The organism is Vibrio sp. 10N.286.49.B3, from assembly GCF_002873395.1.
Classification (GTDB): Bacteria; Pseudomonadota; Gammaproteobacteria; order Enterobacterales; family Vibrionaceae; genus Vibrio.
This window is the reverse complement of record NZ_MCUV01000031.1, coordinates 1264-58934: the sequence shown is the minus strand read 5'-3', so window position 1 is coordinate 58934 and position 57671 is coordinate 1264. Positions and strand designations below refer to the sequence as shown.

General features: G+C 41.8%; 53 protein-coding genes and 1 tRNA gene (1 of these 54 running past the window's edge). 39 read left to right on the top strand and 15 right to left on the bottom strand.

The genetic code is table 11. From position 1 onward, the window contains the following. Nucleotides 1-879, top strand: partial view of an ABC transporter ATP-binding protein gene (locus BCU68_RS11280; RefSeq protein WP_102564849.1) — the 3' portion only. 93 nt of this gene lie to the left of the window's left edge; only the last 879 of its 972 coding nucleotides appear in the window; its start codon lies off the left edge, out of view; the stop codon is at nt 877-879. A 2-nt stretch (nt 880-881) separates the two neighbouring features. Then, nucleotides 882-1871: a murein tripeptide/oligopeptide ABC transporter ATP binding protein OppF gene (gene oppF / locus BCU68_RS11275; RefSeq protein WP_198591729.1), complete on the top strand. Its 990-nt coding sequence runs from the start codon at nt 882-884 to the stop codon at nt 1869-1871. 84 nt (nt 1872-1955) lie between these two features. On the opposite strand, the gene znuB is transcribed toward oppF, so the two are convergent. After that, the gene (gene znuB, locus BCU68_RS11270; RefSeq protein WP_102564847.1) at nt 1956-2741 is read right to left on the bottom strand and encodes a zinc ABC transporter permease subunit ZnuB; all 786 of its coding nucleotides are present in this window, start codon (nt 2739-2741) and stop codon (nt 1956-1958) included. After that, the gene (znuC, locus tag BCU68_RS11265; RefSeq protein ID WP_102564846.1) at nt 2734-3516 is read right to left on the bottom strand and encodes a zinc ABC transporter ATP-binding protein ZnuC; all 783 of its coding nucleotides are present in this window, start codon (nt 3514-3516) and stop codon (nt 2734-2736) included. Before znuC ends, znuB begins: the two co-directional genes overlap by 8 nt. Nucleotides 3517-3601: 85 nt before the next feature. On the opposite strand from znuC, the gene BCU68_RS11260 reads away from it, so the two are divergent. From BCU68_RS11260 to BCU68_RS11245, 4 genes are all read left to right on the top strand, one after another. Beyond that, a complete protein-coding gene (locus BCU68_RS11260; protein ID WP_102564845.1) occupies nt 3602-4477 on the top strand; it encodes a zinc ABC transporter substrate-binding protein ZnuA in 876 nt (291 codons plus the stop codon). A gap of 163 nt (nt 4478-4640) precedes the next feature. Next, complete coding sequence (locus BCU68_RS11255; RefSeq protein WP_102564867.1) at nt 4641-4868, top strand: FeoA family protein; 228 nt, start codon at nt 4641-4643, stop codon at nt 4866-4868. Beyond that, nucleotides 4868-7144 (top strand): Fe(2+) transporter permease subunit FeoB, encoded by a 2277-nt coding sequence (feoB, locus tag BCU68_RS11250; protein ID WP_102564844.1) that lies wholly within the window; start codon nt 4868-4870, stop codon nt 7142-7144. Before BCU68_RS11255 ends, feoB begins: the two co-directional genes overlap by 1 nt. Next, complete coding sequence (locus tag BCU68_RS11245; protein WP_102564843.1) at nt 7141-7371, top strand: FeoC-like transcriptional regulator; 231 nt, start codon at nt 7141-7143, stop codon at nt 7369-7371. The genes feoB and BCU68_RS11245 overlap by 4 nt, the downstream gene beginning before the upstream one ends. A gap of 105 nt (nt 7372-7476) precedes the next feature. On the opposite strand, the gene BCU68_RS11240 is transcribed toward BCU68_RS11245, so the two are convergent. Further along, a complete protein-coding gene (locus BCU68_RS11240; RefSeq protein WP_102564842.1) occupies nt 7477-7905 on the bottom strand; it encodes an HIT domain-containing protein in 429 nt (142 codons plus the stop codon). A 119-nt stretch (nt 7906-8024) separates the two neighbouring features. Next, the gene (argS, locus tag BCU68_RS11235) at nt 8025-9758 is read right to left on the bottom strand and encodes an arginine--tRNA ligase (RefSeq protein WP_102564841.1); all 1734 of its coding nucleotides are present in this window, start codon (nt 9756-9758) and stop codon (nt 8025-8027) included. A gap of 258 nt (nt 9759-10016) precedes the next feature. On the opposite strand from argS, the gene BCU68_RS11230 reads away from it, so the two are divergent. Continuing rightward, nucleotides 10017-10613: a VOC family protein gene (locus tag BCU68_RS11230; RefSeq protein WP_102564840.1), complete on the top strand. Its 597-nt coding sequence runs from the start codon at nt 10017-10019 to the stop codon at nt 10611-10613. A 209-nt stretch (nt 10614-10822) separates the two neighbouring features. Here the strand turns inward: BCU68_RS11230 and purU are convergent, their stop codons facing one another. Next, nucleotides 10823-11656 carry a formyltetrahydrofolate deformylase gene (purU, locus tag BCU68_RS11225; RefSeq protein WP_102564839.1) on the bottom strand — a complete coding sequence of 278 codons (834 nt, stop codon included), beginning with the start codon at nt 11654-11656 and terminating at the stop codon, nt 10823-10825. A gap of 185 nt (nt 11657-11841) precedes the next feature. Here purU and BCU68_RS11220 point away from each other — a divergent pair, with 185 nt between their 5' ends. The 7 genes from BCU68_RS11220 to rnd all read left to right on the top strand — a co-directional run bounded on the left by BCU68_RS11220 (nt 11842) and on the right by rnd (nt 19486). Then, complete coding sequence (locus tag BCU68_RS11220; protein WP_102564838.1) at nt 11842-13845, top strand: ATP-dependent DNA helicase; 2004 nt, start codon at nt 11842-11844, stop codon at nt 13843-13845. Nucleotides 13846-13860: 15 nt separating this feature from the next. Further along, the gene (gene tsaB / locus BCU68_RS11215) at nt 13861-14565 is read left to right on the top strand and encodes a tRNA (adenosine(37)-N6)-threonylcarbamoyltransferase complex dimerization subunit type 1 TsaB (RefSeq protein WP_102564837.1); all 705 of its coding nucleotides are present in this window, start codon (nt 13861-13863) and stop codon (nt 14563-14565) included. Between the two features lie 99 nt (nt 14566-14664). Then, nucleotides 14665-14979: a chromosome partitioning protein ParA gene (locus tag BCU68_RS11210; protein WP_102564836.1), complete on the top strand. Its 315-nt coding sequence runs from the start codon at nt 14665-14667 to the stop codon at nt 14977-14979. A gap of 55 nt (nt 14980-15034) precedes the next feature. Next, nucleotides 15035-15592, top strand: a complete 558-nt coding sequence (locus BCU68_RS11205; protein ID WP_102564835.1) for a Slp family lipoprotein — start codon at nt 15035-15037, stop codon at nt 15590-15592. Further along, the gene (locus BCU68_RS11200) at nt 15582-16484 is read left to right on the top strand and encodes an alpha/beta hydrolase (protein WP_102564834.1); all 903 of its coding nucleotides are present in this window, start codon (nt 15582-15584) and stop codon (nt 16482-16484) included. The genes BCU68_RS11205 and BCU68_RS11200 overlap by 11 nt, the downstream gene beginning before the upstream one ends. A 91-nt stretch (nt 16485-16575) precedes the next feature. After that, a complete protein-coding gene (fadD, locus tag BCU68_RS11195) occupies nt 16576-18270 on the top strand; it encodes a long-chain-fatty-acid--CoA ligase FadD (protein WP_102564833.1) in 1695 nt (564 codons plus the stop codon). A 97-nt stretch (nt 18271-18367) separates the two neighbouring features. Continuing rightward, nucleotides 18368-19486, top strand: coding sequence for a ribonuclease D (gene rnd, locus BCU68_RS11190; RefSeq protein WP_102564832.1), 1119 nt, complete (start codon nt 18368-18370; stop codon nt 19484-19486). Nucleotides 19487-19608: 122 nt separating this feature from the next. Here the strand turns inward: rnd and minE are convergent, their stop codons facing one another. Genes minE through minC form a run of 3 tightly spaced genes read right to left on the bottom strand, consistent with a single transcriptional unit; the run spans nt 19609 to nt 21364 of the window. Further along, nucleotides 19609-19866 carry a cell division topological specificity factor MinE gene (minE, locus tag BCU68_RS11185; RefSeq protein ID WP_102564831.1) on the bottom strand — a complete coding sequence of 86 codons (258 nt, stop codon included), beginning with the start codon at nt 19864-19866 and terminating at the stop codon, nt 19609-19611. Between the two features lie 4 nt (nt 19867-19870). After that, nucleotides 19871-20683, bottom strand: coding sequence for a septum site-determining protein MinD (gene minD, locus BCU68_RS11180; protein ID WP_102564830.1), 813 nt, complete (start codon nt 20681-20683; stop codon nt 19871-19873). 18 nt (nt 20684-20701) lie between these two features. Continuing rightward, on the bottom strand, nt 20702-21364 hold the full coding sequence (minC, locus tag BCU68_RS11175; RefSeq protein WP_102564829.1) for a septum site-determining protein MinC: 663 nt from the start codon (nt 21362-21364) through the stop codon (nt 20702-20704). A gap of 218 nt (nt 21365-21582) precedes the next feature. Here minC and BCU68_RS11170 point away from each other — a divergent pair, with 218 nt between their 5' ends. Beyond that, nucleotides 21583-21855, top strand: coding sequence for a YcgL domain-containing protein (locus BCU68_RS11170; protein ID WP_102564828.1), 273 nt, complete (start codon nt 21583-21585; stop codon nt 21853-21855). Between the two features lie 76 nt (nt 21856-21931). Beyond that, nucleotides 21932-22915: a lytic murein transglycosylase gene (locus tag BCU68_RS11165; protein ID WP_102564866.1), complete on the top strand. Its 984-nt coding sequence runs from the start codon at nt 21932-21934 to the stop codon at nt 22913-22915. Nucleotides 22916-23057: 142 nt separating this feature from the next. On the opposite strand, the gene folD is transcribed toward BCU68_RS11165, so the two are convergent. Further along, complete coding sequence (gene folD / locus BCU68_RS11160) at nt 23058-23912, bottom strand: bifunctional methylenetetrahydrofolate dehydrogenase/methenyltetrahydrofolate cyclohydrolase FolD (RefSeq protein WP_102564827.1); 855 nt, start codon at nt 23910-23912, stop codon at nt 23058-23060. A 211-nt stretch (nt 23913-24123) separates the two neighbouring features. Here folD and BCU68_RS11155 point away from each other — a divergent pair. From BCU68_RS11155 to BCU68_RS11090, 14 genes are all read left to right on the top strand, one after another. Next, a tRNA-Arg gene (locus BCU68_RS11155) sits at nt 24124-24200 on the top strand. 226 nt (nt 24201-24426) lie between these two features. Further along, complete coding sequence (locus BCU68_RS11150) at nt 24427-25485, top strand: cobalamin-dependent protein (protein ID WP_102564826.1); 1059 nt, start codon at nt 24427-24429, stop codon at nt 25483-25485. After that, nucleotides 25482-25754, top strand: a complete 273-nt coding sequence (locus BCU68_RS11145; protein ID WP_102564825.1) for a hypothetical protein — start codon at nt 25482-25484, stop codon at nt 25752-25754. The genes BCU68_RS11150 and BCU68_RS11145 overlap by 4 nt, the downstream gene beginning before the upstream one ends. Nucleotides 25755-25788: 34 nt before the next feature. Further along, on the top strand, nt 25789-26448 hold the full coding sequence (locus tag BCU68_RS11140) for a GGDEF domain-containing protein (RefSeq protein ID WP_102564824.1): 660 nt from the start codon (nt 25789-25791) through the stop codon (nt 26446-26448). A gap of 291 nt (nt 26449-26739) precedes the next feature. Beyond that, nucleotides 26740-27663, top strand: a complete 924-nt coding sequence (locus BCU68_RS11135; RefSeq protein WP_102564823.1) for a TAXI family TRAP transporter solute-binding subunit — start codon at nt 26740-26742, stop codon at nt 27661-27663. 120 nt (nt 27664-27783) lie between these two features. Next, a complete protein-coding gene (locus BCU68_RS11130) occupies nt 27784-29736 on the top strand; it encodes a TRAP transporter fused permease subunit (protein WP_102564822.1) in 1953 nt (650 codons plus the stop codon). A 157-nt stretch (nt 29737-29893) separates the two neighbouring features. After that, a complete protein-coding gene (locus BCU68_RS11125; protein ID WP_102564821.1) occupies nt 29894-31369 on the top strand; it encodes a protein adenylyltransferase SelO in 1476 nt (491 codons plus the stop codon). A 500-nt stretch (nt 31370-31869) separates the two neighbouring features. Continuing rightward, nucleotides 31870-33171, top strand: a complete 1302-nt coding sequence (gene tig / locus BCU68_RS11120) for a trigger factor (protein ID WP_102564820.1) — start codon at nt 31870-31872, stop codon at nt 33169-33171. A 104-nt stretch (nt 33172-33275) separates the two neighbouring features. Beyond that, on the top strand, nt 33276-33902 hold the full coding sequence (gene clpP / locus BCU68_RS11115) for an ATP-dependent Clp endopeptidase proteolytic subunit ClpP (RefSeq protein WP_102564819.1): 627 nt from the start codon (nt 33276-33278) through the stop codon (nt 33900-33902). 82 nt (nt 33903-33984) lie between these two features. Continuing rightward, nucleotides 33985-35265, top strand: coding sequence for an ATP-dependent protease ATP-binding subunit ClpX (gene clpX, locus BCU68_RS11110; protein ID WP_102564818.1), 1281 nt, complete (start codon nt 33985-33987; stop codon nt 35263-35265). Nucleotides 35266-35408: 143 nt separating this feature from the next. Beyond that, nucleotides 35409-37754: an endopeptidase La gene (gene lon, locus BCU68_RS11105; RefSeq protein WP_102564817.1), complete on the top strand. Its 2346-nt coding sequence runs from the start codon at nt 35409-35411 to the stop codon at nt 37752-37754. A gap of 197 nt (nt 37755-37951) precedes the next feature. Then, nucleotides 37952-38224 carry an HU family DNA-binding protein gene (locus BCU68_RS11100; RefSeq protein ID WP_102564816.1) on the top strand — a complete coding sequence of 91 codons (273 nt, stop codon included), beginning with the start codon at nt 37952-37954 and terminating at the stop codon, nt 38222-38224. A 208-nt stretch (nt 38225-38432) separates the two neighbouring features. After that, nucleotides 38433-40292, top strand: a complete 1860-nt coding sequence (gene ppiD, locus BCU68_RS11095) for a peptidylprolyl isomerase (protein ID WP_102564815.1) — start codon at nt 38433-38435, stop codon at nt 40290-40292. 268 nt (nt 40293-40560) lie between these two features. Next, complete coding sequence (locus BCU68_RS11090; protein ID WP_241901362.1) at nt 40561-40839, top strand: helix-hairpin-helix domain-containing protein; 279 nt, start codon at nt 40561-40563, stop codon at nt 40837-40839. 142 nt (nt 40840-40981) lie between these two features. On the opposite strand, the gene rrtA is transcribed toward BCU68_RS11090, so the two are convergent. Continuing rightward, a complete protein-coding gene (gene rrtA / locus BCU68_RS11085; protein ID WP_102564814.1) occupies nt 40982-41557 on the bottom strand; it encodes a rhombosortase in 576 nt (191 codons plus the stop codon). On the opposite strand from rrtA, the gene BCU68_RS11080 reads away from it, so the two are divergent. After that, nucleotides 41531-42187 carry a DTW domain-containing protein gene (locus BCU68_RS11080; protein ID WP_102564813.1) on the top strand — a complete coding sequence of 219 codons (657 nt, stop codon included), beginning with the start codon at nt 41531-41533 and terminating at the stop codon, nt 42185-42187. The two genes, rrtA and BCU68_RS11080, sit on opposite strands and share 27 nt — an antisense overlap. Nucleotides 42188-42190: 3 nt before the next feature. On the opposite strand, the gene BCU68_RS11075 is transcribed toward BCU68_RS11080, so the two are convergent. After that, nucleotides 42191-43504: an anti-phage deoxyguanosine triphosphatase gene (locus BCU68_RS11075; RefSeq protein ID WP_241901361.1), complete on the bottom strand. Its 1314-nt coding sequence runs from the start codon at nt 43502-43504 to the stop codon at nt 42191-42193. A gap of 143 nt (nt 43505-43647) precedes the next feature. After that, complete coding sequence (locus BCU68_RS11070; RefSeq protein ID WP_102564812.1) at nt 43648-44862, bottom strand: pyridoxal phosphate-dependent aminotransferase; 1215 nt, start codon at nt 44860-44862, stop codon at nt 43648-43650. Nucleotides 44863-45076: 214 nt separating this feature from the next. Between BCU68_RS11070 and BCU68_RS11065 the strand changes: the two genes are divergently transcribed. The 7 genes from BCU68_RS11065 to BCU68_RS17045 all read left to right on the top strand — a co-directional run bounded on the left by BCU68_RS11065 (nt 45077) and on the right by BCU68_RS17045 (nt 52786). Next, the gene (locus BCU68_RS11065; protein WP_241901359.1) at nt 45077-46384 is read left to right on the top strand and encodes an isochorismate synthase; all 1308 of its coding nucleotides are present in this window, start codon (nt 45077-45079) and stop codon (nt 46382-46384) included. Continuing rightward, nucleotides 46381-48159, top strand: a complete 1779-nt coding sequence (gene menD, locus BCU68_RS11060; protein ID WP_102564811.1) for a 2-succinyl-5-enolpyruvyl-6-hydroxy-3-cyclohexene-1-carboxylic-acid synthase — start codon at nt 46381-46383, stop codon at nt 48157-48159. The genes BCU68_RS11065 and menD overlap by 4 nt, the downstream gene beginning before the upstream one ends. Beyond that, nucleotides 48140-48940, top strand: coding sequence for a 2-succinyl-6-hydroxy-2,4-cyclohexadiene-1-carboxylate synthase (gene menH, locus BCU68_RS11055; protein WP_102564810.1), 801 nt, complete (start codon nt 48140-48142; stop codon nt 48938-48940). The genes menD and menH overlap by 20 nt, the downstream gene beginning before the upstream one ends. A gap of 101 nt (nt 48941-49041) precedes the next feature. Continuing rightward, nucleotides 49042-49908, top strand: a complete 867-nt coding sequence (menB, locus tag BCU68_RS11050) for a 1,4-dihydroxy-2-naphthoyl-CoA synthase (RefSeq protein WP_102564809.1) — start codon at nt 49042-49044, stop codon at nt 49906-49908. A gap of 108 nt (nt 49909-50016) precedes the next feature. Continuing rightward, nucleotides 50017-51024, top strand: coding sequence for an o-succinylbenzoate synthase (menC, locus tag BCU68_RS11045; RefSeq protein ID WP_102564808.1), 1008 nt, complete (start codon nt 50017-50019; stop codon nt 51022-51024). Then, nucleotides 51002-52543 carry an o-succinylbenzoate--CoA ligase gene (gene menE, locus BCU68_RS11040; protein WP_102564807.1) on the top strand — a complete coding sequence of 514 codons (1542 nt, stop codon included), beginning with the start codon at nt 51002-51004 and terminating at the stop codon, nt 52541-52543. Before menC ends, menE begins: the two co-directional genes overlap by 23 nt. 78 nt (nt 52544-52621) lie before the next feature. Further along, entirely contained in the window at nt 52622-52786 is a 165-nt protein-coding gene (locus BCU68_RS17045; protein ID WP_198591727.1) for a hypothetical protein, read from the top strand. Nucleotides 52787-52806: 20 nt separating this feature from the next. On the opposite strand, the gene BCU68_RS11035 is transcribed toward BCU68_RS17045, so the two are convergent. The 3 genes from BCU68_RS11035 to BCU68_RS11025 are packed head-to-tail and all read right to left on the bottom strand — an operon-like array spanning nt 52807 to nt 56254. Beyond that, complete coding sequence (locus tag BCU68_RS11035; protein WP_102564806.1) at nt 52807-53736, bottom strand: putative sulfate exporter family transporter; 930 nt, start codon at nt 53734-53736, stop codon at nt 52807-52809. A gap of 28 nt (nt 53737-53764) precedes the next feature. After that, nucleotides 53765-55642: an MFS transporter gene (locus BCU68_RS11030; RefSeq protein WP_102564805.1), complete on the bottom strand. Its 1878-nt coding sequence runs from the start codon at nt 55640-55642 to the stop codon at nt 53765-53767. 21 nt (nt 55643-55663) lie between these two features. Next, nucleotides 55664-56254, bottom strand: a complete 591-nt coding sequence (locus BCU68_RS11025) for a TetR-like C-terminal domain-containing protein (protein WP_102564804.1) — start codon at nt 56252-56254, stop codon at nt 55664-55666. 198 nt (nt 56255-56452) lie between these two features. On the opposite strand from BCU68_RS11025, the gene BCU68_RS11020 reads away from it, so the two are divergent. After that, nucleotides 56453-57346 carry a Tim44 domain-containing protein gene (locus tag BCU68_RS11020; RefSeq protein WP_102564803.1) on the top strand — a complete coding sequence of 298 codons (894 nt, stop codon included), beginning with the start codon at nt 56453-56455 and terminating at the stop codon, nt 57344-57346. Nucleotides 57347-57671 lie beyond the last annotated feature (325 nt).

The following is a 57671-nucleotide window of genomic DNA, read 5'->3' as shown; positions in this document are numbered from 1 at the left end:
CAAGGTCAAACCTTAGGAATTGTGGGAGAGTCAGGATCAGGTAAGTCGCAAACGGTTTTTGCGATTATGGGTCTACTGGCTAAAAACGGCATTATCAGTGGTAGTGCTAAATTTGAAGGCAACGAAATCCTTAATTTGCCAGAAAAAGAGTTAAATAAAGTTCGTGCTGAACAGATCGCGATGATCTTCCAAGATCCAATGACGTCGCTAAACCCATATATGAAAGTTAGCGATCAGCTGATGGAAGTCTTAATGCTGCATAAAGGCATGGGGAAAGCGGAAGCATTTGAAGAGTCAGTTCGCATGCTAGAAGCGGTGAAAATTCCAGAAGCTCGTAAGCGTATTACCATGTACCCACATGAATTTTCTGGTGGTATGCGTCAACGTGTAATGATCGCAATGGCGTTATTATGCCGTCCAAAGCTACTTATTGCTGATGAGCCTACCACGGCACTTGATGTAACAGTACAAGCTCAGATTATGGATTTATTGAATGAACTAAAATCTGAATTCAATACTGCAATCATCATGATCACCCATGATTTAGGTGTTGTGGCTGGTTCATGTGACAAAGTATTGGTGATGTATGCTGGACGTACGATGGAATACGGTACTGTCGATGAAATTTTCTATGAGCCAAGTCATCCTTATGCGGAAGGTCTACTAAAAGCGATTCCTCGCTTAGATACCGAAGGGGAAGTGTTACCAACGATTCCAGGTAACCCGCCAAACTTGCTACGCCTGCCAACAGGTTGCCCATATCAAGAGCGTTGCCACCGTGTAATGCCACGATGCAAGCAAGAAGCACCGATATTACAGCCGTTTGCTACTGATCGCCAACGTGCTTGTTTTTCTGATTGGGAGACTTGGACAAAATGAGTATGAAAGCCCCGCTATTATTAGATGTAAAAGATTTAAAAGTTCATTTTAGCATTGCCTCAAAATCAGCTTGGCCTTGGGCTAAACCTTCTCAACTGAAAGCGGTTGATGGTATTGATGTGCGTTTATATGAAGGTGAAACGTTAGGTGTTGTTGGCGAATCGGGTTGTGGTAAGTCGACATTCGCGCGCGCCATTATTGGTTTAGTGGAAGCGACAGAAGGCGAAGTCATGTGGCTTGGTCAAGACTTGACGAAAATGAAAGCGATTCAACGTCGTGAGACTCGTAAAGAGATTCAGATGATTTTTCAAGATCCTCTGGCTTCATTAAACCCTCGAATGAGTGTTGGTGATATTATTGCCGAGCCTCTTGAAACGTTTTACCCAGAGCTGTCTAAGCAAGAAGTGAAAGATCGCGTTAAAGAGATGATGGCTAAAGTAGGATTATTACCAAACGTAATTAACCGCTACCCACATGAGTTCTCTGGTGGTCAATGTCAGCGTATTGGTATCGCTCGTGCACTAATTTTACGTCCTAAGATGATTATTTGTGATGAGCCGGTTTCTGCTCTGGATGTATCGATTCAAGCACAGGTTGTGAACTTATTGAAAGAGCTACAAAAAGAACTGGGTTTAAGTTTAGTCTTTATTGCCCATGACCTTTCTGTTGTAAAGCATATTTCTGATCGTGTATTGGTCATGTACCTTGGTAATGCTGTGGAACTTGGAGAATCGGAAGCATTGTTTGCCGATCCTAAGCACCCGTACACCAAAGCATTAATGTCGGCGGTACCTATTCCTGATCCGCGTTTAGAGCGCTCGAAAACCATTCAGATGCTGGAAGGGGATTTACCGTCACCAATTAGCCCACCATCAGGTTGTGTATTTAGAACACGTTGCCCAATTGCCAGCGAAGCTTGTGCACAAACAAAGCCGAGCATTAAAGGTTCAGATAGACATGCAGTATCGTGTTTAGCGGTTGAAGTAAGCTAGGATCCATTTGATATTTTAATATAAAAAAAAGCGCAACTTAGCTTAGTTAAGTCGCGCTTTTTCTATTTATTGCAGTGAGTATAATTAGCTCTTCGTTTTTATAAATTGAGCCAGCATAAACATAGTGGTTGCACTGATAACTACAGAGGGTCCTGCCGGAGTATCATAAACCCACGATAAACTTAGCCCACACAATACGGCAATAGAGCCGATGCATGATGCGATAATTGCCATCTGTTCTGGAGTTCGAGCGATTTTTCGAGCCGTGGCTGCAGGGATGATAAGCAATGATGTCATGATTAGAGCACCAACAAATTTCATTCCGACGGCAATCACCAAACCAACTAACAGCATTAACACTAAACGCATTAAATCGATATTAATACCATCAACAGCGGCTAAGTCTTCATTAACGGTTGTCGAAAGTAGTGGACGCCAGAAAATGATCAAGGTCGCACCAATAATGAGTACACCTAAATAGATAAAGCCTAGGTCGCTAGGGGTTACGGATAGTAAATCACCAAATAGGTAACTCATTAAATCAATACGAACATTATCCATAAAGCTGACAGCAACAAGCCCAAGCGAGAGTGCACTATGTGCCAATATTCCCAGCAGCGTATCGGTAGCCACTAGTTGCTGTTTTTGTAGCGTAACCAGTAGCACTGCCAGACCTAAACAGCAGACGAGTAGGGCAAGATAAAGGTTAATATTGAGCAAAAAACCCAACGCTAACCCCATTAAAGAAGCGTGAGCAAGCGTATCGCCGAAGTACGCCATTTTTCGCCAGACAACAAAAGAGCCCAAAGGTCCAGCAATAAGCGCAATGCCAAGCCCAGCTAAAATTGAAGGTAGAAGAAACTCAATCATGATGATGTCCGTGATTATGGTGTGAACAAGTATTTCCATCGCCATTTACAGGCTCACCGGCCAAATCGTGGTGGTGTTCATGTTGGTGATGGTAAAAAGCTAATGGCTCTCTACTTGCACATCCAAATAAGGCAATATAAGAGGGATGCTTTGTGATAGCAGCAGGTGATCCTGAGCAACAAATATGATGATGTAAGCAGATAACGTTATCCGTTTTTGCCATCACAAGGTGTAAGTCGTGCGAGACAATAAAGACAGCGCAATTAAAGCGATGTCTGATCGAATCAATAAGCTCATATAGATCGATTTGTCCTTGAATATCGACGCCCTGTGCCGGTTCATCAAGCACCAATATTTCCGGCCTTTTCAGTAGAGCCTTGGCAATTAAGACCCGTTGATTTTCACCACCAGAGAGTTGGTGCATATTTTGAGCGTATAAATGCTCAGCGCCAACTAAGCGCAAAGCTTCTAATCTTTCTTGTTTGCTATAACGACCTGTTAGCTTTAAAAATTTAGCGACATCCAAAGGCAGAGAGTCATTTAACTTGAGCTTCTGCGGTACATAACCAATACTTAACTTTTGATGGCGCTTGATATGACCAGTATAGTTTTTTTGCAGACCTAAAATGACTTTAACTAGAGTCGACTTACCGGCTCCGTTAGGTCCAATTAAGGTCGTAATTTTACCGGTTTCAAGCTCTAGATCGATATTATCTAAAATACGACGATCACCAAACTCGACACTTACTTTATTTAATGTAACTAAGATCGTCATTGTTAGAACTCATTTGCCAATTGCTATTGTTATAATGTAACATTTAGGTCCTACTCACGCTACTGTTTCTATATTAAGAGGCTTTATGTCTTTACGTTATGTTTCTACTTTACTTAGCTTGTTGCTGGTTTCTTTGCCTTCCTCAGCAACGGTTTTAACCAGTATTAAACCGATTCAAATGATTACTCATGAGTTAACACTAGGGGTTGAAACTCCGAATGTTTTGCTCGGCTCTAATACTTCACCACATGACTATGCACTCAAGCCTTCTGATGTGAAGCAGATAAATGAAGCTGAGTTGGTTATTTGGTTTGGTCAAGATCTAGAACCGTTCTTAAGTAAAATCTTATCAAATCGCACCAATGTTTTGACGCTAAGTGATGATAGTCGCCTTATGCTGCGAGAGTTTGCCGATGCACATGCGCATGAAGGGCATGATCATGGTACTCGTGATCCACATTTTTGGTTGGCTACTGAGCAAGCTAGTCAAGCCGCACATATTATCAGTGGGAAATTAATGCAGTTAGACCCTGATAATAAAGCAACTTATGAAGCTAACCTGCAGCAGTTTATAACCGGTTTGGCGACGACAAAAGAAGAAATAGCACAACAATTAGCACCAGTAACAGATAAAGGTTACTACGTTTTCCATGATGCTTATGATTATTTTGAAAAAGAGTTTGGGCTAAATAATTTAGGTTATTTCACCGTCAACCCAGATAGAAAGCCGGGTGCCAAAACGCTGATAAAGATTCGTACTGAGCTGCGTTCAAATAGTGTTGCTTGTGTTTTCTCTGAGCCACAATTTACCCCTGCCGTGATTGAATCTGTGGTACGAGGTAGTCAGGTGAACATTGGTCAGCTTGATCCTATTGGTATTGAGATCGAAGTTGGTAAGGATAGTTACTTTCACTTTTTAAAAGCACTATCAAATAGTTATTATCAATGCCTCTCACAATGACGTGATCAGCTAAATTAGTTGCATTTGTTGGGGGTGAAAATTTAATTAAGGTATTTTTGCAAACTATGATTTCAGACAATACTTTGTAACAGTTAAGAGAGTAGTATTGGGTTAAATGTTAATGGTTCTCATTACTACTATTGTTTTTATTGTCGAGGGTTACATGAAGTTATCTGAATTAATGATTGGCACGGAAGCCAAAGTTATTACTTTTGGTGAGTTATCTAACGATATAAGAAAGAAACTCATGGTGATGGGGCTATTACCCAATACAACGATTAAGCTTTTGCGCCGTGCACCAATGGGCGATCCATTACAAATAGAAGTACGTGGTGTTTCTTTAGCAGTGCGAGAAAATATTGCAGCCTTGATTGATGTGGAGGTGAAGTAATGCAATATGAAATTCTAACCGTAGGTAACCCGAATAGTGGTAAAACAACATTATTTAACGGTCTAACTGGTGCTCGCCAACAGGTAGGGAACTGGGCTGGTGTAACAGTAGAAAAGAAAACCGGTCATTATATCCATAGTGGTGATGATTTTCAATTAACCGACTTGCCAGGGATCTATGCACTAGACAGTGGCAATGACGGTAATAGTATTGATGAATCCATCGCATCACGAGCAATTATCAGTCATCCTGCTGATTTGATTATTAACGTTGTTGATGCAACATGCCTTGAGCGCAGCCTATATATGACCTTGCAGCTACGTGAGCTAGGTCGCCCTATGGTTGTGGTACTTAATAAAATGGATGCACTGAAGCGTGAACGACAAACCATTAATATTAAGCAACTCGAAAAAAAACTAGGCTGCCCTGTTTTTACACTTTCTGCTCATAATAAGCATCATGTTCAACAATTTAAAGACAAACTGCATAAAGCCTTGATTCAAGGTGTAGCGTTAAAAGAGTTGCAACTTGATTATGGTACTGAGTTTGAGACCTCAATTTCTCAACTTGCCGATAAGCTTCAATCAGAACAGGTAGCACCGCGCGCATTGGCTATTCGCGCCTTAGAAAATGATGCATTAGTTATTAATGGCTTGCCTGAGTCTGAACGCGACCTGATTCGTCAGCAACAAGCTCAGTGTCAGCTTGATATTGACTTGCATGTTGCCGATACTAAATACACATTTTTGCATGAAGTTTGTAAAACCGTGCGCAATACGCAAGGGAAGCTGAGTCACAGTTTTACAGAAAAAGCGGATCAATTTATTCTTAATAAATGGGTGGGTATTCCGTTCTTTTTTATTGTGATGTACTTGATGTTTATGTTCTCTATTAACATTGGTGGTGCTTTCATTGATTTCTTTGATATCAGTGTTGGTGCGCTTCTTGTTGATGGCGGGCATTACTTACTCGATGATCATTTACCTGTTTGGTTAGTCACACTCATTGCTGATGGTATCGGTGGCGGTATCCAGACTGTTGCTACCTTTATCCCCGTGATTGCTAGCTTATACCTATTTTTAGCCGTGTTAGAAAGTTCTGGCTATATGTCTCGCGCTGCATTTGTACTTGATAAGGTAATGCAAAAGATAGGTTTACCAGGTAAAGCCTTTGTTCCACTTGTATTAGGTTTTGGCTGTAACGTTCCTTCAATCATGGCTACGCGTACTTTAGATCAAGAGCGTGAACGTAAGCTTGCAGCTTCAATGGCACCCTTTATGTCATGTGGTGCACGTTTACCCGTTTATGCATTATTAGCCGCAGCATTTTTCCCAGAGAGTGGACAAAATGTCGTCTTTGCTTTGTATCTTCTCGGTATTGTTGCAGCTGTGTTTACGGGTCTGGTTCTTAAACATACTTTGTACCCGGGGGCGAGTGATAGCTTGGTAATGGAAATGCCAAACTATGAAGTGCCAACACTGCAAAATGTCCTGATTAAAACATGGCAAAAGCTCAACCGTTTTGTACTGGGTGCAGGTAAAACGATTGTCATTGTTGTTACTATTTTAAGTTTCTTTAACTCAATAGGGACAGATGGAAGCTTTGGTAATGAAGACAGTAATAATTCTGTTTTATCTAAAGCTGCACAAGTTGTTACCCCGGTATTTGCTCCTATTGGTATCAATCAAGATAACTGGCCAGCGACAGTGGGTATTATCACAGGTATCTTTGCTAAAGAAGCGGTAGTGGGAACACTGAATAGCCTTTATTCGCCGGCGAGTGCGGAAGATGCTGAGTATGACTTAAAAGCGAGTTTAGAAGAGGCTGTGATGTCTATTCCAGATAACTTGTTAGGTTTAAGCTTTGCTGATCCATTAGGTATTGATGTTGGTGATTTATCCGATGCAAGTGCCGTTGCTGATGAGCAAGAGGTGGATAGTTCTATTTTTGGTAACTTGCAGACTCACTTTGTTACGAGTCATGCAGCACTCTCATATTTGATCTTTATTTTACTGTATACACCTTGTGTTGCTGCAATGGGAGCGTATGTACGTGAGTTTGGTGCTAAGTATGCGCGCTTTATTGCCGTTTGGACGATGGGTCTAGCTTATGGCAGCTCAGTTGTTTATTACCAAGCCTCTAACGTACTCGTTACACCGGTAAGTAGCCTAGCTTGGATTAGTGTAACATTAGGTTGTTTTGCTCTTGTGTTTAAAGGGTTGAAGAAGCAAGGCTTGAAGCAGCGTTCTTTTGTAGAAGAGGTTAAGGCAGTATGATTTTGATGGAGCTAAAGCAATACATAGCAGATCAAGGCGTTGCAACACGCGCACAACTGGCTAAGCAGTTTTCTATGAGTGAAGACGGCGTGGATGCCATGCTCAATTTATGGGTTAAGAAAGGAAAAATTAGCCGCTTAATCGATACCAATAAAGCCCAGCACATTACCCGTGTTCGTTATCGCTTGAATCAGACGGATCAACTATCAATGACAGTGACCATGTAGGTTCAATAAACGTGTAGATTCAAAATAGAAGAACTGATAACAAGTAAAATGCCGCTCTATCTTTTGATAGGCGGCATTTTTTTATTTTAAACCAAAAGGATAGCGTTACACTCTAGTGAAAACAGAGCTGAGTGATAATACATTTTGGATACGAGTTAGAATCGCATTTTGTTCTTTATCTTCTCTTGGGTTTCCTGGTGTATTTCCCCAAATAGGCCCAGGCCACGCACAATCGGTAGTAAAGCGGGCAATATGGTGAATGTGCAGTTGTGGCACCATATTACCTAATGCGCCAAGGTTAAGTTTATCGGGTTTAAAGGTTGCTTCTAAAGCTTGGCTTACCGCCTGTGATTCGATTAAAAACTGCTGTTGTTCATGCATCGGTAAGTGGTGCAGTTCTTTTAAATTGGCTCTTTTAGGGACTAAAATAATCCACGGCGTGGCTTCATCTTTATGTAGAAGGGCAACACAGAGAGGGAAATGACCAATAACCGTTGTGTCTTTAGCTAGTTGAGGGTGAAGTTCAAAATCCATAGAGGTGCTCGCGTGAGGTAAGGATAGCTTTATATCCTAATCAAAAAATGAGATATAAAAAAGGGCTAGTGCGTTAACACTAACCCTTACTATTTCTATCGACTAAATAAAGCGATAAATTACATACGCTCTAGTGTATCAATACCAAGTAGAGATAGACCTTGCTTAATCGTCTTCGCCGTTAGTGCAGCCATTTTTAAGCGACTTTGCTTAACGGTTTCATCTTCAGCAACTAAGATAGGGCATGCTTCATAGAAACTAGAGAACTGACCTGCAAGTTCAAACAGGTAGCTACACATGATGTGAGGTTGACCTTCACGAGCAACAGCTTGTACTGCTTCTTCAAATTGTAGCAGCTTAGCAATCAGTGCTTTCTCTTTATCTTCAGTTACTTTGATTTCACCAGATAGGCTATCCATAGTAATGCCAGCTTTAGCAAAGATAGAAGCCACACGAGTGTAAGCATATTGCATGTAAGGTGCTGTGTTACCTTCAAATGCTAGCATGTTTTCCCAGTCAAACACGTAATCAGTAGTACGGTGCTTAGAAAGGTCTGCGTATTTCACTGCCGCCATAGCAACAGTATTGGCAATTTGTGCTTTCTCATCAGCTTCTAACGATGGGTTTTTCGACTCAATCAGTTTTGCAGCGCGCTCTTCTGCTTCATCAAGAAGATCAGCAAGACGAACAGTACCACCTGCACGAGTTTTAAATGGACGACCATCTTTACCCAGCATCATACCAAACGCGTGGTGCTCAAGAGAAACAGACTCTGGTACATAGCCAGCTTTACGAACAATGTTCCAAGCTTGCATTAGGTGTTGATGTTGACGTGAGTCGATGAAGTATAAAACACGATCTGCGCCTAATTGCTCGTAGCGGTATTTAGCACAAGCAATATCCGTAGTAGTGTATAGGAAGCCACCGTCACGTTTTTGTACGATAACGCCCATAGGGTCGCCATCTTTGTTTTTGTATTCATCTAAGAACACAACTTGTGCGCCATCGCTTTCTTGTGCTAAACCTTGTGCTTTTAGGTCAGCAACAATGTTTGCTAGCATATCGTTGTATTGGCTTTCACCCATCACATCATCACGCGTTAGTGACACGTTTAGACGGTCATAGTTGCGTTGGTTTTGGATCATTGTGATGTCGACAAGTTTCTTCCACATTTGTGCGCAGAACTCGTCACCGCTTTGTAGTTTAACAACGTAGTTACGTGCTTTAACGGCAAACGCTTCATCTTCATCGTACAGTTTTTTAGACTCACGGTAGAAACCTTCTAGATCAGAAAGCTCCATTGATACTTCGCCAGTCTCTTGCTGTACACGCTCTAGGTTAGCAATCAGCATACCAAACTGAGTACCCCAGTCACCAATGTGGTTAGCACGGATAACGTTGTGACCTAAAAACTCAAGTGTACGTACAACAGCATCACCGATGATGGTTGAACGTAAGTGACCTACGTGCATTTCTTTTGCTACGTTTGGTGCTGAGTAATCGGCAACAATCGTTTTCACTTCGTCAGTAGCGACACCTAAACGAGAGTCTGCCAGGGCTGCGTCGGCTTGTTGTGCTAAGTATTGCTCATCTAGGAAGATGTTCAAAAAGCCTGGTCCAGCAATTTCAACTTTACTCGCAATGCCATCTAGGTCTAAAACATCCAGTACTTTTTGAGCAAATTCTCGTGGGTTAGTGCCTAGTCGTTTAGCAACGCCCATTACGCCGTTTGCTTGGTAGTCACCAAATTGTGGTTTTGCAGATTGACGTACAGCAGCAGGAGAGCCTGCAGGTGCGCCAGCGGCTTCAAGAGCCTGAGATACTTTGTCATTAATCAGTGCTTGGATATTCACACGCGTTTCCTTCAATTCAAGGATGAAAAGTCTGTAACTTAGCTGGTTGTTGATATTGTCAGTATAGCAATACCAATACAGGGCAGGCAGGGTACAGATCTTGTTTGAGTTCACAAAAATGGCGCTAATGATACCAATTTAATTGCTGAGCTTACAGAGTAGAATTCGTGATTTTTTGATCTTTTAAGTTTACAGAGAGTTTCAATTTGAAAAAATCCAGTTACTATCGAATAAAACCCACATTAATGGACGACAATCATGCCTTCGCAACTTTCCACACTTGGTTTAGCGCCACAGCAAATGCTGCAAAATCTTGATGGTTTCATGGACCGCATTACGCAACTTAGTGAGCTGATTAAGTTAGATTTGACCTTTGCACAAGCCGATCATATCGCGCTACGTATTAACGAAGCAGAGGTGGCAAGTCAGGCGCATCAAGCATGGCTCGCCTATGGTAGTGTGATTTCACAAGCAGAAATTAATGGTCGTCCAATTATTGTATTGGCTTTTGAGCAGGTATTAAAATCACGGGGTTGGAGTATTGAATGCTTAGAGCTACCTTACCCAGCAGCAGGCAAAATTTATCCAGAGCAAAATTGGGAGCATGTTGAATTTGTTATTCCATCTCACGCTCAAACAGCAGAAGCGTACCTAGAAGATTTAAAAGCGACTTATCCTGCTTTTGCTCTACAGTGGGATAACCTGGCAGAACTTGGCGTAAAAACGAAGCTTTCCAGTCCGAAAGGGGAAGGGGAGCGTTTAAATAACCCAACGGTGGCGTTTAAGTATCAAGGCATTTGTATCAAGGTTCATCCGCATTCATTAAAGCGCATTGTGGAATCGGAGCAAGAGTAATATCAGTGTTGAGGTAGCCTAACGATGTAACAATGTGGATGTGATGGAGCAGACATCAATGGGCATGGATGCCCATTGTTAAGCGAACAGGGATGTCTTGAGCGGTCTGCGGAGTGACATCCATATTGTTTATTAGCTTGCCGTTACTCGCGGTTAAAATAAGTAAAAGTCCAATACATTAATTATCGGACCCTATTGCTTAGCTGTCATTACAAAATTACAGTCTTATTGCCGTAAACGAATACATGATCATTAACAACCTTATTCAGTGCCTTACTTAAGACATTTTTCTCCACATCACGCCCAGCTTGAGCCATATCTCTTGCACTAAAGTTATGATCCACTGGAATAACGTCCTGCTTGATAATCGGTCCTTCATCAAGGTCATTTGTTACAAAGTGCGCAGTTGCGCCAATGATTTTAACCCCACGCTCATACGCTTGCTGATAAGGCTTAGCACCAATAAACGCTGGTAAGAAACTGTGATGAATATTAATGATTTTATGATGATACTGCTCAACAAAACTCGGTGTTAATACACGCATATATTTAGCTAAAACCAAGTAATCAGTCTCATACTGGTCGATGATTGCTAATAAAGCTTTCTCATGATCTTCACGGCTAAGTCCAACATGAGAGACATGGTGGTAAGGAATATCAAAACGCTCGGTTAACGACTGCAAAGTATCGTAGTTACCAATCACAGCGGCAATTTCAACATCTAAGCTGCCATCATAATTTTTCATCAATAAATCACCTAAGCAGTGCGACTCTTTGGTGACTAAAATAACCACACGCTTGCGAGATGCGTCGACTAATTTGCGCTTAGTCTGTTGTGGTAGCGCTTGGTCAAGATCGGCTAGAAAGGTATCATCATTAAAATAACCTTCCAGTTCGGTACGCATAAAAAAGTGACCAGACGTATTATCTACAAACTCATTGTTATGGATAATATTCAATTGATGTTTATAACAAATATTGGTGATCTTTGAGATTAACCCAGGGGCATCAGTGCAGTGAGTTAGGAGTGTTTTTCTTTCCATTAATTATCTACTTCCATGAAAATAACAAAAATTTTAATAGGATAGGCGTCTGTTAACGGCTATTGTGACAAGTATAATATCATTTATAACTAATCTATTCCTTGTTTCAATTCAAGGCAATAATTATAGGAATATTAAATAAATCTGCCATAATTCCCCCTATCTTGTGTATTTTCGAACTGATTATGATATCTAAAACCTTTTCTGAACAGGGCGCATTGGGCAAAGCAATCCCAGGTTTTCAGCCACGCCAACCCCAACTTGATATGGCTCATGCGGTACAAAAAGCGATAGATAAGCAGTCGCAGCTGGTGGTTGAAGCAGGGACAGGGACGGGAAAAACCTTCGCTTATCTCGTTCCAGCGTTACTGAGTGGGAAAAAAGTCATTATCAGTACCGGATCAAAAAACCTTCAAGAGCAACTTTTCCATCGAGACTTACCATTAATGGTTAATGCGCTTGGCTATTACGGTAAAGTGGCGTTATTAAAAGGTCGCTCCAATTATCTATGCCTTGATCGTTTATCTCGTCAAATGATCGAAAGTCACACAACAGAATCGGATCCAACTCTGCTGACTCAATTGGTGAAAGTGCGCAGTTGGTCATCGGAAACAAAAACGGGCGATTTGGGTGACTGTGACGCTATCGCAGAAGATAGTTTAGTCATCCCGACCATCACCTCAAGTAACGACAATTGCTTAGGGAAAGAGTGCCCTAGTTTTAACGACTGCTTTGTGCTGAAAGCGCGTAAAAATGCCATGGAAGCGGATATCGTTGTCGTCAACCACCATCTATTTCTAGCCGATTTAGCCATTAAAGAGACCGGCTTTGGTGAATTAATTCCTGAGGCCGATGTGTTTATTTTTGATGAAGCGCACCAACTGCCTGATATCGCTAGCCACTATTTTGGTCAATCACTCTCGAGCCGTCAGATCCAAGAGTTAGGCAAAGATATTGAAATTGCTTATCGAACTGAAGCAAAAGATATGCGTCAGTTGCAAAAAGTGGCGGAAAGGCTGAATCAGTCAGCGATGGATTTACGTATTGTGCTTGGTGAGCCAGGTTTTCGAGGCAACTGGCGTGAGGCGCTAAAATCCACCGCGATTGAACGAGAGTTGACCCGTTTAAGTGATGCGATTGATTTGGCGATGGATGTGTTGAAGTTGGCACTGGGGCGCAGTCAGTTGCTCGATACTGCCTTTGAGCGTGCAACGATAATTAAAAACCGTTTTGATCGCGTGTGTGATGTTTCAATTACAGGCTATTCTTATTGGTTTGATACCACACCGCGACATTTTAATTTACACATAACCCCGTTATCGGTCGCTGATAAATTTCATGAGCAGATTGAGCAAAAGCAAGGGGCATGGATTTTTACCTCAGCGACGCTTGCCGTATCGGATGACTTTGGTCACTTTACTTCACGGCTAGGTTTAACGCCGAGTGAACAGTTTTCTTTACCAAGCCCTTTTGATTATCAAAATCAGGCATGTTTGTGTGTGCCTCGTTATCTTCCTGAGCCTAACAGTCCAGGCTTAGCCGATAAGTTAGTACGAATACTCAGCCCAATTGTCGAACAAAACCAAGGGCGATGTTTTTTCCTTTGTACTTCACACAGCATGATGCGAGAGCTCGGGGAGCGCTTTAGAGAAACCTTGACGGTCCCTGTTTTATTACAAGGTGAAACCAGTAAACAAAAAACATTGGCGGAATTTATGGAGTTAGGCAATGCTCTATTAGTCGCAACGGGTGCATTTTGGGAAGGGATTGATGTTAGAGGTGATGCCCTGAGCTGTGTTATCATAGATAAATTACCGTTTACCGCCCCTGATGATCCATTATTAAAGGCGCGTATTGAAGATTGCCGTTTACGTGGTGGTGATCCTTTTGCTCAAGTGCAACTGCCTGATGCAGTGATCACCTTAAAGCAAGGTGTAGGGCGCTTGATTCGGGATAAAACCGATCAAGGTGCTTTAATTATCTGTGACAATCGCTTGGTAACACGAGATTATGGTGGTGTTTTCCTCGCGAGCTTACCGCCAATCCCTCGAACGCGAGATTTAGGTAGAGTGAAAGATTTTTTACTGCAAGCTTCATCAGCAGAGCCAAATAAGCAACAGCAGACACCACCGTCAAACACTGAAGTTGGGACAGATGATTCCAACGCGGTGATCAAAGAACATGACTAATTATTCGAGATAGCAATGAGCGCAAAAATTCTAGCCTTAGATACGGCAACCGAAACTTGTTCAGTAGCATTAATGATTGGCGAGCAAACCTTTGTTCGTAGTGAATTTGCTCCACGTGACCATACGAAGAAAATTCTACCGATGGTCGACGAGGTTTTAAAAGAAGCGGGGATCCGTTTACAGGACTTAGACGCTTTAGCTTTTGGTCGTGGACCAGGCAGTTTTACTGGTGTTCGTATCTGTATTGGTATCGCGCAAGGTCTAGCCTTTGGTGCTAACTTACCAATGATTGGCGTTTCAACGTTAGCGGCAATGGCGCAAGGTACGTACCGTAAACATGGGCATGAGCAGGTAGCTTGTGCTATCGATGCTCGAATGAGCGAAGTGTATTGGGGGCGTTTTCAGCGTATCAGTAATGGCGATTGGTCTGTTGTCGGTGCTGAGTGCGTTATTGCACCAGATGCTGTTGCAGCGCAATTAGAAGCAAAAGAAGCTCTGCAATGGGCAACCGCAGGTACTGGGTGGGAAGCTTACCAAGAGCCTTTAGCTGCGCTACCTCTAGAGCTTATTGCTACCGATGTACAATTTCCAGAAGCGCAAGATATCGCTCATTTAGCACAGTTTGAATGGCAAAAAGGCAACACGGTTTTAGCTGAAGAGGCGAGCCCTGTTTATTTGCGTGATAAGGTTACTTGGAAAAAGCTACCAGGTCGTGAGTAAACAAACGATCAGAACGTAAATATACGACAGCATTAGTATGATTGGCATAACAGCGGGTGAAGAGAGCGACTCTTTTCACCCTTATTATTGAGTGAATATATGGTATCGATTAACGGTTTACCGCCTGCTAGGCTGACTCACACCAATAAAACCAACAAAAAGAATGAGGTTAGAAAAAGCCAATCTGGCACTCCAACTTCCTCATCATCTCAAGTCGCACAGCCGACGAAAGTGGCAAACGCGGTCGCTCATTCGATCAAGCCAATGAATGAATCAGACTTAAAAAAAGCCCAATTGCATTATGATCTTCCAGAAGGTCACTCACGTAAAGCGATGCAAGAGTATTTCGATGTGTTGAATCAAGCCAAAAAAGAAGAACTTGCGCAGATGTTTGGTGTCGATATCTATATCTGAACGATTTTACTTATCGTATTCAATAGATTCACTTTTTATTAGTAAGGTACTTAAGATGAAAACCTTTTTTGCTCGTGCATTCAGTTTGCTTTCCCTCATCACTTTTCTTTCTGCTTGTACTTCTTTACCGTCAGAATTAACCGCACAAAGTGAAGTACTAATTAGCGATTACTCAACTTGGTTAAACGCTGATCCTAGCCTTCAGACCGATGTACGCTTGGGCGGGGTCATCGCGAAAGTCGATAACTTAGCGACCAAAAGCCGCATTGAAGTGGTGAACTTACCTATCAATAAATCAGGTCAGCCAGATATCACTCAAGATCCTCAAGGTCGATTTATCGCTTATGTACCTGGGTATGTTGAGCCGGTTGCTTTTGCACAAGGACGGCTAGTTACTTTTGTCGGTAAAACAGCCATGCCAGAAGCGGGTAAAGTTGGAGAGTTTGATTATACTTTTCCTGTCATGGAAGCATACGGGCAGCGTTTATGGCGCATAGAAGAGCGTATCATTATGAATGACTTTGATCGCGCTTTTGACAATTGTCGTAGCTTCCACTGCCGCGCTTTTGATTACGGACCAAGAGAGGCAAGAGTCATTCAAAATGTTAAATGATGACAGCTTTCATTCGCGAGAGTACCAGCTTAGTACTGGTACACTTGCATCCATTGAGTATGGAGATCCACAAAAGGCTGGCAAAACGGTCCTTTTTTTACATGGCTGGTTAGATAACGCAGCGAGCTTTTTCTCTATGATGAGTGTCTGGGTTGAATCTGATCCTGATTGCTGTTTGATCGCGATAGATCTCCCTGGGCATGGTCTGTCCAGTCATAAACCTGGCTCATTCTATCCATTCCATGATTACATCGATGATATTGAACAGCTTTTGGATGAAATATCACCAAACAACCTAGTGTTAGTAGGACATTCCCTTGGTGCATTGGTAGCAAGTTGCTATAGTGCCGCCTTTCCTGAAAAAGTATCGGGATTAATACAAATCGAAGGTTATGGACCTTTAAGTGAAAGTGCTGATGAGACGATAACGCGTTTAAGAACTGGGGTATCAAGCCGCCAGCGTCAACGTAAAAAGCCATCTCGTCGTTTAAGCAGCCTTGATGCTGCCATTGACTTGAGAGCCAATGTGAATCAGATAGATAAAGCACTGATAGCACCTATTGTTGAGCGAAGCGTTATCCTTGATGACGGTAAGTGGCAGTGGCGACATGATAAGAAATTGCAGTGTGACTCGCTCTATCGTATGTCACCGCAGCAAGCGCAAGTCATTCAAGATGCGATTGAATGTCCGCAATTAATTATTCTCGCAGAGCAAGGTTTCTCATCACTTAAAAAAGCCCATAACCAACACAGTAGCGATACAGTAACGGCATCCACTCAGGCGATCGAGGTGATTACCATCGCTGGTGGGCACCATTGCCACTTGCAAAATCCAAAGCAAGTAGTGGAACTAATTTTAGGCTCAGTTAACAAAAATGAAACAAGTGCTTAAATCTTTCGTGGCGAAGTTCTGTGGCTGTGCTGTAATAAACAAATAATGAAGTGCTATTGCTAAGCGATAGCCAATAATAAGGAGTATAACCGTGGATAAACCTTGGCTTTCACGCATCCCAAGTGACGTACCTGAAACCATTAATCCTGATCAATACACCTCGCTAGTGGAGATGTTTGAACAGTCAGTACAAAAGTATGCTGACCAACCTGCGTTCATGAATATGGGCTCAGTGATGACGTTCCGTAAATTAGAAGAACGCAGCCGAGCTTTTGCTGCTTACTTACAGAATGACTTAAAGTTAAAGCCGGGTGATCGCGTTGCTCTGATGATGCCAAACTTGCTGCAATACCCAGTCGCTCTTTTTGGTATCTTGCGTGCAGGTATGATTGCCGTCAACGTAAACCCGCTGTATACCCCTCGAGAATTAGAGCATCAACTGAATGACGCTGATGCCAAAGCGATCGTTATTGTATCGAACTTTGCTAACACCTTAGAGCAGGTTGTTGATAAAACCCCAGTGAAGCACGTGATCTTAACGAGTCTTGGTCAGATGTTGCCAAGAGCAAAGGGGACCATCGTTGATTTTGTTGTTAAGTACGTAAAAGGCATGGTTCCAAAGTACAATTTGCCAGGGGCTATCTCACTACGTAAAGCACTTTACAAAGGTCGCCGCTTACAATACGTCAAACCATTTATGTCGGGTGAAGATATTGCATTCTTACAATACACCGGCGGTACCACAGGTGTAGCGAAAGGGGCAATTTTGACCCATCGCAATATGGTTGCCAATGTGATGCAAGCAAAAGGAGCTTATGGTCCAACGTTAACTGAAGGGCGCGAATTGATGGTAACAGCACTGCCGCTGTATCATGTTTTTGCTTTAACGGTTAACTGCTTGCTGATGATTGAAATGGGGGGGCGTAACTTATTAATCACTAACCCTCGTGATATTCCAGGCTTTATTAAAGAACTAAAAGCTTACCCATTCACAGCGATCACGGGTGTAAATACACTCTTTAATGCATTAGTGAACAATGAAGACTTCCATGAAGTGGATTTCACTAACTTAAGATTATCTGTTGGTGGTGGTATGGCTGTTCAGCGTGCTGTTGCAGATAAATGGAAAAAAGTAACAGGTAAATACCTACTGGAAGGCTATGGTCTTACCGAGTGTGCACCATTGGTTGCTGTTTATCCACATAACTTGACGGAATATAACGGTTCGATTGGCTTACCGGTACCATCAACAGAAGTACGACTTGTCGATGAAGACGGTAATGTTGTTGCAAATGATCAAGTTGGTGAATTGCAAGTACGTGGACCACAGGTGATGCAAGGTTACTGGCAGCGTTCTGAAGCGACGAAGGAAGTAATTAACTCTGAAGGTTGGTTATCAACGGGCGACATTGTTAAATTTGATGAGCAAGGCTTCTTACACATTGTTGATCGTAAAAAAGACATGATTTTAGTTTCTGGCTTCAACGTTTACCCAAATGAAATTGAAGACGTGATTGCTCTACACGGTAAAGTCTTAGAAGTGGCAGCCATTGGTCAGCCGCACGAAGTCTCTGGTGAGCTAGTTAAGATCTACGTGGTAAAACGTGATCCGAGCTTGACCAAAGAAGAGATTATTGCTCACTGTCGTCAACATTTAACCGGATATAAAATTCCTAAGTTAGTTGAGTTCCGTGAAGACTTACCAAAAACGAATGTAGGTAAAATCTTACGTCGTGTGCTACGTGAAGAGAACGATGCAGAGTTAGCGAAAAAGCCGACAGCTTAAGTGGTTGTAGTCACCATTTAATCTTATTTTCTGTTAGAATGCCGGTCGCTAATGCCGGCATTTTTATTGCTCTTATAAAAGAGTTTGCGAGAGTTTTGTGAATTATCAAATTATTACCCAAATCGAAGATTTAGAACGAGTTTGTTTACAAGCGCGTGAAGCTGATGTGGTTATGCTCGACACGGAGTTTGTTCGTACGCGTACGTTTTACCCTCTGCTTGGTCTTATTCAGCTCTTTGATGGCGAGAATTTATCACTAATAGATCCTGTGGCATTAGAAGATAAGATGGAGGCTTTTGTTGGTTTGCTGCAAGATCCATCAACATTAAAAGTGTTGCATGCGTGTGGTGAAGACCTTGAAGTATTCCAAAATTCATTTGGTTGTACACCAGCACCAATGATCGATACTCAAGTCATGGCGGCATTTTTAGGTAATGGCTTATCGACGGGTTTTGCAACATTAGTGAATGAGTTTGTGGGCGTTGAGCTAGATAAAAGTGAGTCACGCACTGACTGGATGGCTCGTCCATTAACGAAAAAGCAACTGGATTATGCTGCGGCAGATGTTTTTTACTTGCTACCTTTGTATGAAAAATTATTGGTACAAGTGAAAGAAGCGAATTGGTGGGAAGCGGCTCAACAAGAGTGTGAGTTGCTTGTTCGTAAGCGTATTAAGCACATTAATAAAGATAAACTTTATACGGATATTAAAGGGGCTTGGCAATTAACCCCTGCGCAACTCGCGGTTTTAAAACCACTAGCAAAATGGCGCTATGAAGAAGCAATGCGTCGCGATTTAGCACTTAACTTTATCTTTAAAGAGCAAGACTTATGGTCGGTGGCTCGCTTTGGCTTAAAGAGCTTGCGTAATATGGAGCAACACGGCATTGATGTACGTTCTGCACGTCGTCACAGCGCTCGTATTGGCGCGATAGTGACTAAGGCAGAGCAGACGGCAAGTGATGACTACCCAGAAGAAATCGTGCGTTTGATGGACTTTCCAACGTATAAGCAATTATTTAAACGCTTAAAAGATGAAGTGAAACTCGTGTCTGATTCAACTGGACTGGCGGTTGAATTCTTAGCATCTAAAAAACAGATGAACCAATTGCTTAGTTGGATCTGGAAGAAAAATCGCAACCCAGAAATCTGCCCAGATGTCATGCAAGGCTGGCGTTTAGAGATTTTAGGTCAACGTTTAGATAAGCTCATTTAATTTAGCGGCTCTTCGTTTAATTATGATAATAAAAAAGGTTTGCTTTTTAGAGAGCAAACCTTTTTTTAATCGCCTCGGTAATAGAGGCAATCTATCTATTCACATAATCACTGTGAAGAATATTACTCTTCCGGCAGTTTCACATTAAGTTCAATGACGGAAATATCATCATCTTTGTGCTCAAAAGAGAGGTCGACCATTGAAGGATCTACCGCAACATACTTGGCAATCACTTTAAGAATATCTTCTTTTAGCTTTGGCAAATAGGATGGCGCAGGATCATCATGGCTGCGACGCTCAGCAACAATAATTTGTAAGCGCTCTTTTGCTAAACTTGCGGTTTCTTTTTTCTGTGGGCGAAAAAATTCCAATAATGACATAATTTTAGCCTCCGAAAAGTCGCTTGAAGATGCCTTTTTTCTCTTCAGTGACGAAGCGAAAATCGACTTGTTCACCTAATAAGCGATCAACAGTATCACCATAAGCCATACCAGCATCTGATTGGTCATCAAAGATCACTGGAACCCCTTTGTTAGAGGCATTAAGTACTGCTTGGCTTTCAGGAATCACACCAAGTAATGAAATATGCAGAATATCTTCAACATCTTCTACACTCAGCATTTCACCCTGACTTACTCGAGTTGGGTTATAGCGTGTTAAAAGAAGGTGTTGTTTAACCGGATCTGCTCCCGCTTCAGCACGGCGAGATTTAGAATCAAGAATACCAAGAATACGGTCAGAATCTCGAACAGAAGAGACTTCTGGATTAGTGGTGACAATGGCTTCATCCGCAAAGTAGAGTGCCATTAAAGCACCTTGCTCAATACCAGCAGGTGAGTCACAAATGATGAAATCAAATCCCATCTCATCTAACTCAGCAAAGATACGTTCAACGCCTTCTTTTGTTAATGCATCTTTATCACGAGTTTGAGAAGCGGGTAAAATGAATAGATTTTCAGTGCGCTTATCTTTGATCATTGCTTGGTTTAGCGTTGCCTCACCATTGATCACATTAACAAAGTCATAAACAACGCGTCGTTCACAACCCATGATGAGGTCAAGATTTCGCAGACCAATATCAAAGTCGATAACCGCTGTTTTCTTTCCTTTCAGAGCTAAGCCTGAAGCGATTGCTGCACTTGACGTTGTTTTACCTACGCCACCTTTTCCTGACGTTACCACAATAATGCGAGACATTATTTTTATCCTTATTTTTTAAATGCTGAGTACTTCAAACTGAAGAACATCGTCAGTCATGCTAAGCATGACTTTACTCTTCCAGTACTCAGTTTCAATTTTGTCGCTTAACCAGTAATTACCAGCAATGGAAACCAGTTCAGCCTGTAAATCATGACAAATTATTTTTGCTTCTTTTTGACCGCTTGCCCCAGCAATAGCACGACCACGTAGCGTGCCATGGATATGAATACTTCCATCTGCTATTACTTCTGCGCCAGCACTGACATGGCTTAGAATCACTAAATCAGAGTCTTTAGCGTAAACCTGCTGACCCGACCGAATCGGTGTCTTAATGACTTTTGTCGGCGTAATTTGAGTTGGAGCTTGAGCAGGCGATTTACTCGCCGTCATAACCGCAAAGCCAGCAGTAGAGGCTAGATTTTGAATTCGTTTGTCTTTACATCCTGTAATACCAACCGGGATCATCCCAGCATTGGCTATCCCTTCCTTAAGAGCCAAAAAGTCGATTTCTGCATCTACCTGTGTGATATTAATGACCACAGGTGCAGAGGCAAAAAATGCAGGTGCCTGAGCGACTTTGTCATTTAAAAATGTAACGGCATTAGCGATGTCATTGCCTGTTAAGTGCAATACTGACAAAGTAAAACTACTGCCTTTTAGGTCTGGAGTACTAGACATTAAAACGAGAGACCTCAATAACGGGTAACGAAAATATTTGCTGTAAAATATTTTCGAGTATTGTCTGAAAATAGAATTATCATGTTATATTCACTACTCAATGACAGCAAGCGATCTTGCCGTCAAATGAGGCTTTTGTACGCAAAATCTCATAATGTATCCATATTCATAGTAAAACTGTGAATTAGTCGAACAAACTATCAACGAAAAGGCTTGTCATGCTGTGCTCCATTTATAAAAGTTCAAAAAAAGAAGGCGCTTACCTTTATATCTCGAAGAAAGATGACTTCTCAAAAGTGCCAGAAGCTTTGATGCAAATGTTTGGCAAACCAAACTTTGTTATGGTGATAAAAATGGAAGGGCGTACGTTAGCGCAAGTTGATATTGAAAAGGTAAAAGCGTCGCTAGCTGAAGAAGGTTTTTTCTTACAGTTACCGCCACCACCGGTCAATTTATTAGATGAATACAAAGCGAATAAAGCTCAGTCTTAATATCGAGCTTTGTCGTTGGTAGAGAATTTTAGGCTCAAGGAGGGCGATAAAGATGCTACATAACAATCGCATAAAAATGTTTAAACAAACCGCATTAGGTCTCGGTTTATCTTTGGTGTTTGCTATGCCAGTGCTCGGGGCTGATAAAGTTAGCTTCGAACAATATGTGACTGAGTTAAAGCAAGAAGCCAAAGAGTCGGGAATATCAACGACGATTCTTGATCAAGCCTTTGCCAATGTTGAATTTAAGCCACGAGCTGTGACGGCGGATAAGAATCAGCCAGAGAGAAGATTGACCTTAGATGAGTACATTCCACGTGCCGTTCCTGACTGGAAAGTAAAACAAGCGAAGGAACTTTATCAAAAGCACTTTACGACTTTAAGCAAAATTGGTGATAAGTACGGGGTTCAGCCGCGCTTTATCGTTGCATTATGGGGCGTTGAAAGTAATTTTGGTAAATTTACGGGTAACTATCAGGTCGTTGATGCATTGGCGACTATGGCATACGAAGGACGCCGAGAAGCCTTTTTCCGTAAAGAATTGATGGCTGCATTGACGATTCTTGAGCAGGGTCATATCACTCCTCAAAATATGAAAGGTTCATGGGCTGGTGCAATGGGGCAACCTCAGTTTATGCCAAGCTCTTTCCTTGCTTATGCTGCTGATGGTGACGGCAATAATAAGAAAGATATTTGGACCTCAGAAGCGGATGTCTTTGCTTCTGCTGCCAACTACCTCAGTCAATCCGGTTGGGATGATACTTTTACTTGGGGTAGGCAAGTACAAGTCCCAAGTGGGATTGATATCTCTTTGCAGGGTAGGGAAGCAAGTCAGGCAAAAACGCTTGATCAGTGGCGTAAATTGGGTATTACACGCTTTGATGGTAGCCCTTTACCTAGTATTGATAAAGATCTTAAAGCTTGGCTGATTATTCCAGATGGGGCGAATGGACGTAATTACCTTATCTATAATAACTATAATGTTTTAATGAAGTGGAATCGTTCGTATTACTTTGCGCTAGCGGTTAGCCACCTTGCCGATAGGATTATCACTGATTAGGCATCTAGTTTGCCGGTAAAATAAAAAGCTCCGAATCTTTTATCTAAAATGGAAATAGAATAAAAGGGCAGGAGCTTTTTTATGTCGGTGTTTTAGCTTATGCAGCTAGATTCGCTTTATTGATGACTAGCGATATTGATGGTTAGCTATGAAATTGTTCACAAGCAATCATCGTATTTTCAATCAAGCTGGCTACGGTCATTGGACCGACCCCCCCAGGAACTGGAGTAATAAAGCTCGCATTTTCTTTTGCTACATCAAACTCCACATCACCGATCAACTTGCCAGATTCTAGGCGGTTGATGCCAACATCGATCACAATCGCGCCTTTTTTAATCCAAGCTCCTGGGATGAAATTAGGTTTACCAACCGCCACAACCACAAGATCGGCTTGGCGAACATGTGACTCTAAATCTTTAGTAAACCGATGGCAGGTCGTTGTTGTACAGCCAGCTAGCAGTAGCTCAAGCGTCATTGGTCGACCGACGATATTTGACGCCCCAACAATAACCGCATGCTTACCACGTATTTCAAGGTTGTAACGCTCTAGCAGGGTAACGATGCCTTTTGGTGTACAAGAGCGAAGCTTAGGGATACGTTGGCAGAGGCGACCGACATTGTAGGGGTGGAAGCCATCCACATCCTTTTCAGGTGCAATACGCTCTAGAATATGGGTCGTATCAATACCAGCAGGGAGGGGAAGTTGAACCAAGATACCATCGATTTCAGTGTCATCATTCAACTGGTCAACTAATGCTAAAATTTCTTCTTCTGTTGTTGTCGCCGGTAAGTCGAAAGATTTAGAGATAAATCCGACTTCCTCACATGCACGGCGCTTACTGCCAACATAGACTTGTGATGCTGGGTCATCACCGACTAATACCACTGCGAGCCCTGGAGGTCGTAAGCCAGCTTCAGTGCGTGCTTTTACGCGGGCGGCAACTTCGGAGCGAACCGTTTGGGAAATCAGTTTCCCATCAATATTGCGAGCAGTCATGACTTTCCTTTCAAAATAGTATTAAACAATAATCTTAGAAATTACCGAGCATTGTCTCAGAAAATGTTTTTGATTGCCATTGAGCAACCGTTTGCGTTGTTCTATTTTTCAACATTCAGGCATCTTTTGTGTTTTTTTTGCCCACTTAGATAGTTAATTGCAAGAAATCCATTGATTTAGAAGAATCTTCTCGTATAATTCAACCCATAGCGCGCCCTTAGCTCAGCTGGATAGAGCACCTCCCTTCTAAGGAGGTGGTCGAAGGTTCGAATCCTTCAGGGCGTACCAAATTTGAAAAGCCCCGATAACTTATTGAGTTGTCGGGGCTTTTTCGTTCCCGTCACATGCTTAAAAAAAACAACTCTTGAATTCTGGCTACTCCTTCATCTACATACTATTGTTAAATAATGATTATATGAGAAGAGTAACGGTATGTTTGTGGTGCAAAACTTATTCCCCAATCTAGAGAAATGAACTACTACTACTACCTTATTGCTAATTAGGGAGAATCACATTGGGCAAGCCAATTAGTACTTCAGGTTTAGCGATGATAAGAAGAGAGTCTGATTTAATAGGCGCAATCGTCACCAGTCGCTATTTACAAAACCATCCTGAATATCAAGACTATGGTCTGGATCGGATCATCGAAATGTGCAAAGTTGACTTTAATCATCACATTAACTTTTTAGCCTCAGCGTTAAGAAGGGGAGATGCGAGCATTTTTTCTGACTATGCTATTTGGTTAAAAAATGTATTAGAAAAACGTCAACTCTCAGTTAATCACCCACTTGAAGCGTTCCAATATATTAAAGAAGAAATTATCAGCCGCATAGCGATAGAAGATAGCCCAATTGTTGAAGAGGTTATCAATGCTGGTATTAACGTTATGCAATCCCACCTACCGCTTACTTCAGCGCTACAAAGAGTCACCAAAGCAACCCCTTCTATTTATAGTGAAGCACTCATTTCAGGTAATCGTTCAGCAGCAGAAAACATCATGCTCACTAAGGTGAAAGAGACAAGGGAGCTGACCAATACTTCTGTTGCTATTATCCAACCTGCAATGTATCGCATTGGAAAGTTGTGGGAAAATAATAAAGTTACTGTGGCGCAAGAACATTTAGCAACGGCTATTTCACAAAGTATTTTGATTCAAGCTTACTCATTAAGTGATTTTAGAGAGCCAGTAGGCAAAAAAGTGCTGTGCTCTTGTCTCGAAGGAAATATGCATACGTTAGGTCTACAAATGGTGAGTGATGCGTTTGATACCGCCGGCTGGGAAAGTTCATTTTTAGGCGCTAATACACCTAATTTAGCGATAATGAGTCAAATAGAATTAGAACGTCCTGACACTGTTGCATTGTCATTGAGTATGCCGCAGCAACTCGCCACATTAGAGCAGTTGATTGATATGCTAAGATCGGAATTTGGTGCACAATGCCCCAATATATTAATTGGTGGCTTAGCTATTAATCAGAATCAAAGTGTTATTGGTCAACTTGCTATCGATGATTTTTTTAGTGATGCTAAGAAGTTACACAGCAGTATTAAGCTTTCAGGGTCATCGAAATGAAAGAGTTAGAAGCTAGAAATATCTTAAAGATCCCCCCCTTATTTCGCTCAATTACTTCTGTGGTTGTTGCCATTTTAGATATTAAAGGTCATATCGTTGATGCTAATGAAGGCTTTAAGTACATTATTTTTAAAGACTCTAACCTTATCAATATTAATCAAGTTAATGCGGATTCACTTTTTTTAAACCCTTCACTTCATGACTTAATTGCTTATAGCGATGAAGCTAAAAATAACATTATATATCGAGGTATTATAAACCATTGGTAATGGGCAGGATACAGCAAACTCCATCAAAGGATTAGTGGTAAAAGATAATAACCACTTAATGCTTATAGCTGGTTATGATATTGCAGAGTTAGATCTATTAAGCAGTTCAATCATAGTGCTCAATAATGAACTTGCTTCAGCGCAAAGAGAGTTGTTAAAGGCCAATCGCAAGCTACAACAAAATGAAATTAAGCTCACTAAATTAACCATGACTGATCCGCTGACAAATATTGCGAATCGGCGCTATTTTGATGATACCTATAACAAAGAGTACCTACGAGCTAAGCGATATGCGAATAAAGGGGAGGGTTTTTGCTTAGCACTAGCAGATATTGATAATTTTAAGCAAGTGAATGATTTATATGGCCATGACAGTGGTGATGCTGTTATTCAGCATTTTGCCCAAATTATGAGTGAGAGTATTCGCTTAACGGATTTTGTCGCGCGCGTTGGTGGTGAGGAGTTTATGCTTATCTTACCGAAAACAGATCTTGAAGGTGCCCAAATATTACTTAATAGGGTACGCAGTAGATTTAAACAATCTCGCTATAAGGGGGTTGAGCAAGTTATCACTGCGAGTTTTGGTCTTACCGAATTCACACCTAACATTTCAGCAGAAGAACTCCTCAAAAATGTCGATATAGCTTTGTATAAGGCTAAAGGCTCAGGTCGAGATAAGATAGTAATCAATTAGTATTTTATCCTTACAATTCAAAATCATAATTATAATTGATAGTTTTATTTACTTTCTATGCATTAATAATAGCTATTTATATTTTACTTCACACTCTCGCTTCTACGACTATTGGATACCTTGACTTTAATTTAGCGATTGGAGATCATGGCTTGCTGTTAAATGGACGTTAATTATTGGTTTTACTATCTAGTGATTTTAGATATTTAAAGTTCAATGAATGTTATATCAATCTAGAGTAGCCTGTTATTTACAACGATTGGTATTAATTAGTGATATGGAGAAAAAGCTATGTTTCATCGTGTATTGATGCTCAGTTTACTATTGGTACTACCTAGTGCTGTTCAAGCTCAAAACTACTCAATTGGTACTGGTGGTCAAAGTGGTATTTATTACCCATTTGGTGGCGCACTAGCCAAAGTGTGGTCAGATGAAGTTCCTCAAGTGAATGTGAAAGCGGAAGTAACGGCTGCATCGGTTGAAAATACGATTAAAGTCGTACGTGGTGACATGATTGCCGGTATTGCAATGGGTAACGTTGTACTTGATGCGTATAAAGGCGAAGGTAAATTTAAAAAACCAATGCCAGTGAATACATTATTTGCACTTTATCCTAACCTTGTTCATGCCATTAGTTTAGAGAAATCAGGCATTAACTCATTGGCTGATCTAAAAGGCAAACGAATCTCACTCGGTGCACCAGCGAGTGGTACTGCAGTGACTTCAGCTGCTTTACTTGAGTCAATTGGTATTGATGTCAAAAAAGATATTAAAGCCGTTTACTTAAACTACTCAGAAACAACGAACGCTTTAGCGAATGGTCAAATTGATGCTGGCTTTATCGTTGGTGGACAAGGTGTGGGCGCAGTAACTCAAGTCGCGCTTACTCATAAAGTTAACCTCATTCCTGTATCTACAGAGGAAAGTGCAGCCTTTATCGCTCAACATCCAGCCTACAGCAACTATACGATCCCAAGCGATGTTTATAACAATGTTGGTGAGGTTGCAACGCTAAGTGTATGGAATGTGATTGTTGTTAGCGCAAAAATGAGTGATGAAATGGCATTTGACCTGACTAAAGCCGCATTTGAAAATATGTCAGAAGTGCAGAAAGTGGTTAAAGTCGCTGAGGCAACAACACCTGCAAACGCTGCTCAACTGCAAGGTGTTCCTCTACACCCAGGCGCACAGAAATATATTGATAGCCTTAAATAATAGGGTTAAAGCTGTCAGTTAGATGCCAGTTAAATTAGATATAGTGATACAAACAAAGGCAGCGAAAGGTTGCCTTTGTGTATTTAGAACAAATTTATATTTTGGTCGAAAGGATGCGATATGAACCCCGTTCATGATAAGACTACTAAGCAGCAAGCAATAGAGACAGAGCAACTTAGTGGCGCAGTAACATCAGTTAGCGTTCTCCCACATGAAAAAATAGTGACATTATTAGGCTATCTTATTCTCGTTATAGCCGTGGCATTATCTACGTTTCAAATTTGGCAAGGTGTTACATCCACCATATCAGCAACCTATTTCCGCCCACTGCATTTATGTTGGGTGCTAGTGCTGATTTTTTTACATTATCCCCTAATAAAAAACCGCAATAATAAAGGTTACCTGGTTGGGCGAATATTCGATATCGCCCTATGTGCAATCACAGTTTTTGCTGGTTATCGTATGTCTATTTTTGACTATAACGATATCGATCACCTGATGTATGGTCTTGGGATGGTTGATCTAGTGGCTGGTGGGGCATTATTACTGCTATTGCTCGAAGGTTGTCGACGTACAGTTGGTTGGGTAATGGTATTCATTGCTGGTATGTTTTTAGCTTACAGTGCATTTGGTGACTTATTGCCTGGTGCGATGGCAAGCAAAGCATACTCACTACAAGAGCTTATTCAGTTTCAAATTTATTCCTCAAATGGGGTGTTTGGCTCAGCCTTAGGCATTGCTGCAACGACAGTGTTTATTTTCGTCCTATTTGGTGCATTTTTAGAAGTGACTGGGGCAGGTAAGTTCTTCATTGATTTAGCCTTCTCTATTGCAGGTAAATATCGTGGTGGTCCCGCTAAAGCAGCTGTTCTTGCTTCGGCGGGATTAGGTTCGATTTCAGGCTCGGCAATTGCCAACACGGTAACAACGGGCGCCGTCACCATTCCTATGATGAAAAAGCTGGGCTATACGCCAGAGCAATCCGCTGGTATTGAAGCTTCAGCCTCGACGGGTGGGCAAATCATGCCACCGATTATGGGCGCGGGTGCGTTTGTTATGGCGCAGTTTACTGGTGTGCCTTACAGCGAAATCATGTTGGCATCGATTGCCCCTGCGATTTTATACTTCTTTTGTACGTTGCTTTATGTGCACTTAATGGCGTGTAAGTTAGATCTTAAAGCGACCAGCCGTACAGAGGCTGTGATTGAAGTAATGAAGCATGGTGCACACCACCTTATTCCATTGGTTATTATTACCGTGTTGCTTATGATGGCTTATTCACCATTGCTTGTCGGTGTGGCGGGTTGTGCGGCTATTCTATTAACAGCAGCGCTGCGTAAACATAGCCGAATTGGTTTGAAAAAGTTTATTACCGGCATGAAAAGTGGTGCGTTATTAGCGCTGCCTATTTCGGTAGCGTGTGGCGCAGCAGGGATCATTGTTGGCGTAGTTGGTCAAACAGGGATTGGGCTGCAATTTACTCAGTTCGTTATGGATTTCTCCGGTGGTAATATGCTGCTAGCTCTAGGGCTTATCAGTATTGTGGCTTTAGTGTTGGGTATGGGACTGCCAGTGACAGCAGCATATATCGTCTTAGCGGTTATGGCTGTACCTATGCTCGGTGATTTTGGCTTGCCGTTATTAACAGCGCACTTAATCGTTTTTTGGTTATCGCAAACCTCAAACGTTACTCCTCCGATCGCACTGGCTGCATTTGCTGGGGCAGGGGTCGCAAATGCCAATCCTATGAAATCATCGGTTGAGGCATTTAAACTTGCTGGTGGTCTGTTTATCATTCCAATCATGATGGCATATACCGATCTCCTTAACCCTGAAGCCAGTGTGCTAGCATTTGCCTTTGCCATTATACAAACGGCAACGATTATCGTGGCAATCGCGATCTCGATTGAAGGCTACCTATTGCACAGACTATCAAGCTTAGAGCGTGTTGTTGCCTTTGTTACGGTCCCTTGGCTGCTGTTTAACCCATTTGGTACTGGGTTTATTGGAGTGATCATTGTGCTCGGTTTGTTTGCGATGCAATGGAACACACAAGCGAAAGTCGCAGTGTGAATAACGTTAATCATTGATTGATGACATTGGTATAACACGACCCGTGTATGTGAAAATATTAGAAGCCCTTACTGACAGTGACGGGCTTTTTTTATGCTTTGCCTAATCCGTTCTATATTTGTCAATAATCTTATTTTTTTCATTTTATAGGACGCTTATGTCATTTTGGACCAAGCTACCAATCACGACCCGCTACTCACAGTTATCAGCGCTGTTTTATACCTTTGTTTCCCCACAACCATTAGCCAATGCTCATTGGCTAATGTGGAATGGTTCATTAGCTGAGCAGTTAGGTTTGCCGCGCGATGCTAATAATGAGCCAGAGTTGTTAGCAGCACTTTCTGGCCAATCTATTCCTACCTATTTTTCTCCACTTGCTATGAAATACGCAGGGCATCAATTTGGCGCTTACAACCCTGATCTAGGTGATGGGCGAGGCTTGCTATTAGCAGAGTTAACTGATCGTTGTGGCACTGTATGGGACCTGCATATAAAGGGAGCAGGGCAGACGCCTTACTCTCGCATGGGCGATGGTCGGGCTGTATTGCGGTCGACAATCCGCGAGTACCTTTGCAGTGAGGCGATGGCAGGGCTTGGTATTCCTACCACGAGGGCGCTGGCGATGTTAGGCAGTGATACCATTGTTGAGCGCGAGCAGTTAGAAAAAGCGGCATTACTTATTCGCGCTGCCCACAGCCATATTCGTTTTGGTCATTTTGAGCATCTTTTTTATACCAATCAACTGGTCGCTCAAAAAGAGTTGGCGGATAAAGTCATCGAATGGCATTTTCCACAGTGCCAATTAAGTGATAAGCCATACAGTAAAATGTTTCAATTAATTGCAATAAAAACCGCTGAAATGATTGCGTATTGGCAGGCTTATGGTTTTGCTCATGGCGTGATGAATACCGATAATATGTCGATTTTAGGTCAAACCTTTGATTATGGACCGTTTGGTTTTTTAGATGATTATGATCCTAGTTATATTTGTAATCACTCTGACTACCAAGGTCGTTACTCTTTTGAGCGTCAACCTAGTATAGCGTTATGGAATTTAACCGCCTTGGCACACGCTTTATCAGCACTAATAGATAAAGACGATTTAGAGCGCTCTTTAGCACAGTTTGAAACGGAATTAGCCTCCCATTTTAGTCGATTGATGCGTCAAAAGTTAGGGCTACGAAACAAGCACCCTCAAGATAGTGAGCTATTTAATGCCATGTTTGATGTGATGATACAAACTCAAGTCGATTACAGCCGATTTTTCCGTGAACTCTCATGTATTGATCGCCACCAAGGGCAGGGAGTGATGGATCTGTTTGTTTTACCAGCACAAATTAAGCCTTGGCTAGCGCGTTATCGGCAGCGCTGTGAATTAGAATGTAATGATCAAGGTGAAATAATAACAGATACAGCACGTTGTAAGCAGATGCGTAAGGTCAACCCTAAATTTATATTGCGTAATTATCTTGCTCAACAAGCGATAGAAAAAGCTGAGTTGGGGGATTATAGCGAAGTTGAGGTGCTGACTAAGTTACTTGCCACTCCATTTGATGAGCATGAAGATCTTAATCATTATGCAAATTTACCACCAAATTGGGGTAAAAAGATGATAATTAGTTGTTCATCTTAAAGACTATTTCTTATCTTTATTGTTAATAAAATGGCACAAAAGGTTGATAAGTAGGCAGTTAAAGTCAGCTAAAATCGTTTTTCTGATTTTTTTATAAAAAAACGATGCCATAGCCTTGAAAAAAGCGCTGTGATCCCCATTTCTATGCTGAGTTGATGCAAATCGGTTGAATTTGTATCACTTAGCTGAAGAATTTAGGGCATTAGTCACCAAGCATGGTTGAACGACTCGACAGCATGAGAACAGATCGCTAGAATGTCGCGTCTAAATTTCTGTCCTGAGGCTAATCAGAGATACCTTTTTACCAATGTTTTATTGGTAAATATAAAGATATCGCTTATTAGTCTGGTTGTTAATGTTGTTTCATTGGCAATCAATTACAGTTTTATTACTAGGTGTTCTGATAGAGCACTACACAAGGATGCAGCTTAAAACGAGGGCCTGTGCCTAAGTTTAGCTCATATGCTCAGAATAACTGAGCCAGTTTTGAGGTTTATATAATGCAAGCTACTGTTGAAACCCTAGAAGGCCTAGAGCGCCGTCTTACTATTACTGTTCCTGCTGCTAACATCGAAGACGCAGTAACAGCTGAACTACGCAACATCGCGAAAAATCGTCGTTTCGATGGTTTCCGTAAAGGCAAAGTGCCAATGAAGATGGTTGCTCAAATGTACGGCAAATCAGTACGCCAAGATCTACTTGGTGAAGTAATGCAACGTCATTTCATCGAAGCTATCGTTAAAGATAAAATCAATCCAGCTGGCGCACCAACTTTCGCTCCAGTATCAATGGAAGAAGGTTCTGATCTTGTTTTCACTGCAACTTTTGAAGTTTACCCAGAAGTTGAGCTGAAAGGTCTTGAAAACATCACTGTTGAGAAACCAGCAGTAGAAGTTAAAGACGAAGACGTTGCTGAAATGATCGAAACTCTACGTAAGCAACAAGCTACGTGGGCTGAAGTATCTGAAGCTGCAACTGAAACTTCTCGTGCAACTATCGATTTCGTTGGTTCTATCGACGGTGAAGAATTTGAAGGCGGCAAAGCTGACAACTTCCCTCTAGAAATGGGCGCTGGTCGTATGATCCCTGGTTTTGAAGATGGCATCGTTGGCAAAAAAGCCGGTGAGCAATTCGAAATCGACGTAAACTTCCCAGAAGATTACCACGCTGAAGCGCTTAAAGGTAAATCTGCGAAATTTGCTATCACTCTAAACAAAGTAGAATCTCGTGAGCTTCCTGAGCTAAACGACGAGTTCGTTGCTAAGTTTGGTGCTGCTGAAGGTATCGACGGTCTTAAAGCTGAAGTTCGTAAAAACATGGAACGCGAACTAAAGCAAGCTGTTAAAAACCGCATCAAAGAGCAAGCGCTTGACGGTCTAGTAAAAGAGAACGATATTGACGTTCCTTCTGCACTTATCGACCAAGAAGTTGAAGCTCTACGTCAACAAGCTTCTCAACGTTTCGGTGGTAACCCTGAAGCTGCTGCTCAACTTCCACGTGAACTGTTCGAAGAGCAAGCGAAACGTCGCGTAGTTGTTGGTCTTCTTCTTGGTGAAGTAATCAAGACTGAAGAGCTAAAAGCTGATGATGAAAAAGTGAAAGCTATCATCAACGAAATGGCAACAGCATACGAAGATCCATCAGAAGTTATTGCTTACTACGAGCAAAACGAGCAGATGATGAACAACATGCGTAACGTAGCTCTAGAAGAGCAAGCGATTGACGCAATCATCGCTAAAGCACAAGTTTCTGAGAAAGAAGTTGGCTTTAACGAGCTAATGAATCAGCAACAACCTGCATAATTAGCAATATCTTGTGTAGAAGGTTGACTTAGCATTAACTATTCTGCTAACAATGGTCCGTATGATTGAATCATTCGGGCCATTTATTTTAGGGACATAAGAATATGAGCTATCAAGAAAAAAATCCAATGTCGTCAATAATGAGCGCCCTCGTTCCGATGGTTGTTGAACAAACCTCTCGCGGCGAGCGTTCGTACGATATTTTTTCACGTTTACTTAAAGAGCGTGTCATTTTCCTTACCGGTCAAGTTGAAGACCACATGGCAAACCTTGTCGTGGCTCAACTGCTTTTCTTAGAATCTGAAAATCCAGATAAAGATATTTACTTATACATTAACTCACCTGGCGGTAGTGTAACTGCAGGCATGTCTATTTATGACACAATGCAGCTTATCAAGCCAAATGTGAGCACAGTATGTATGGGTCAAGCTTGTTCTATGGGTGCTTTCCTTCTTGCTGGTGGTGCGCCAGGTAAACGTTATGTATTACCTAACTCACGCGTAATGATTCACCAACCACTAGGCGGTTTCCAAGGTCAAGCATCAGATATTCAAATTCATGCACAAGAAATTCTGACAATTAAGCAGAAGCTGAACAAGTTACTGGCTGATCACACAGGACAACCACTAGAAGTGGTAGAAGGTGATACGGACCGTGATAACTTTATGTCAGCCGATCAAGCTGTTGAATACGGTTTAGTGGATTCTGTTTTAAACCATCGTGGTGAATAATTACATTGTGTAATTGTTTAACGCAAATTGGTTTAAAGTGTTATACACTCAAACATAAAGAGTAATGCTAAGAGGTTAGCGAATGACAGATAAAAGCAAAGAGGGCGGTAGCGGTAAGTTACTTTACTGCTCTTTCTGTGGCAAAAGCCAACACGAAGTTCGCAAGTTAATCGCAGGTCCATCAGTTTACGTTTGTGACGAATGTGTCGATCTATGTAACGACATTATTCGTGAAGAAGTCAAGGATGCGCTACCGAAGAAAGAATCGGAAGCTCTACCAACGCCACGTGACATTAGTGAGCACCTTGATGACTATGTAATTGGCCAAGATTACGCGAAGAAAGTACTTGCAGTTGCAGTATACAATCACTACAAGCGTCTACGTAATGGTGATGTTACGAGTGAAGGTGTCGAGCTTGGTAAGAGTAATATCTTACTTATCGGCCCAACAGGTAGTGGTAAAACACTGCTTGCTGAAACACTAGCTCGTTTCCTAGATGTACCATTCACAATGGCAGATGCAACCACACTAACCGAAGCGGGTTATGTTGGTGAAGATGTAGAGAATATCATTCAGAAGCTTTTGCAAAAATGTGATTACGACGTAGCGAAAGCAGAACGTGGTATTGTCTACATCGATGAAATTGATAAAATTTCACGTAAAGCTGAAAACCCATCGATTACACGTGATGTATCAGGTGAAGGTGTACAGCAAGCATTGTTGAAGCTCGTTGAAGGTACTATTGCTTCAGTTCCACCACAAGGTGGACGTAAGCATCCTCAACAAGAGTTCTTGCAAGTAGACACGTCTAAGATTCTATTTATCTGTGGCGGTGCTTTCTCTGGTCTAGATAAAGTGATCGAGCAGCGTCTTGAAAAAGGCTCTAGCATCGGTTTCTGTGCTGAAATTCGCTCTAAAGATGAAGCGAAAACAGTGGGTGAGTTATTCACTCAAGTCGAACCAGAAGATCTAGTGAAATATGGCTTAATCCCAGAATTCATTGGTCGTTTGCCAGTAACTACGACACTGACAGAGTTAGATGAAGATGCTCTAGTACAGATTCTATGTGAACCGAAGAATGCACTGACTAAACAGTACGCTGCATTATTTGATCTAGAAGATGCTGAGTTAGAGTTCCGTGATGATGCCTTACGTGCTATTGCTAAAAAAGCAATGGACCGTAAAACAGGTGCTCGTGGTCTTCGTTCTATTCTTGAAGGCGTATTGCTAAACACTATGTATGATCTGCCATCTTCAACGGGCGTAAGCAAAGTTGTAATTGATGAAACAGTGATTAATGGTGAGTCTGAACCATTGCTTATTTACAGTAATGCAGACAGCCAAACGGCTAGCGCAGAGTAAGTTATCGATGAAAGGAGGTAGTGATTACCTCCTTTTTTATTGCCTAAACCAAATCCTATCTATTTATTTTCAATTCTTATATTGAATCCAATGATTTCAGCCCCATATAGATTTATATCAGTTAAAGCGGAAGAGAGAATTATATGAACTTGGAACGTTCCGAGCGTATCGAGATCCCCGTGCTACCTCTACGTGATGTAGTGGTTTACCCACACATGGTTATCCCGTTATTTGTTGGCAGAGAGAAATCGATTAGTTGTCTTGAAGCAGCTATGGACGCCGATAAGAAAGTCCTACTTGTGGCACAAAAGCAAGCAAGCACAGATGAACCAGCGATCGATGATTTATTCGAAGTGGGCACTGTTGCGACTATTCTTCAGCTGCTAAAGCTTCCCGATGGCACTGTTAAGGTCTTAGTTGAAGGTCAACAGCGTGCTAAAATCCATAGCTTTAAAGATACTGATTTCTTTGTTGCTGATGCTGAATTCGTACCAACGCCAGAATTAGATGAAAAAGAACAAGACGCGGTTGTACGTAGCACCATCAATCAATTTGAAGGTTTCATTAAGCTTAATAAAAAGATCCCGCCAGAGGTGCTTACATCTCTAAATGGAATCGAAGAAGCAGCGCGTTTAGCTGATACCATCGCGGCCCATATTCCATTAAAACTTGAGGATAAGCAGCAAGTTCTTGAGATCATAAACGTGATTGATCGTTTAGAGTTCTTGATGGGACAAATGGAATCTGAGATCGACCTGCTTCATGTAGAGAAGCGTATTCGTGGCCGTGTTAAAACTCAGATGGAAAAATCGCAGCGCGAGTACTATCTGAATGAGCAGATGAAAGCCATCCAAAAAGAATTGGGTGACATGGATGATGCACCAGATGAATTCGAAGCGTTAAAGACGAAAATTGAAACGTCAAAGATGCCACAAGAAGCGCGTAAGAAAACCGAGCAAGAGCTGAATAAATTGAAGATGATGTCTCCAATGTCAGCTGAAGCCACCGTAGTTCGAAGCTATATTGATTGGATGACGGATGTGCCTTGGGCAAAACGCTCGAAGGTGAAAAAGAATTTAGCCAAAGCCGAAGAAATTCTTAATGAAGATCACTTTGGTCTTGATCGCGTAAAAGAACGTATTCTAGAGTATTTAGCGGTTCAAAACCGTGTGAATAAGCTAAAAGGTCCAATTTTATGTCTAGTCGGTCCTCCAGGTGTTGGTAAAACATCATTAGGTCGCTCTATTGCTGCTGCTACTGGTCGTAAATATACACGTATGGCACTAGGTGGCGTGCGTGATGAAGCCGAGATCCGTGGTCACCGCCGTACTTACATTGGCTCCTTGCCAGGTAAGCTGATTCAAAATATGGCAAAAGTTGGCGTTAAGAACCCACTCTTCTTACTTGATGAAATCGATAAGATGTCATCAGATATGCGTGGTGATCCAGCTTCAGCTTTATTGGAAGTACTCGATCCAGAGCAAAACAATGCCTTTAATGATCACTACCTTGAAGTTGATTTTGACTTGTCTGATGTCATGTTTGTTGCAACGTCAAACTCAATGAATATTCCTGGGCCTCTACTAGACCGTATGGAAGTGATTCGTTTATCTGGTTATACAGAAGATGAAAAGCTTAACATTGCCAAACGTCACCTTGTTGATAAGCAAATTGAGCGTAATGGTCTTAAGACACATGAAATCACGATTGAAGATTCAGCGATCATGGGCATTATTCGTCACTACACACGTGAAGCGGGTGTGCGTAGCTTAGAGCGTGATATTTCTCAAATTTGTCGTAAAGCGGTGAAAAACATTCTGCTAGATAAAGATCTAAAGAGTGTTACGGTGACTCAAGATAATCTACATGATTACCTTGGTGTTCAACGCTTTGATTTCGGTAAAGCAGAAGACAAGAACCGCATTGGTCTAGTCGCAGGTCTTGCGTGGACAGAAGTTGGTGGTGAACTCCTTACCATTGAAGCTCAGTCTATGATTGGTAAAGGCAAGATGACTCAAACGGGTTCACTTGGTGATGTGATGCAAGAGTCAATTCAAACGGCTATGACAGTAGTTCGTTCTCGTGCTGAACAACTAGGCATTAATGCTGACTTCTATGAGAAGCGTGATATTCACGTTCATGCGCCAGAAGGTGCAACACCAAAAGATGGCCCAAGTGCAGGTACAGCAATTAGTACAGCATTAGTCTCAACGCTAACAGGTAACCCAGTGCGTGCCGATGTTGCGATGACTGGTGAAATTACCCTACGTGGTGAAGTACTGAAGATTGGTGGCCTTAAAGAGAAAATCTTAGCAGCACACCGTGGTGGCATTAAAACGATTCTTATTCCAAAAGATAATGAACGTGATTTAGAAGAAATCGCTGATGACGTTATTGCTGACTTGGAAGTGATTCCAGTGCAGTGGATTGAGGATGTTTTAAAGGTTGCTTTAGAAAGAGATCCTTTTGGCGTTGAGTTTCCTGCTTAAAAGTAGCGATACCTAACAAAAATAGCGAAAAGATTACGCTGACAAGAAAAAAGGCTTGTCAGCGTTTTTTTTGAAGGATAAGTTAACTCTCGAATGCTACAGCCCTGATGTCATAAGGCTTCAAGCTAAATTTTAATTTCAAAAAAGAATAAAAATCATCTTGCTCATAGACAAAGATGGTTGGAAGGGGAATCAAAGTGAATAAAACACAATTAGTAGAATCAATTGCAGAAAACGCAGACATTTCAAAAGCCTCAGCAGGTCGTGCTTTAGACGCATTCATTGAAGCAGTTGGTGATACTTTACAGTCAGGTGATCAAGTTGCACTTGTTGGCTTTGGTACTTTTAGTGTACGTACTCGTGCAGCACGCACAGGTCGTAACCCTAAGACAGGCGATGAGATTCAAATTGCAGAAGCAAAAGTACCAGCATTTAAAGCCGGTAAAGCACTGAAAGACGCTTGTAACTAAAGTCAATTATCATTGTCGCCGCATAGAGTGCGATGACTCTGCTGATGGTGTCGAAACATATCGTTTCACATTAATGGTAGCGAGTGATTTTAATATGCGCATCTTACTGATGCGCATTTCTTTTTCTGATATCATCGCAAGATAAAATTGATACTTGAAGCACTTATGTGAAACATGATGAGCTTCTTTTTTGGAGAGTACTAGAGTTATGATGGAACGATTGCGCGAAGGCGTAAACAGCATCGCAGTAAAAATTATCCTTGGTTTAATTATCTGTTCATTTGTTTTTGCAGGTGTCGGTAGTTACCTTGTTGATAGTGGTAACAATTCAGCTGCAAAAGTGGGTAATGCTGAGATAAGCATGGGCGAATTTGAGCAAGCTTATCAAAATGAGCGTAACCGTATGCAAGCGCAAATGGGCGATTATTTTGCTCAGTTACTTGCTGATCCTGCTTATGTTGCTTCTTTCCGTAAGTCGGTTTTAGATCGTATGATCAATGATCTTCTTTTAGAGCAGCACGCAGAATCATTAGGCTTACGAGTTAGTGATGCGCAAATTCGTAGCATGATTTTAGATATGCCACAATTTCACTCTGATGGTAAATTTGATCAAGATATCTACCAGTCTGCGCTTCGCCGTGCAGGATTTAGTGCAGAGAGCTTTGCAGAATACTTACGTCGTGATGCAGTACGCAGCCAATTACTTACAGCATTAGAGTCAAGTGACTTTAGTCTACCAGGTGAAGTTGATGCTCAAAATGCGTTACTGACACAAACACGTGATATTCGCACTCTGACGTTATCTTCAACTGAACTTGCTCAAAATGTGCAACTAAGCGATGAAGATATTCAGCAAGCTTATCAAGATAACTCCGCGCGTTACACTCGTCCAGAGCAAATGAAAGTTGCTTACATTGAGCTTTCTGCTGAGCAGCTAAAAGCTCAAATTGATATTTCTGATGAAGATGCACAGCTGTATTATGAAGAGCACTTAGATAAATACTCATCTGAAGAGCAGCGTAAAGTCAGTCACATCCTTGTTCAAGGTGATGATGAAGCAAAAGCACAAGCCATTCTTGATGAACTTAATGCTGGTGCAGACTTTGCCGCTTTAGCAGAAGAAAAATCAGATGACTTTGGCAGTGCAGATCAAGGTGGTGACCTAGGTTGGATCGAACGTGATGTTATGGATCCAACGTTTGAAGCTGCTGCTTTTGAACTACAAAATGCAGGCGATAGAACAGGTTTAGTTAAATCTGCGTTTGGCTACCATATTATTCAGCTTGATGATGTTAAAGCTTCAGCAGCACAGCCATTTGCTGATGTAGCTGCTGATATTAAAGCAGAGCTAACTGATGAAGAAGCTGTTGACCAATTCTACGCACTACAAACTGAACTTGAGAGAGTGGCGTTTGAGTACCCTGATTCATTGGATGATTCGGCAGAAGCGGTTCAACAACCAATTCATACCACAGACTTTATTTCACAAAATAATGCGCCTGAGCTACTAAGTACACCTGCAGTTATGCAAGCGTTACGAAGCTTAGAAGTAAAAGAAGACGGTCTAAACTCTGATGTTATTGAAGTGGCTCCTGAGCACATCATCGTGGTGCGTGTTGAAGATACTCGTGCTGAGCAGGTATTACCACTAGATGAAGTTAAAGAGCAAGTAGTCGCAGAGCTTTCTCGTCTGAAAGGTGAGCAGCAATCACTAGAACTAGCGACACAAATCATTGCTGGTTTGAAATCAGGTGATAACACCGCATTGGTTGAAAGTGGTCTTGAGTTTGGTGAATTAGAAACGGTTGATCGTAGTTCACCACTGGCTGGCAACGTTTTCTCTTTAGCAAAACCTGCTGAAGGCGATGTTGTATTTGGTCAATCTAAAGACGCGCTAGGTAATACGGTTATCGTTGAGTTATCAAGTGTTAATGTTTTAGCTGACCCACAATATAATGAGCAAATTGGTACTCAGTTCGTTCGTATGAATACACAGCAAGATTTATCAGCAATCTTAACGATTCTACGTCATGTAACAGATATTGATTATTACATCGCTACTCAGTAATCACTCTTTCATGTAAAAGTGATGAATAAGAAGGCGTAACCCTTGTTGGGTGCGCCTTATTTTTTGCCAAAACTAATTGGTTTGGTGAATTTTTATCGCTATGTTTTGATTTCATTTACCGACGAATGGAGTCACTATGACCTTTCAAAAAACACTACTCACTTTATGCTTCTCTGCATTACTGCCTCTTTCTGCGCTAGCGGCGACAACGCCAGCAGAGCAACAAGTCACGGAGTCAACACAGCACGCAGTAAAAGTTGAACAACCCATTGATACAGTAGCCAATCAAGACGTAACTAAAACTAAAGCCACATCAACCTCTATGGCGAAAAAACAATATGAAGGTATCGACATTACGGTCAATGTAAATACCGCTAGTGCTGATGAATTAGCAACGCTGTTGATAGGTGTGGGTGCTAAAAAAGCGCAAGATATTGTTCGTTATCGTGAGGAATTTGGTTTGTTTAAAACTGCCAATGATTTGAGCAATGTGAAAGGGATTGGCGCTGCGACTATTCGTAAAAATGAAGGGCGCATTTTGCTGTAATCTTCTGCCATTTGTAGTAAAACTAATCGTAGTCAATAACGGTTTATCTTAGTTTGTTAAAACGCTTGATAACTGTGTTAGGGTTTTGATTATAGAGTCACTATTGATCGAAAATTCCTGCCTTGTTATCAAGTGCTTTTCGTTATTGCTCTTTTTTAAATAACAGTTCAACCCCAATAAGTAAAAAGCCACTAACCATACCAGTTAAATGGGCTTCTATAGCAACGCGAGCATTGATCATCACCATTGTGCTTTCTGCTGCGCCGAAATAGTGCTCCCAAGCAACTTTAATTACAACACCTAAGCATAGTAGCCAACTCGTATGTCGACCCGATAGCGCCTCTCTAAGGGCGAAATAAGCAAAAATAGCGTGTAAGACACCAGAAAAACCAGCGTATTGAAAGGTAGAGGTAAACAGCAGGCTACAGCCAATCACAAAGCTGCTTACTAATATCACATAGACAAGCTGTAAGGAACTTGGTTGAAATAAATGGGCAAGGATCCACAAAGCAGCGAGATTCATAACTAAGTGCGGATAGTTGGTGTGAGTGAAGTTTCCTGATAGGATACGCCACCAATCTCCTTGGGTTATCGCACGGTTATCCCACACTGCCCACTCTTGTAATAATGGGGTTTGAAGTCCCCAGCAAAGTAGGCTGATCACACATAAAACAAGGTACACATTTTCTTTATGTTTCGTTATTGCCAGCAATGTCATAAATCCTTGAAAGCTTGTATTTGTCAATGGATAAAGCCCATTAATACTCAGGTGGAGCTTATCATTCTTCAGCACTCGACAGAAGTACGCCGCCCAATGGGAACTGCGCGTATTTTGGCGCTCTCTTTGGCAAATAGTACGACCATCATTGGCGAAGACTTTAGCCAAGATAGTAAGCTTAATGCGTTGCTAAGTGAGCCCGATGTTGATCACTATATTCTTTATCCTGGTGAGCACTCAGTCTCTGTTGATAGTATAGCCTGCAAAAAAAGTGACTCTTCTCAAGCTGTAAATAACGTAACATCAGAGGCGATGCAACGAAAAGTGCGGGTTATTTTATTAGATGGAACGTGGAAAAAAGCGTTTAAAATGTGGCAAATATCAACCAATTTACAAACGTTACCCACATTGCATTTAAATAAAGAGTTAGTTGGCAATTATCGTATTAGGAAAGCTCCCAACGCCAATAGTTTATCAACGGTGGAAGCGGGTTATCATGTGCTTACTGGCTTGGAACCAAATACGGACTTTAGCTCACTAATCACAGCTTTTGATGAGATGATCCAGTTTCAAATCAATCAAATGCCAGAAGGTGTCTTTGAGCGTAATTATGCAAAAAGTTTAGACTGACATTTAGCATGAGAATAGTTGCTGATGAAGATTTTGTGCATGCCCATCGGTCATTGCAGAAATATAATCAGCAATCACGCGCATTGCTTCACTTTCAGAACTAGCACCTTGCCAGATCTTTTTCGTTGCCGTCGGTAATAAGCGTTCAGGATCAGCACTAAATGCTTCAAACATATCCATAATAATTTGTTGGCCTTTATATTCCACAATCTGCATTTCTGGAATTTGGATGACATATTGGCTAACAAATTGCTTTAACGTTTCTAATGCATTGTCCATCGGCTCATCTAAGTACGCATTATAGGCAAGCAATTCGCAATCAAAATCCTCATCGACAGGCTGAATTTGAATGCTGGTTAGTAATGCGTTAACAATACCACCAATCGCATCTTTGCGTAGGTAATGCTCACCAGAAAACAGTCGCTGACTTATTGAGTAGATATGCTGCTTAAACCATGGGTCGCCACACTCTGTCAGGGCTTGCTGGGTTCCTTCTTGCCATTGCGCTTTGTTCACCATACCCAATACAATCGCATCTTCTAAGTCATGCACGCCGTAGGCAATATCATCAGCCAATTCCATTATTGAGCAATCTGATGATTTAAAACGCGTTTTAGCATGCTCAAAAGGCGAGGTAGGCTTATAGCGCATCTTTGACAGTAGCAGGCTGTCACGAGCTGATAGCGGGTCAACAACCCAGTCGAAACCATCTTGGTCAATATCGTACAACCCTTTTGCTGGACTCCACTCCTTAGCCTTAAGTTGGCGCTGATGTTTTACTGGTTCAGGCTGCAGTGTTGATTGTGTTTGACTAAGCAGAGCAGGGTACTTCATTAGCCCGAGTAAAGCGCGGCGGGTTAAATTCATACCATGATGTTGAGTATAGGGCTCTAATTGGCTAACAATACGAAAGGTTTGTGCATTACCTTCAAAACCACCATGGTCGCGCATCATATAGTTAAGGGCGACTTCGCCACCATGACCAAATGGTGGGTGACCAATATCGTGGGCTAAACACAGAGCCTCAATTAAGCTGTCTGAGGGCAGTAAGTGCTTATATTGCGACTGTTTATTCTCTATCTGAGCTAAGATACCTGATCCGATTTGCGCCGTTTCTAATGAATGCGTTAGGCGGGTGCGGTGAAAGTCATTCATTGTCGTCGCATGGATCTGGGTCTTGGACTGCAAACGACGAAAAGCAGCAGAGTGTAAAATACGGGCTCTATCTCGCTGGTAAGGATCACGGTGATCTGAGCGGCGTAATTTATGTTCATTATTGATGCGATCTTGCCAAAGGTCCATGTCATTAGTCAGCATAATTATCACTCTTATGTGTGCTCGTTAAATAGACGATATATCTAATCTAACATTATGAGTTTCAATAAAAAAGCCCTCTATTTATGATGAAATGTGAGAGCTTTATATACAATAATTATTTTAGTTAGAAATTGACAGAATGTTTACTGTTTATAGGTAGTAATGAAGCGTTCAAAGCGGCCAATAGCGGTTTCTAAGTCCTCGACATAAGGTAGGGTGACAATCCTAAAGTGGTCGGGTTTTGGCCAATTAAAACCAGTTCCTTGCACTAATAGTACTTTTTCTTGCTTTAAGAAATCGAGTACCATTTTTTGGTCATCTTTAATATTGTACTTTTTTGTGTCAATTTTTGGGAATAGATACATAGCTCCTTTCGGCTTCACACATGATATCCCAGGGATTTGATTGATTAATTCCCAAGCGCGATCACGCTGCTCTAGTAAACGACCACCAGGCAAAATTAACTCATTGATACTTTGATAACCGCCAAGTGCCGTTTGTATAGCGTGCTGCATCGGTACGTTGGCGCATAAACGCATGGACGCCAGCATTTCAAGACCATCAATGTACCCTTGGGCTTGATTCTTAGGGCCAGTAATAAACATCCAACCGCCACGGAAACCACAAACACGATAAGCTTTAGAGAGGCCATTAAAGGTCAGCATCAGTACATCGTCAGCTAAAGTTGAGATAGAAGTGTGTGTTGCCCCATCATAGAGAACTTTATCGTAGATCTCATCAGCAAAAATAATTAACTTGTGCTTACGAGCAATTTCGACAATCTCAAGCAAAAAATCACGACTGTAGACAGCGCCCGTAGGGTTGTTAGGGTTAATTAATACAATGCCACGTGTTTTTGGTGTGATCTTCTTTTTAATATCATCAAGATCAGGATACCAATCAGACTCTTCATCACATAGGTAGTGGACAGCATTACCGCCAGAGAGTGCAACAGAGGCGGTCCAAAGAGGGTAATCAGGGGCTGGCACTAGCATCTCATCACCATTATTTAATAGTGCTTGCATTGCCATAACAATGAGCTCAGATGCACCATTACCAATATAGACATCTTCGACATCTAAATTGAGTAGTCCACGGCGTTGATAATGCTGAACAACCGCTTTTCGTGCTGAATAAATGCCTTTTGAGTCACAATAACCCTGAGAAGTTGGCAAATTACGGATAACATCGACTAGGATTTCATCTGGGGCGTCAAAACCAAAAGGGGCTGGATTACCGATATTCAGTTTTAGAATTTTATGCCCCTCTTCCTCCATGCGTTTAGCATGTTTGAGTACAGGTCCTCTAATATCGTAGCAGACACTGTTGAGTTTTGATGACATACCGATATTTTCCATTGCCGACATCCTATGTTTTAAGTAATTATTTTATTAAAGTACCTTAAAATGGTCTTTGAAAGAATAAAAATCTAACATTACCGAGCTAAATAAGTAAAAATGGTCCGTTTATAATCAAGCTATTTAGGAAAACCTTGTTTACACGCTTGATTTGAAACTGGTCTATAAATACAGTAGCCCATATTAAATACCAATTGACGTATACGAGGTTGATTTGTCACATTTTCATCAAGCAATTATGAGTTTAATGGCGCGAGTTGAGTCGGCAAGCTGTTGCGATATTCGTCTGGTTCAAAAGTTAGTTCAGCAACCCTCATTTACTTTTATTGATTGGCTAGAAGCTCAACCTCTTTTTCCTAAGTTTTATTGGCAATCTCGTGATAAGCATGAGGAAGTCGTCGCTTTGGGCCAGTTACAGATGTTCTCTGATCCTACGCCTGCTTATGAAGTACTGCAGGGTGAGCAGAGAATATGGGGTGGTCGCTCTTTTGATGGGCAGAGTGCGAAGAATCCGCATTGTCTCGCATCACTCTTTTTCCTACCGCATATCGAGTTAATTCGTGTTGATGAGAGTTGGTCATTAGCGGTTAATTTGAGCAAAAATAAGCAGGAAACCTTATCAGCACTACGCCAATTGACCTATAAAGTGCGAGCGCTTCCTCCACTGACTACTACTGTGAAAGCGATAGACCATACGCCTAATCAATCACAATGGGGCGACTTAGTGACTAAGGCACTCGATAGCATTGTAGCCGATGAATTTAAGAAAGTCGTATTAGCACGCTGTACGACATTGAGCCTTGAGCAACCCATTCGTGCCGCGCAACTTTTGAAGGCAAGTCATCGAGAAAATCATGATAGCTTTCACTTTATGATGTCGTTAGATGAAAAGCGCAGTTTTATGGGATCAACACCTGAGCGTCTTTATCGTCGTCACGGGCGTGAATTACAAACGGAAGCTTTAGCCGGAACCATTGGTAGAGGGAAAGGTCGCGCACAAGATCAAGAGTTAGCGAATTGGTTAGCGAATGATGAGAAAAACTTAAATGAAAATCAGTATGTGGTCGATGATATTGTACAGAGTCTGCAGTCATTTTCTCATCAAGTCATTGTACAAAATCAGCCACATCTTATTCGTTTACGTAAAGTTCAGCATTTAAAGCGCCATATTGAAGCTAAGCTACATGAAGGAGTCAATGGTGTGCAGTTATTAGATGCTTTACAACCAACTGCTGCGGTGGCTGGATTACCACGTAAAGAGGCGGTGGATTTTATTCAACAGCATGAGCCCTTCCCAAGAGGTTGGTATGCGGGATCTATCGGGTATATTAGCCTTCATAAAGCCGAGTTTTGTGTTGCGATACGTAGCGCTTTGGTTGTTGATAAACAAATTAAACTGTTCGCAGGAGCTGGGATTGTACCCGGCTCTATTGCTGGACATGAATGGCAAGAGTTGAATAAAAAGATGTCGACCTTATTGAGTTTAATAGCAGAACCCCCTTTATTAGGAGCGGCATCATGAGCAACAGTACAGTAGGTGTCACTCAAAAAGGGGCGGTTCAAGAGGTTGTATTTGATCAAGCAGTAATGAACCGTATTTGGAGTGGTACACTGCTAGAAGAGTTGGCACGTCTTGGAGTGAAATCGGTATGTATTGCCCCTGGATCTCGCTCTACACCACTGACTCTAGAAGCACAAGAGAATGCGAAACTGACCCTACATACTCACTTTGATGAACGAGGGTTAGGTTTTTTTGCGTTAGGACTTGCCAAAGCCAGTGATGCACCTGTTGCTATTGTTGTGACGTCTGGCACTGCGGTGGCAAACCTACTCCCCGCTATTGCTGAGGCGCGCTTAACCGGTGAGAAGTTGGTGGTGTTGACCTCTGATCGCCCCGTGCAACTTATCGATTGTGGTGCAAATCAAGCGATTCAACAGCAAGGCATTTTTTCATCGCATGTCGTTGGCTACTTAAACCTGCCAAGCCCGAGTCAACAGGTTGGGCTAAATTGGTTACTGACTTCTATCGATCATTTATTGCATACCCAAAGCCAACGTGGTGGAGCGGTACATATTAATTGCCCTTTCCCTGAACCGCTGTATTCAACGCGTGGTAAAGAAATATTGACTCACTATAGCCAAACCATTGCGCGCTGGCAGTCAAGTGAACAGCCATACACTGCTATCGAGCAATATTTTTCCCCGTTAATCGATGATATTGAAACACACGCTTTAGTTGAAAAAAAAGGCGTGATGATTGTTGGTAGTATTGATGAGCATCAAGCGCAAAAAGTAGTAAAAGTTGCAAATCAATTAGGCTGGCCAGTGTTGTGCGATCCTCAATCTGGGATCAGTAGCGCATGGGCACACTATGACTTATGGCTGCAAAATAAACATCATCACCAAACATTATCTCAAGCCAATTGCATTATTCAGTTTGGAGGGCGCATAGTATCTAAGCGCTTAAACCAATGGATTAGTGATAAAGTCAGTCAGCAAGATAGCGAAGGGGTTGCGTATGTGGTGGTAGCACCGACCGAGCAGCGAATTAATCAAGATCACCTTGCTTTGCGTCATGTGATCTCTGATGCCGTTACCTGGTTGAGTTTACAATCCTTACCTGCTTTAGGTAGTTCTCATTCGGGGTGGGCTGACCCATTGAAGATAGTCTCCAAGAAGATCACGGAGTATAGCCAATCATTATTGAATCTTGATGGTGAGATAAATGAGTTGATGGTCGCTGTTGATTTAGCTCAGCGAGGCAAAGGGCGTGACTTGTTTATCGGCAATAGCTTGATTGTGCGCTTGGTCGATATGCTCGCTAAGTTACCAGAAACTGAGGTGTACTCAAATCGAGGGGCATCAGGAATTGACGGTTTAGTCGCAACAGCCGCTGGGGTTTTACAAGCTAGGCAGCAACCTTTGTTGATGTTAATCGGTGATACTTCTTTACTGTATGACTTAAATTCACTGGCACTGATGAGCAAACAGCAAAGTCACCCTGCTGTCATTGTGGTCATGAATAACGATGGTGGAGCCATTTTTGATTTACTGCCTGTACCACAACAGCAGAAGCAAGCCCTGTATCAAATGCCTCATGGTTATCAATTTGAACATGCCGCTAAGCAGTTTCATTTAGCCTATCAACAACCTAAGACATTAAATGATTATCAGCAGGCAGTAGAAGCGCACTTTACTCATGGGCAAGGTACATTGCTCGTTGAAATCGTGACACCTGCAGAGCAAGCCACCGATCAGTTAAAAAGGTTTATTCAGTATGTTAACGTTAGCGACTGATTATTATCCACCAAGTAAAGCGAGTCAGTCGGCACCGGTTTTAGTGTTCGTACATGGTTTACTTGGTAAGGGAGAAGATTGGCAAGTTTGTTACCAGTTTTTGAAACACTTTCCTATACTCACGGTTGACTTGCCTTGCCACGGTAAAAGTCATCAAGTTCACTGTGATGGGTTTAATCATGCATGTCAGGCTATCGATACCAGCGTTAGTCAGGCATTAACAGAGAAAGGTTTTGCCGCTTCCCATCCCATCATTCTAATTGGCTACTCATTAGGCGGGCGTTTGGCTATGTATGGCATGGCGCATCAAAGCTTTTCTTCACTGTCGATAGCGCAAGTCATTATTGAAGGGGGAAACTTTGGTTTACTCTCTGATGATGAAAGAAATAGGCGTTGGAAAAATGATACTCAGTGGGCAGAGCGCTTTCGCAGTGAAGACATTGGCTGCGTTTTAAGCGATTGGTATCAGCAAAGTGTATTTTCATCACTTAATGATGAGCAAAGACAAGATTTAATTCAAAAGCGTAGTAATAATATTGGCACCGCGATTGCAAATATGTTGTTATCCACCTCTTTGGCTAAACAACCTGACTTACGTGCTGCTTTACAGTCAGTTGGTCAACCTTTTCATTATGTATGTGGTAGTAAAGATTTAAAATTTAGAACATTAGCCGAGCAAAGTCATTTACCGTTCACCGTCATTAATGATGCTGGGCATAATGTACATCAAGAGCAACCGAAGTCATTGGCTTTATGTATTGAAAACCTCATCAATCATTAACACTCATTGATTGCTGAGCTTTCATCGCATAGTAAGCTGGATATTTACCAATGGCTTTTATTATTTAATCAGCGTTTCTCAACGGAATAATAGGAATTATCATGTCAAGAACAGTAGGCATTTCTGAACAAGAACTTTACGCACCAGTTAACTGGACTGACTGCAGTGGTGATTATGAAGATATCCAATATCATAAATCCAGCGACGGTATTGCTAAAATTACGATAGCGCGCCCACAAGTACGTAATGCTTTTCGTCCTGGTACCGTAAAAGAGATGATTAATGCGCTAGCAGACGCGCGTTATGATGAGCAGGTCGGTGTTATTATTTTAACCGGTTTAGGTGAAGATGCGTTCTGTTCTGGTGGTGACCAAAAAATTCGTGGCGACTACGGTGGCTACCGTGACGATAGCGGTACTCATCACTTAAATGTTTTAGATTTCCAGCGTCAAATTCGTACTTGTCCTAAGCCAGTTATTGCTGCTGTCGCTGGGTACGCTGTTGGTGGCGGTCATGTATTGCATATGATGTGTGATTTAACCATTGCGGCTGAAAATGCTCAATTTGGTCAAACAGGTCCAAAAGTCGGCTCTTTTGATGGCGGTTGGGGTGCCTCTTATATGGCACGCATTGTTGGTCAAAAGAAAGCGCGTGAGATCTGGTTCTTATGTCGTTTCTATGATGCACAAGAAGCCTTAGATATGGGACTGGTAAACACGGTAGTTGCTGTTGAAGATTTAGAGAAAGAAACAGTACGTTGGTGTCGTGAAGTATTACAGCATAGCCCAATGGCACTGCGCTGTCTAAAAGCGGCATTGAATGCAGATTGTGACGGTCAAGCAGGCTTGCAAGAACTCGCGGGTAACGCAACCATGATGTTCTACATGACAGAGGAAGGGCAGGAAGGTCGTAATGCCTTTAATGAAAAGCGCCGCCCTGACTTTGATAAATTCCCACGTAACCCATAAAAAAGGTCTGCAGATCAAGCAAAAATGCTAACGATGTTATGAAGTATGATAACGCGTTAGGATGACAGGTTATTTATTACGATTGCTATAAGCTAACAAGGATTATTTATGCGCAGTGCCAAACTCTACCGTTATCGTCTTCCTATGGACAGTGGTGTTATTGTCCGTAACGAACGTCTTAAAGAGCGAGTCGGTTGGGTGGTGGAACTGTTGCAAAACGGTAAAGTTGGGCGAGGAGAAATCGCCCCTTTACCGACCTTTAGCTTGGAAGATGCTGATCAAGCAGGGGCTCAGGCTCAGGCCGTTCTTGCTACTTGGGTAAGTCAGCAAGGTGAATCATCCTTTGCTGATCTAGTTAGTTTACGTAGTTTATACCCTTCGGTTGCTTTTGGTCTTTCAATGGCAGAGCTGGAGTTACGCGGTGAGTTACCCGAGGCTGGGAATTATACTTCAGCGCCACTTTGCAGCGGCGATCCTGATGAGCTATTACCTGTTTTTTCAGCAATGGCAGGGCAAAAGGTAGCAAAAGTAAAAGTTGGGCTTTATGAAGTGATCCGTGATGGAATGCTAACCAACCTCTTTTTAGAGTCGATTGCCGATTTAACGTTAAGGCTAGATGCCAACCAAGCGTGGAGCAAAGAGAAAGCGATTAAATTTGCTCACTATATTACTCCGTCACTCCGTCAGCGTATTGCCTTTCTAGAAGAGCCATGTTCTTTACCCAGTGACAGTTTAAGTTTTGCGTTTGATACTGGTATTGCCATTGCTTGGGATGAAACTTTGCAACAAGCGGTTCGTCAGAGCGATTTTTCGTTAGATACCTTAGTCGGAGCAAAAGCAATCGTCATCAAGCCAACTTTGATAGGCTCCGTGGATTTTTGTATTGAGCTTATTCAGCAAGCACAAAAAATGGGTATTCAGCCGGTGATCAGTTCGAGTTTAGAGTCGAGCTTAGGGCTGAGCCAATTAGCACGTTTAGCGAAATGGCAACTGCCTGATGAAGTGCCGGGGCTAGATACGATTGGTTTATTTAAAACGCAACTTGTTACCCCTTGGCCTGAAAGCGATTTACCACTGCAAGAGTTATCTGATCATGAGCTTATCTGGCAATCTTAGCCGTAATAGTAATAGTAATAGTAATAGCAGGAGCGATGATCTGAGTGGTTATACGTTTTTATCGCTGTTAAGTCAGTGGGTTGATATAAGACCTCATGATATCGCTTATATTACTGCTCACCATGACTATACATGGCAAGAATTAGCGCTCGTTACTGCTCAATATCAAAGTAAACTTCATACACAAGGGTTACAAGCCGGTGATGTCTTATTGCTGGTGGGTAAAAATAGCCCAGAGCTTGTGTGTATTTATCTTGCTTGCTTATCTCTAGGTATCTGTCCTGCATTTTCCCCTATACAGCCTTATATGCAGATAGCAACAAAACTGAATACGTTATATAAGCCTGGTGAGTATGGGAAGTACTCTCGCGCTTATCTATGGTTTGATCAGCTTTCCCTGTCATCGCACCGTCAACAGTGGATGACAAGTGACAATGAACGTTTAAAGCAACAAGTGACGTTAATCAATCTGCCTATGCTCGATACGTTATCCATTGATGAATATGATGTGGATTGTACAAAGCGTGATTGCCAAGATCTGGATCAATTAGCCTCCATCATTTTCACCTCGGGCTCGACAGGCACACCCAAAGCGGTTCTTCACACGTCAGGTCAGCATATTGCTTCAGCCAAAGGGTTGTTGAATCGCTTTGCATTTGGGCAAGAGGATTGTTGGTTACTCAGTTTACCTATGTATCATGTCTCTGGCTTAGCTATCATTTGGCGTTGGCTTGTTGCTGGTGGGCAGTTAAAAGTGGGGCAGGGCAACTTAAACCAAGATATTAAAGGTGTTACTCACGCCTCATTAGTTGCCACTCAGTTAGCTCGCTTGCTGCAAACGAGTGAAGTATTGTCTTTACAGCGAGTGTTGTTAGGAGGAAGTCATATCCCTCTCTCTCTAGGTCAACAAGCGGCAACGCAAGGTATTGATACATGGATTGGTTATGGCATGACAGAAGCGGCGTCAACGGTTACCATGAAGCGTGTTGATGGAAAAAATAGTGTTGGCAGTGTTATTTCTCATCGTAAGGTGAAAGTTGCCCAACAAACGATCTATATCGCGGGAGATACGTTGGCACAGGGCTACTATAAGCAAGGCGAAGTGACGTCATTGCTTGATAGCTCTGGTTGGTATAACAGCCAAGATTTAGGTTGTTGGTTAGATGGCGATGAGCTGCAGATTATTGGTCGAGCCGATAACTTATTTATATCCGGTGGTGAAAATATTCACTGTGAGGAAATTGAGGCAGCATTAAATGCTCACCCTCTTATCGAGCAGGCGTTTATTCTTGCAGTAGAGGATAGTGAATTTGGTGCTCGTCCCATTGCGATTGTACAAACTCAACAGCTTGAGAGTATTGAACGGTATAACGACTTCTTACGTGACAAATTAGATAAATTCAAATGGCCAATTTTCTATTTCCACATGCCAGAGTTACCACATAGCGGCATAAAAGTGTCGCGACAGGCTCTAAAATCATGGTTAACGGCACATCAAAACAACTTTCGAGTTATTTGATAGATCAAAAGTGAATTTCTAACTTAAGCGGATTGCGCCATACTTTATCGATAAATTGTCATGGAAAGTCGATAACGTATGAAAGTGATATTACTGATTGTGGTGTTGTTACAACTTAGCTTAGCTTTTTACAGTGAAGGGTTAACGCGCTCATTGGCAGAATTGAGCGCATTTGTATTAGTGGTAGGCTTAGCTTTGCATAAATTATCAATGAAAAATAACCCTAGCAATCAGGGTAAATAAGCTAGGGTATATGTCGCCTATTAAGCTTGTGTCATGAGCAGCCAACTTAGTGATGTCACTGAAACAATAATCCATAAACTCACGCCTAAAATGAGAGGTTTTGGTCCAGATGCTTTGAGTTTAGTGATTGAAATATTGCTACCAATTAAAAATAAGCACACCACTAAAGCTCGCTCCGCAATTGAAAATACCCCCTGATATAAATGCTCAAATTGTGGTAACCAATCGCTGATCAAAATGGCAAAACAGTAAAAGAAGATAAAGTACGGGATCGTGATTTTCTTTTGTTTACTCTTAAATAGCAGTGCACTGATAAAGGCGACAGGGATGATCCACAAAGCGCGAGCCAGTTTTAATGTCGTTGCTGTTGTCAGTGCTTCTTGTCCATAGGCAGAAGCCGCCCCCACTACTGATGAAGTATCATGAATCGCAATGGCTGCCCATGTGCCGAAAGTATGTTGGCTTAGTCCCAATGCATGACCGATCATAGGGAAAATGAATAGGGCGATTGAGTTGAGTACAAAAACGGTCGCAAGCGCTAAACCAATTTGTTCATCATTGGCTTTAATTGCCGGAGCAACCGCGGCAATAGCACTACCTCCACAGATTGCTGTACCTGATGCGATTAAGTGACCAGTATGTTTATCAAGCCCAATCTGTCGAGCCAACCCCCAGCCAATAATTAACGTCCCAATGATAGTGGCAAGAATTAATCCGATACCATCAGAGGTCACAGCCAAAGCTTCTTGAAAATGTATACCAAACCCTAAGCCAACAATGGAATAAGCCAGCAGCTTTTTAGTTAGTGAGCCAATCGCTAACTCTTGTGGGACCAGACCTAAACTCGCTAGTAAGAAGCCAATGACTAATGCGGTTGGTGAGGTAATATAAGGCGTTAGGCACAATAGCCCAGCAATGAAAAAAGGCACACTACGCTTTGACATTAACATTAATTTTAATCCTTTTTATATCGGTTGTTTAGCACCAATTGCCACGAAGTTGAGCAACCTGCTCACGCATAGTGGTAGTCGTGGCCATTTTAGGCTCAACAGGGGCTCCAACTTCGATTTCGATCTTAGACCAGAATCGAGAAGGGAGACCTTTACACGCTTTTCCTTTATGACGGCTAAAGTAACTCCCCCATAAGCCTTTCAGTGCCATAGGGATCACTGGTACTGGTGAACGACGTAAAATAATGTCTATACCGCGCATAAACTCTTGAATTTCACCGTCAGGCGTTAAGTGTCCCTCTGGAAAAATACAGACGATATGACCTTCAGAAAGCGCGTGTTCTATCTCAGTGAACGCTTGACGAATAGAGCCTCTACGGGTCGATGAAATCGGTATGACACCTGCACGATTTAAAAACTTACGCAGTGGTGGAAGGTTAGCGTAATCCTCTTCCATGACAAAGCGTATTAGGCGAGGACATACGGCACTGAGCAGCAAGGCATCCATATAGCTAACATGGTTACAAACAATCAGTGCCCCACCTTGTTGCGGCAAGTGATGCGTGTTCTTGTGCGTAACTCGATATAGAGTATGCGTTACAATCCAAAGTAAAAAGCGAACTAAATAGATTGGTGCTTGGTTTACTAAGTAAAAAGATACGAATAGGTTAACGAGCGATAAAGTGATGAATAAAGTAGGAATTGAAGCTTGTAATACACTGAGCATCACAATGCCGAGTATCGCGCTTCCTACCATAAATAGTGCATTATAAATATTAAGCCCAGCAATAATTTGAGAGCGTTGATTCTGAGGTGCTCGCTGTTGCACTAAGGCATAAAGTGGAACAATGAATATTCCACCTGAAATCCCAATCAATAGAAGATAGGTAAACATCGGCCACAGCGCACGGTGATTAAGAAAGGTGAGCAATGTTTCAAAATGGGGCAAATCAGCAGGAATAGACAGCGCCATTAGCAGTCCGAAAATGGTGATCCCTAGACTACCAATAGGAATGATACCAATTTCAATACGATGATTAGATAACTTATCGCACAGTAAAGATCCTATGGCGATACCGATAGAAAAGAGGGCGAGAAGAAAAGCCACCGCACTCTCATTAGCATGTAAGTGTAATTTGGTAAAATTGGGGAACTGGGTTAAGTAAGTCGCGCCTAAAAACCAGAACCAACTAATGGCCATGATGGCTTGGTAGGTGACTTTATCTTGTTTAACTTTCCCTATGGTCTCGCGCATCAAGCGAATAGGCTGCCATTTTACCTTAAGATCTGGTGAGGCAGCGGCAGCATAAGGAATGCTGCGGCTAGCAAGATAACCGACAACGGCAAAAGCAATAACCCCCACCGCAGCAATGTAACGAGCATGTTCGGCTGAGGCAATAAATCCTGCGATGATCGTACCTAATAAAATCGCTAAGAATGTGCCTGTTTCGACTAACGCATTACCTGGGACAAGCTCTTTTTCTGATAACTGCTGTGGTAGCAAAGCATATTTTACTGGACCAAAAAACGCAGATTGAGTGCCCATTAAAAAAAGTAACAGTAGTAAAATTAAGTAACTTTCATAAATAAACCCAATCGCTCCTAACGACATAATGAGTATTTCAAAGATCTTAACTTTACGAATAAACCATGACTTTTCATATTTATCCGCAAGCACGCCAGCAAAAGCTGAAAACAGAAAGAAAGGTAAAATGAAAAGCCCGGCAGCTAAATTGATAAAAAGGTTACTGGAGATAGGCAAGGCATCAATATTGGCAAAGGCAACAAAGAGTAACAGTACATTCTTAAAGATGTTGTCATTGAAAGCCCCAAAAAATTGAGTGATAAAATAGGGGAGGAACTTTCTCTGAGTTAATAGTGAAGAATGTTGGCTATTACGTACCATTACTTATCCTTTCTAAAATGACTACCAGTTCGCGAGGTAATTTGAAATGAGATTATTAATCAGTTCTTTGCCATCGATAGTTTTATCGGTAAAAAACTTATCGTCAACACTTAGCATGGTTATTCCATGGACGCCTGACCATAGAACACGGCTAGCTTGTAATATTTCCTTTTCTGAGCGCTGAGGGGCTAAATGCGTCAGCAACCCTTCAAGCATCCTCGTCATATTCGTGATTTTATTTTCGTGCCATTCAGGTAAGGCTTCACCGTTCATGCTATGAGAAAAAATCAATTGCCAGCGATAAACATTTCTTGCGGCAAAGTCATGATAACAATAGGCAAGATCCAGTAATACTTGTTTTGGATCATTACTATTGTCAACAACTTCTATGGCTTCTTGTGATAGTTCATCTAAGGTATCAGCAACCGCATGTAAGAGCAGTAAATTGTAATTACCAAAAATGTTCACTAGAGTACTAGGTACATAACCAATCATTGTCGCAATTTTACGTAAGCTTAAATCATGATGGGAATGATCATTTAAAAATTGTTTTACTGCTGTTAGGGTGAGCTGTACCAACTCTTCTCGACTATGGTCGTTACGTCTTGCCATGGGGTCCTTCCAAATGAACGTTGTTCGATATTTTAAGCTTGAGAAAATTCACCGTCAACTAATGATAAGAGTAATTTAAGGTATATATTCATTCAGCTCGCAATATCCTGAAACATGTACACAGTTTGTTAATATTTCATTGTGATTGCTGAACGAGTATGATGGACAAGTCAAAAAGGCATAACCTTAAGGATTATAATGAAACGTTTATTTTCGATTATCGCATTGCTAATGGTGACTGTAGCGATTAGTCCAATAGCCGAAGCGAAAAAATTTGGTGGTGGTAAGTCTTTTGGTAAGAGCTTTAAAACAGCTCCAGCACCAAAGCAACAAAGACAGAACACTAATTCAGTTCGACAAGATCAAGCAGCAGGAGCACAAAATTCAGGTAAGAAAGGCCTGATGGGTGGTCTAATGGGTGGTCTACTCGCTGGTGGTTTATTAGCGGCTTTCTTTGGCGGCGCATTTGATGGTATCCAGTTTATGGATATTCTGATTATGGGTCTGATCGCCTTTGTTATCTTTAAATTGATGCGAGGCATGCTTGGATCAAAGCTGGGCAGCATGAATCAGCAACAACGTCAGCCAGCTTACGGTGGTCAGGCGGAACCAAGCAAGTTTGAATCACAGCAGCCAAACGCGAATGTTCACAACTTCGAACAGCCAGCTGGTCAATCAGCAGGTGGATTTGGTAGTGCAGCGAAAAGTGATGTACCTTTCAACTTCCCACCAGAATTTGATCAAGCTGCTTTTGTTAATGGCTCTCGTGAGCATTACCGTACTTTGCAGGGTGCTTGGAACCACAATCAGCTAAAAACAATTGAAGAGTATGTATCAGCAAGCTTGTATGAAGATCTAAAAGCAGAGCGTGCAAAAGTTGAAGGTGAGCAGCAAACGGAAGTTATGTATGTTGACGCTGAAATTGTACGTGCGGATTACGATGCTAATAAAGCACAGCTAAGCTTACAGTTTAGTGGTCGTTACCGTGATGCTGCAGACAATGCAGAAGAGAACATCGAAGATATCTGGCACTTAGAACGTGATTTAACCACGCCTAATGCGCCTTGGTTGATTGTAGGGATTCAAGGCTAATCGAGTATTGAATGTGTAGCGTGAGCTAAATAGGATCACGCAGTTTCAATCAAAATATAACGCTAACTGTTCGACAGTTAGCGTTTTTTTGTGCCCTAAAATACCAGATCTGAACATTAACTTACTTTTACAAGTGTGATTACCTTTCATGCCGCAATCTAAGCTTAGCTCTGAGAGGTTATTGGTAATGTATACCTTAGGTGGAAATTTATAAAGAGGGTGTTAATGGGGGAATATGGTTGAGGTTATCGGTGTAAGTTTGTACCGGCGAAAAAAAACCAGCTCAATGAGCTGGTTTTTTTATATATGGTGGAGGGGGACGGAT

Bases quoted from the DNA above. Each gene is read 5' to 3' on its own strand.
- BCU68_RS11075 (WP_241901361.1), bottom strand. From the start codon at position 43,504: ATGCTGACTAATGACATGGACCTTTGGCAAGATCGCATCAATAATGAA.
- minD (WP_102564830.1), bottom strand. From the start codon at position 20,683: ATGTCTCGCATTATTGTGGTAACGTCAGGAAAAGGTGGCGTAGGTAAA.
- BCU68_RS11020 (WP_102564803.1), top strand. From the start codon at position 56,453: ATGAAACGTTTATTTTCGATTATCGCATTGCTAATGGTGACTGTAGCG.
- lon (WP_102564817.1), top strand. From the start codon at position 35,409: ATGAACTTGGAACGTTCCGAGCGTATCGAGATCCCCGTGCTACCTCTA.
- BCU68_RS11080 (WP_102564813.1), top strand. From the start codon at position 41,531: ATGTTTCGTTATTGCCAGCAATGTCATAAATCCTTGAAAGCTTGTATT.
- BCU68_RS11145 (WP_102564825.1), top strand. From the start codon at position 25,482: ATGAAAGAGTTAGAAGCTAGAAATATCTTAAAGATCCCCCCCTTATTT.
- BCU68_RS11210 (WP_102564836.1), top strand. From the start codon at position 14,665: ATGGTATCGATTAACGGTTTACCGCCTGCTAGGCTGACTCACACCAAT.
- znuB (WP_102564847.1), bottom strand. From the start codon at position 2,741: ATGATTGAGTTTCTTCTACCTTCAATTTTAGCTGGGCTTGGCATTGCG.
- BCU68_RS11260 (WP_102564845.1), top strand. From the start codon at position 3,602: ATGTCTTTACGTTATGTTTCTACTTTACTTAGCTTGTTGCTGGTTTCT.
- tsaB (WP_102564837.1), top strand. From the start codon at position 13,861: ATGAGCGCAAAAATTCTAGCCTTAGATACGGCAACCGAAACTTGTTCA.
- BCU68_RS11220 (WP_102564838.1), top strand. From the start codon at position 11,842: ATGATATCTAAAACCTTTTCTGAACAGGGCGCATTGGGCAAAGCAATC.
- BCU68_RS11035 (WP_102564806.1), bottom strand. From the start codon at position 53,736: ATGTTAATGTCAAAGCGTAGTGTGCCTTTTTTCATTGCTGGGCTATTG.
- BCU68_RS11125 (WP_102564821.1), top strand. From the start codon at position 29,894: ATGTCATTTTGGACCAAGCTACCAATCACGACCCGCTACTCACAGTTA.
- BCU68_RS11240 (WP_102564842.1), bottom strand. From the start codon at position 7,905: ATGGATTTTGAACTTCACCCTCAACTAGCTAAAGACACAACGGTTATT.
- BCU68_RS11135 (WP_102564823.1), top strand. From the start codon at position 26,740: ATGTTTCATCGTGTATTGATGCTCAGTTTACTATTGGTACTACCTAGT.
- BCU68_RS11230 (WP_102564840.1), top strand. From the start codon at position 10,017: ATGCCTTCGCAACTTTCCACACTTGGTTTAGCGCCACAGCAAATGCTG.
- menB (WP_102564809.1), top strand. From the start codon at position 49,042: ATGTCAAGAACAGTAGGCATTTCTGAACAAGAACTTTACGCACCAGTT.
- oppF (WP_198591729.1), top strand. From the start codon at position 882: ATGAAAGCCCCGCTATTATTAGATGTAAAAGATTTAAAAGTTCATTTT.
- ppiD (WP_102564815.1), top strand. From the start codon at position 38,433: ATGATGGAACGATTGCGCGAAGGCGTAAACAGCATCGCAGTAAAAATT.
- minE (WP_102564831.1), bottom strand. From the start codon at position 19,866: ATGTCATTATTGGAATTTTTTCGCCCACAGAAAAAAGAAACCGCAAGT.
- menE (WP_102564807.1), top strand. From the start codon at position 51,002: ATGAGCTTATCTGGCAATCTTAGCCGTAATAGTAATAGTAATAGTAAT.
- menH (WP_102564810.1), top strand. From the start codon at position 48,140: ATGTTAACGTTAGCGACTGATTATTATCCACCAAGTAAAGCGAGTCAG.
- BCU68_RS11245 (WP_102564843.1), top strand. From the start codon at position 7,141: ATGATTTTGATGGAGCTAAAGCAATACATAGCAGATCAAGGCGTTGCA.
- BCU68_RS11070 (WP_102564812.1), bottom strand. From the start codon at position 44,862: ATGGAAAATATCGGTATGTCATCAAAACTCAACAGTGTCTGCTACGAT.
- BCU68_RS11205 (WP_102564835.1), top strand. From the start codon at position 15,035: ATGAAAACCTTTTTTGCTCGTGCATTCAGTTTGCTTTCCCTCATCACT.
- BCU68_RS17045 (WP_198591727.1), top strand. From the start codon at position 52,622: ATGAAAGTGATATTACTGATTGTGGTGTTGTTACAACTTAGCTTAGCT.
- BCU68_RS11255 (WP_102564867.1), top strand. From the start codon at position 4,641: ATGAAGTTATCTGAATTAATGATTGGCACGGAAGCCAAAGTTATTACT.
- minC (WP_102564829.1), bottom strand. From the start codon at position 21,364: ATGTCTAGTACTCCAGACCTAAAAGGCAGTAGTTTTACTTTGTCAGTA.
- BCU68_RS11130 (WP_102564822.1), top strand. From the start codon at position 27,784: ATGAACCCCGTTCATGATAAGACTACTAAGCAGCAAGCAATAGAGACA.
- clpP (WP_102564819.1), top strand. From the start codon at position 33,276: ATGAGCTATCAAGAAAAAAATCCAATGTCGTCAATAATGAGCGCCCTC.
- BCU68_RS11030 (WP_102564805.1), bottom strand. From the start codon at position 55,642: ATGGTACGTAATAGCCAACATTCTTCACTATTAACTCAGAGAAAGTTC.
- menC (WP_102564808.1), top strand. From the start codon at position 50,017: ATGCGCAGTGCCAAACTCTACCGTTATCGTCTTCCTATGGACAGTGGT.
- BCU68_RS11165 (WP_102564866.1), top strand. From the start codon at position 21,932: ATGTTTAAACAAACCGCATTAGGTCTCGGTTTATCTTTGGTGTTTGCT.
- znuC (WP_102564846.1), bottom strand. From the start codon at position 3,516: ATGACGATCTTAGTTACATTAAATAAAGTAAGTGTCGAGTTTGGTGAT.
- feoB (WP_102564844.1), top strand. From the start codon at position 4,868: ATGCAATATGAAATTCTAACCGTAGGTAACCCGAATAGTGGTAAAACA.
- tig (WP_102564820.1), top strand. From the start codon at position 31,870: ATGCAAGCTACTGTTGAAACCCTAGAAGGCCTAGAGCGCCGTCTTACT.
- menD (WP_102564811.1), top strand. From the start codon at position 46,381: ATGAGCAACAGTACAGTAGGTGTCACTCAAAAAGGGGCGGTTCAAGAG.
- BCU68_RS11170 (WP_102564828.1), top strand. From the start codon at position 21,583: ATGCTGTGCTCCATTTATAAAAGTTCAAAAAAAGAAGGCGCTTACCTT.
- purU (WP_102564839.1), bottom strand. From the start codon at position 11,656: ATGGAAAGAAAAACACTCCTAACTCACTGCACTGATGCCCCTGGGTTA.
- rrtA (WP_102564814.1), bottom strand. From the start codon at position 41,557: ATGACATTGCTGGCAATAACGAAACATAAAGAAAATGTGTACCTTGTT.
- BCU68_RS11200 (WP_102564834.1), top strand. From the start codon at position 15,582: ATGTTAAATGATGACAGCTTTCATTCGCGAGAGTACCAGCTTAGTACT.
- clpX (WP_102564818.1), top strand. From the start codon at position 33,985: ATGACAGATAAAAGCAAAGAGGGCGGTAGCGGTAAGTTACTTTACTGC.
- folD (WP_102564827.1), bottom strand. From the start codon at position 23,912: ATGACTGCTCGCAATATTGATGGGAAACTGATTTCCCAAACGGTTCGC.
- BCU68_RS11025 (WP_102564804.1), bottom strand. From the start codon at position 56,254: ATGGCAAGACGTAACGACCATAGTCGAGAAGAGTTGGTACAGCTCACC.